Consider the following 53626-nt stretch of genomic DNA (forward strand, 5'->3'; position numbering starts at 1 on the left):
AAGGACGGCAGCGAGTTCCACACGGTCGGCCCCATCGACCCGATGGCCAGCATCTTCACCAAGCTGCAGGGCCAGGGCGTGAAGGTGGTCTACGACAAGCCGGAGGGGAACTCGTTCTGGGTCACGGTGCTCGTCCAGTACCTCCCGCTCGTCTTCCTCTTCCTCCTCTTCTTCTTCTTCATGCGCCAGCTGCAGTCCGGCGGCGGCAAGGCGATGAGCTTCGGCAAGTCGAAGGCGAAGCTCATGACCGAGCACCACAACAAGGTCACCTTCGCCGACGTGGCCGGCATCGACGAGTCGAAGGACGAGCTCGAGGAGATCATCTCCTTCCTCAAGGACCCGAAGAAGTTCACGCGCCTCGGCGGCCGCATCCCGAAGGGCGTGCTGCTCATGGGCCCTCCCGGCACCGGCAAGACCCTGCTCGCGCGCGCCGTGGCGGGCGAGGCGGGCGTGCCCTTCTTCTCCATCTCCGGCTCGGACTTCGTCGAGATGTTCGTCGGCGTCGGCGCCTCGCGCGTCCGCGACCTGTTCGAGCAGGGCAAGAAGAACGCCCCCTGCATCATCTTCATCGACGAGATCGACGCGGTGGGCCGCCACCGCGGCGCCGGCCTCGGCGGCGGGCACGACGAGCGCGAGCAGACGCTCAACCAGCTCCTCGTCGAGATGGACGGCTTCGAGTCGAACGAGGGCGTCATCCTCATCGCGGCCACCAACCGCCCGGACGTGCTCGACCCGGCCCTGCTGCGCCCCGGCCGCTTCGACCGGCGCATCACCGTCCCGCGCCCCGACGTGAACGGCCGCCTCGGCATCCTCAAGGTGCACACCAAGAAGTGCCCGCTCGACGGCGCGGTCGACCTCACCCAGATCGCCCGCGGCACCCCGGGCTTCTCCGGCGCCGACATCGAGAACCTGGTGAACGAGGCGGCGCTCTACGCCGCCCGCCGCAACAAGGAGCGGGTCGAGATCAACGACTTCGAGTTCGCGAAGGACAAGGTGCTGATGGGCACCGAGCGCCGCTCGATGATCATCAGCGAGAAGGAGAAGCGCACCACCGCCATCCACGAGGCGGGCCACGCGCTGGTCGCGAAGATCCTCCCCGGCACCGACCCCGTGCACAAGGTCACCATCATCCCCCGCGGCCGCGCGCTGGGTCTCACCCAGCAGCTCCCGATGGAGGACCGCCTCAACATCAACCAGGAGTTCGCGCTCAACCAGATCGCGATCCTCATGGGCGGCCGCCTCGCCGAGGAGCTCACCTTCGACCAGAAGACCACCGGCGCCGGCAACGACATCGAGGTGGCGACGAACCTCGCCCGCAGCATGGTCTGCGAGTGGGGCATGAGCGAGAAGATGGGCCCGCTCGCGCTGGGCAAGAAGGAGGGCGAGGTCTTCCTGGGCCGCGAGATGAGCCAGGTCCAGACCTACTCCGAGCAGACCGCCCGCGAGATCGACACCGAGGTCCGCCGCATCGTCACCGAGCAGTACGAGCGGGCGAAGAAGGTGCTGCTCGACAACAAGGCGATGCTCGACAAGATCGCCGACGCGCTGCTCGAGCACGAGACCATCGACGCCTCGGACATCGACCTGCTCATGGCCGGCGGGACCATCAACCGCCCGCCCCCGCCCAAGGCGCCGAGCGCCGCCGCGCCGGCGGTGGCCGAGAAGGCCGCCCGCAAGCCGGGCCTCCTCGACACGATCCCGGTGCCGAAGGCCGAGGCGAGCAAGGCGTAGGCGCGGCTCCCCGGCGGGGACGGCCCCCGCCCTGCGGCCGCGCTGGCCGTGCGAGGCATCGTGAATCCGCTGCGCATCGGGGCCCGCGTCTTCGACGGGCCGGGCCCCTTCCTCATGGGCGTCGTGAACGCGACGCCCGACTCGTTCTCGGACGGCGGCCGCTTCCTCGACCCCGAGGCGGCGCGGGCGCACGCGCTGCGGCTCGTGGCCGAGGGCGCCGACCTGCTCGACCTGGGAGGCGAGTCCACCCGCCCCGGCGCGGCGGAGGTCTCGGTCGCGGAGGAGCTCCGGCGGGTGGTGCCGGTGGTGGAGGCGATCCGCGCGGCGGGCTGCACGGCCCCGATCTCCGTCGACACCCGCAAGGCGGCGGTGGCGCGGGCGGCGCTCGCCGCCGGGGCGGACCTGGTGAACGACGTCTCGGCGCTGGCCGACCCCGCCATGGCGGAGGTGGTGGCCGCGACCGGCGCCCCGGTGGTGCTCATGCACATGCGGGGCACCCCGGCCGACATGGCGTCGCGCGCCGTGTACGCGGACGTGGGGGCCGAGGTGGAGCGCGAGCTGGCGGAGGCGCTCGCGCGCGCGGTGCGGCTCGGGATCCCGGAGGCGCGTGTCGTGCTCGACCCGGGGCTCGGCTTCGCGAAGCGCCCCGAGCACGACCTCCGCCTGCTGGCGGAGCTGCCCCGGCTCCGGCGGCTGGGGCGCCCCCTCCTGGTGGGGCCTTCCCGGAAGAGCTTCATCGGGCGGACGACCGGCGCCGCGGTGGCCGACCGGCTCCCGGGCACGCTCGCCGCCGTGACCGCCTGCGTGCTGGCGGGGGTCGAGCTGGTGCGCGTGCACGACGTCGCCGCGGCCCGCCAGGCCGCGCAGGTGGCCGCCGCCATCCGGTCCGCTTCCAGTTCCGCCGGAGAGGGCTAAACTGACGTGCGTGCGAGCCACCGACGAGCAGCCGGAGCGCCCCTGAGATGACGGCCCTCGCGGTGGCCGTGCCGGGCTTCGTGCAGTACCTCCTGGGCCCGGGGTCCACCTGGCGCGAGGTGGGGCTCGCCCTGGCGGACCTCGCCGTGGTGGGCTTCCTCGTCTACCGCGTGCTCCTCCTCATCCGGGGCACGCGCGCCATCAACGTCCTCGTCGGCCTGTTCCTGCTCGGCATCGGCTACCTCGCCTCGCAGTGGGCGAACCTGGTCGCGCTCAACTGGGTCCTCGGGCACTTCCTCAGCTACTCGTTCATCTTCGGCGTCATCGTCCTGTTCCAGGCGGACATCCGCCGCGGGCTCGCCCACCTCGGGCGCGGCACCTTCCTGGTGGGCCTCAGCGTCGACGAGCGCCACGCGCAGGTCGGGGTGGTGGACGCCGTCGCGCGCGCCGCGGTCGAGCTGGCGCGCCGGCGGCACGGCGCGCTCATCGCGGTGGAGCGCATCGGCGACCTCTCCGAGATCGCCGAGACGGGCGTCCGGATCGACGCCGCCGCCTCCGCCGAGCTCCTCCTGGCGCTGTTCCAGCCGGGCGGCGCGCTCCACGACGGGGCGGTCGTGCTGCAGCGCGGGCGCCTGGCCGCGGCGCGCTGCCTGCTCCCGCTCACCGTCTCCCCGAAGCTGCGCGACGTGGGGACGCGCCACCGGGCCGCCGTCGGCCTCGCCGAGGAGGTGGACGCGGCGGTGGTGGTGGTCTCCGAGGAGCGGGGCGAGATCTCGCTCGCGGTGGAGGGCGTGCTGCACCGCAGGCTGGACGAGGGCGCCCTGCGCCAGCTCCTGGCGCGGCTGCTCGTCGAGCCCGAGCCGCGGGGCCTGGCGGGGCTCCTCGCGCGCGTCGCGCGCCCGCCCTCGCAGGACCCGCCGGAGGATCGCCGTGCAGCAGTCTAACCTCGGGCTGCGGCTCCTCTCGCTCGCCATGGCGGCGGCGCTGCTCTTCGTGGTGCACGGCGAGCGGCGCGCCTCGTTCACGGTGGTGGTGCCCATCGAGGCGAAGCTGCCGGCGGGGCTCGAGCCGGCCTCGCCGCTGCCCCAGAGCCTGCGCGTCTCGCTCTCCGGCCCCTGGGCGCGGCTGCGCTCGCTCGACGCCGGCGACGTCGGGCCCGTCACCATCGACCTCTCCCGCACGGGCCCGGGCGTCGCCTCCTGGTTCGTCCGGCCCGAGTCGCTGCGGCTGCCCGCCGGCGTGCGGGTCGAGTCGCTCTACCCCTCGCAGGGCGCCGTGCAGCTGGAGCGCGACCGCCCCTGAGCGGCCCCCGGATCAACCCCATCACCGAGCTCCCACCATGAACGAGAAAGCGCTCTCCCGCCCTCCCTCCGGCGGCGCCCCCGAGGCGGCCGCCGCGCGCCGGCTGTTCGGCACCGACGGCGTGCGCGGCGTCGCGAACGTCTACCCGATGACGGCGGAGATGGCGCTCCAGCTCGGCCGCGCCCTCGCCTACCTGGTGCGGAGCGGCCCGCACCGGCACCGCATCGTCATCGGCAAGGACACCCGGCTCTCCGGCTACCTGCTCGAGCAGGCCATCGCCTCCGGGATCTGCAGCATGGGCGTGGACGTGATGCTGTGCGGCCCGCTGCCCACCCCCGGCATCGCGTTCATCACCGAGTCGATGCGCGCCGACGCGGGCGTGGTCATCAGCGCCAGCCACAACCCGTACCAGGACAACGGCATCAAGTTCTTCTCGCGCGACGGGTACAAGCTCCCGGACGAGATGGAGCTGCGCATCGAGCGCCTCGTGCTCGGCACGCCCGGGGACGGCAACGGCTCGGACGACTTCCACGCGCTCCGCCCCACCGCCAACCGCATCGGCAAGGCCAAGCGGATCGACGACGCGGGCGGCCGGTACATCGTCTTCCTGAAGTCGCTCTTCCCGCGCGAGCTGACGCTCGACGGCCTCACCGTCGTGGTCGACTGCGGCCACGGCGCCGCCTACAAGGTCGCCCCGGCGGTGTTCGAGGAGCTGGGCGCGAAGGTGGTGCGGCTCGGCGTGAAGCCGGACGGCAAGAACATCAACGACGCCTGCGGCGCGGTGCACCCGGAGGCGATGGCGAAGGCGGTCGAGAAGCACGGGGCGCAGCTCGGCATCGCGCTCGACGGGGACGCCGACCGCGTCATCGTCTCCGACGAGCACGGGCACATCGTGGACGGCGACGCCATCATGGCCATCGTGGGGCGCGACATGGTGCGCGCCCGCACGCTCGCCAAGAAGACGGTGGTGGCGACGGTGATGAGCAACGTCGGCCTGGAGCGCTCGCTGCGCGAGGTGGGCGGCCGGGTGGTGCGGACGGCGGTGGGCGACCGGTACGTGGTCGAGGAGATGCGCCGCTCCGGGTACAACTTCGGCGGCGAGCAGTCGGGCCACCTGCTCTTCCTCGACCACGTCACCACCGGCGACGGCGTGTGCGCGGCCCTCAACCTGCTGGCGGTGATGCTGCGGGAGCAGCGCCCGGTGTCGGAGCTGGCCCGCTGCTTCGAGCCGGTGCCGCAGGTGCAGCTCAACGTGCCGGTGCGCGAGAAGCGGCCGCTGGAGCAGCTACCGGAGGTCCAGAAGGCGGTGGCGGCGGTCGAGAAGGCGCTCGCCGGGGACGGCCGGGTGCTGGTGCGCTACTCGGGGACCGAGAACAAGGCGCGCGTGCTGGTGGAGGGGCCGGACGCCAAGGTCATCGCCGCCCACGCCGAGGGGATCGCCGGCGCGCTCCGGCGCGCCCTGGCCTGACCGGAGGGGCGGGGGCCGCGGCGCGCGGCCGCACTCCGCTCGGCAGCGGGGCGCGGGGCTGCTAGATTGCGCCTCCCATGGCACCCCGCCTCGGCGTCAACGTCGATCACGTCGCGACCCTGCGCCAGTCGCGCCGCACCACCTACCCCGACCCGGTCCAGGCCGCGATGCTGGCCGAGCTGGCCGGCGCCGACCAGATCACCATCCACCTGCGGGAGGACCGCCGCCACATCCAGGAGCGCGACCTCGCGGTCCTGCGCAAGACGGTCCAGACGCGGCTGAACCTCGAGATGGCGGCCACCCAGGAGATGGTGAAGCTGGCCTTCGAGACCAAGCCCGACTCCTGCACGCTGGTGCCCGAGCGGCGCGAGGAGCTCACCACCGAGGGCGGGCTCGACGTGGCCGGCAACCGCGACGCCCTGCGCAAGGTGGTGCGGACGCTCAAGGACGCCGACATCACGGTGTCGCTCTTCCTCGACCCGGACATGGACCAGATCCGCGCCGCGCACCGGGTCGAGGCGGACGTGGTCGAGATCCACACCGGCCGCTACGCCGACGCGCGGCTGGCCCAGGACCGGCGGCGCGAGCTGGCGCGGGTGGTGGACGTGGCGAAGGCGGCGGCCAAGCTCGGGCTGCAGGTGGCGGCCGGGCACGGCCTCAACTATCAGAACGTCCTGCCGGTGGCCGCGGTGGCGGAGATCGAGGAGCTCAACATCGGCCACGCCATCGTCGGCCACGCCATCATGGTCGGGATGGAGCGGGCGGTGCGCGAGATGCAGGAGCTCCTGGCGCGGGCGCGGTGATTCGGGAAGCTCCCGCTCCGCCGATCGGAGCGGGGCAGGGGAGAGGATCGGCGAGCATGGTGGTCGGCTTCGGCCTCGACGTGGTCGAGATCGCGCGCATCGCGCGCCAGCTCGGCTCGCCCACCGCGGACCGCTTCCTCGCGCGCTGCTTCACGGCCGGCGAGCGCGACTTCTGCGATCGCTTCCAGGACCGCGCGGCCCGGTACGCGGCGCGCTTCGCGGCCAAGGAGGCCGCCTCCAAGGCGCTGGGCGTGCCGGACGGGATCGGCTTTCACGACGTCGAGGTGCTGCGCGAGCGCGGCGCCCCCGCGCTCGCCCTCAGCGGCGCGGCGCAGCGCCGCGCCGCCGAGCTGGGCGTCTCCCGCGTGCACGTGACGCTCTCCCACGACGGGGGGGTGGCGGTGGCCGGGGTGGTGCTCGAGGCCGCGGAGCCCGCGCGATGAGGGTCGTGACCGCCGCCGAGATGCGCGCCATCGACGGGGCCGCGATCGCGGGCGGCGTGCCGGGCATGGCGCTCATGGAGCGGGCCGGCGCGGCGGTCGCGCGCGCGGCGCTGGTGCTGCGCGGCCCAGGCGGGCGCGTGGTGGCGCTCTGCGGCGGCGGGAACAACGGCGGGGACGGCTACGTCGCGGCGCGGGTGCTCGCCGAGGCCGGCGTGCCCGTGAGCGCGGTGGCGATCGCCGCGCCGGACGCGCTGCGGGGCGACGCGCGCGCGGCCCACGAGGCGGCGGTGCGCGGCGGGGTGGGCGTGGCGCCCGGCGCGGAGCTGGCCGCGCTGCGCGCCGGGCCGGGCGACGTCCTCCTCGACGCGCTCCTCGGCACCGGGCTCGCGCGCGCCGCCGGCGGCGCCTTCGCGGCGGCCATCGCGCGGCTGGCGGAGCTCCGCGCGGGCGGCGCCAAGGTGCTGGCGGTCGATCTGCCCTCCGGGCTCTCGGCCGACACCGGCCGGCCGCTCGGGCCGTGTGTCCAGGCCGACGCCACGGTCACCTTCGGCTTCCTGAAGCGCGGGCTCGTGCTGCACCCCGGCGCGGAGCTGGCGGGGGCGGTCGAGGTGGTGGACATCGGCCTGCCGCGCGCCGCGGCGGAGGCGGTGCCGCCGACGGCCGAGCTCCTGACGGAGGAGGAGGCGCGGGCGCTCGTGCCGCCGAGGCCCCCGGAGGCGCACAAGGGCGACGCGGGGAGGCTCCTCGTGGTGGCCGGCTCGCCCGGCAAGAGCGGCGCGGCGCACCTCGCGCTGGCGGGCGCGCTGCGCGGAGGGGCGGGGCTCGTCACCCTCGCCGCGCGCGCCGAGGTGCTGCCCTTCGCGCTGGCGGGCCGCCCGGAGGCGATGAGCCTGGCGCTGCCGGGCGAGGGGCCGCTCGGGCCGGGCGACCTCGAGGCGCTCCTCGCCGCCGCGCACGGGATGGACGCGGTGGTGATCGGCCCGGGGATCCCGCGCGGGCCGGAGACCGCCGCCGCGCTGCACGCGTTCCTGGCGCGGGCGCGCCTGCCGGCGGTGCTGGACGCCGACGCGCTGAACGCGCTCGCCGAGCGCCCGGACCTGCTCGCCGCGCTGCCCGCGCCGGTCGTCCTCACGCCGCACCCCGGCGAGATGGCGCGCCTGGCGGGGACCACCATCGCGGAGGTGCAGCGGGATCGCCTGGCCGTCGCGGCGGCGCGGGCGCGCGCCTGGGGCTGCGCCGTGGTGCTGAAGGGGGCGCGGACGGTGGTGGCCGCGCCGTCCGGGGCGCCCGCGATCGTGCCCGCCGGGAACCCGGGCCTCGCCACCGGCGGGACGGGCGACGTGCTGGCGGGGCTCACCGGCGCGCTCCTCGCCGGGCACCTGCCGCCCTTCGACGCCGCGCGCGCCGCCGCCTTCGCGCACGCGCTGGCCGGGGACCTCTGCGCCGCGCGGCTGGGGCAGCGCGGGCTGCTCGCCTCGGACGTCGCCGGCGCGCTCGGCGAGGTCTGGGCGCGGTGGGGCCGGTGATGGCCCCGCCGCCGCGCCACGAGGCGCGCCGCACCACCCGCTCGGCGCGCGCGACGTTCGAGCTGGGCGTGCGGCTCGGCGCCGCGCTCCAGCCCGGCGACGTGGTGGCCCTGGTGGGCGAGCTCGGCGCGGGCAAGACCCAGCTCGTGCGCGGGCTCTGCCGCGGCGCGGGCGTGCCCGACGCCGAGGTCGCGAGCCCCACCTTCGCCATCGTCGCGAGCTACCGCGGCCGGCTCCCGGTGCACCACGCCGACCTGTACCGCCTGGCGGACGAGGACGAGCTCTACGCCACCGGCTTCTCCGAGCTGCCGGGCGGGGAGGGCGCGCTGGTGGTGGAGTGGGCGGACCGCATCCCCGGCGCGCTCCCCGCCGAACGGCTGGAGGTGCGCCTCGAGCACGACGACCGCGCCCCCGGCACGCGCCACCTCACGCTGGTGGGCGTGGGCGAGCGGCACGCGGCGCTGGCGCGGGTGGTCTGAAGGGCGCCGTCGCTGCGCTCGAAGCTCGCCGGCGGGTCCTCTCCCTCTGCCCGCGGAGCTTCGGAAGCGCGCTGGGTCCACCGCTCGCTCGCCCCGCGGAGCTTCCGGGAGGCGCCCTGGCTCCTCCTCTCCCTCGCCCCGCGGAACGGGGAGAGGGCCGGGGCTCATCATTCATCACATCTCGAGGAGGGTATGCATCTCAGCGGCCGTCGGTGGGCTTGGCGGGCCGGCGGACTGCGGGCATAGAGGGGCGCGGCAGGATGGGCGGCCAGGCCCGCGCTGGCGGCCCGGCCTCGGACGCCGGGCGCTCCACGCGCGGCGGAGCCGCGCGTTCGAGACGGTTGCGCGTGCCAGGCTCACGACGGTGCTCTGACGGTGAACCACGGTGCGGCCGGCGGCGGCGCACGCCCCAACGGTGAACGCTTTCGCGCTTGACCGAGTCACGGCTGAATCGCGCGCGCGGCCCGGCAATGCAACAGGATCGCCCGCCAGCGCGCCGCGCCCTGCGCCTGCGGGGTGCTCGGCGCCGTCGAAGGCGAAGTCGGCGGGCACATCACGAGAAGGGCCAGGAGTGGCGGCCAGGGGCCTTCCCGGAGGCTCGAAAAGTGCGTGTTACCTTCGGCGAACACGTACCGGAGGTCTCCATGCCCGACGCCGCGCCAGCTTCCCTCGATACCGTCGCCCTCCTCCACCGCCTGGCCGAGCTGGCCGGCCACGAGCGCCACACCCAGGTCGAGTTCCTGCTCCACCTCGACGTCTTCGACCAGCGCCGGGCTTGGGCCGAGGCCGGATATCCCTCTCTCTGGGAGTGGTGTGTCCGCGCCCTCCACTTGAGCGAGGGCGCCGCCGGTCGGCGCATCGCCGCCATGCGCGTGCTGCGCCGATTCCCCGGGCTCGCGGAGCCGCTGCGCGACGGGCGCCTCTCCCTGTCCACCGCGGCTGTGCTCTCTCCCGTGCTCACGGAGGGGAACTGGGAGGAGCTCGTCGGGCGAGCCGCGTACAAGACGAAGGTGGAGACGGAGCAGCTCGTCGCGTCGCTGCAGCCGCGGCCAGCGCCGCGGGAGGGGCTGCGGCGGCTCCCGAGGCCGGAAAAGGCGCCGGCTACCCTCGCGAAGCCGATCGAGGCGGGCTGCGTCGAGGTCGACGGAGCCGGGGAACGAGCCCCCGCCCTACGGCCCGAGGCGACGTCGGTGGAGCCTCTGACGCTCGAAGGGTCTGCGGCGCAGGCATGCCCGCGGGAGCTTCACGCGGCGCAGTCCGCACCTGCGCGTCGGGCCACGCTCGAGCCGGTCGACGCCGATACCTACTCGCTGCGGGTCACCGTCGACGCCGAGCTGAAGAAGGATCTCGACCAGCTGAAGTCGCTCCTCGCCCACAAGGTCCGGAACGGCGACCTCGGCGCGCTCCTCCGGGAAGCGGTGAAGTGCGCGCTGGAGAAGCATGGCAAGCGCCGGGGCGCCGTCGAGCCCTCCCGGAAGCGAAACATCACCGCGCCGGCGGAGAATGCACCCCCTCCGACCCCTGGCGAGCGCGAGCCCATCCCGGCCGCGGTGCGGCGGGAGGTCTGGAAGCGGGACGGCGGGCGCTGCGCCTGGTGCTCGCCGGATGGCCGCCGCTGCGGGAGCACCTGGATGCTGGAGCTCGACCACATCGAGCCCGTGGCGCTCGGCGGGCGCAGCACTGTCGACAACCTGAGACTGTGTTGCCGCAGTCACAATTCGCTGCACGCGGAGCACGTCTTCGGGAGGGAGCGCATGGATCGGTTCCGGAAGGGCGCTGACCGGAGCGCTCCACCTACCGCCGCCAGCGGAAGCACTTCTGGGGCGTGCGGCACGCGCGCTCAGGCCGCTGGCTCGACGTGAACGCTGGGGCAGTGCGGCACCGGATCGTGAGCCGATCTTGCGGCCGACGCCGCCGGGGAGTGACGCCTCGCTGGCGCCGCTCGCCGGACGGTGCCGTGCCTCGACGAGGCGGCGGCCGCGAGACCCCACGCAGCGGCAATGAAGGCCGCGCGGCCTCGGCAAAACTGACGCGTCAGGCCTCGAGGACGCGGTGGTCCGGATCGATCCCGACGAAGCCGCCCTCGGGGACCTCGCGCCAGGGGCCCGCGCCGATGGGCTCGCTGGCGATGGCGAAGACGCCGCTCGTCGCGATGTGCGGCGCGACGTGCAGCGTGCGGCCTCGGCGGCAGACCGCCAGCACCTCGCCGTTCGTGACGAGCAGGTTGAGCGAGGAAGGCCGCGCGGGGCGGCGGTCGGCGAGGCGGGCCACGGTCTCGACCGTCGCGGAGAGCGCGCGGCGCACGTCCTCCAGATCGGGGGCGGCGCCGGCGCCGAGGTGGGCGTCGAGCAGGGTGAGGAAGAGGAAGAAGCACCGCTCGCTGTCGGTGTCGCCCGCGAGGAGGGCGCGGTAGCGCGGGTCGATCTCCGCCTCCAGCGCGCGCCGCACCGCCGGCGCGCGGCGGAAGCGGCTCACCGTGCCGTTGTGCGCGAAGAGCCAGCGCCCGTGGCTGAAGGGGTGGGTGTTCTCCTCGACCACCTCGCCGACGCTGGCGTCCCGCACGTGCGCGAGCACGATCTCCGAGCGCGCCTCGCGCGCCGCCGCGGCGAACGCCTCGTCGGCGTGGGCCGGCATGACCCCGCGCCGGAGCTGGACGCCGGACGCGTCGTACCAGCCGATGCCCCAGCCGTGACGGTGGCGGTGCGACTGCACGCGCAGCGCGTTGTGCGCGACGCAGAGCGGCTCGTGCGGGAGGTGGAGCGGATCGGCGTGCTGGGCGAAGAGGCGGCACATCGCGGCGGCCCCGGAGCTTAGCACTCCGGGGCGAGGTCTCAAACGGACCGCCGCCCGGCCGGTGAGGGGCGCCGCGTGGAGCGCGCGTGCGACCTGGCGGCCCGGGCGAGCGTCACATCGGCTGGTGCTGGTTGCCCGTCTCGTGCGCCTCGGCCGCGCGGAGCGGCTCGAGCGGCAGGTGGGCCTGGCGCCACGCGTCGAAGCCGCCCGTGAGGGCGTACGCCTGCTGGAAACCCTGCCGCCGGAGCTGGAGCGCCACCCGGGCGCTCGAGTGCTCGGCGGTTCAGGTGCAGTAGGCGACGACCAGACCTTCCCGCGGCAATCGGCCGGAGAGCTGGGCGACGTCGGCGTCGGGCGGGATGCGCACCGATCCAGGCAGCTGCTCGGTGGCGGTCTCGTAGGCGTGAGCGCTGCGCGCGTCGACGAAGGTGACGCGCGCGCCGTGCGCCAGGCGCGCGCCGACCTCGGCGACGCTGATGCGGGGGATCTCCATGGCGGCCTCCGCCGGAGAAGCTAAGCCGAGGGGCGCGGCCTCACACCTCCACCGACAGGGGCGCTTGCAGCAGGGGCAGCCCGGCCTGCGCCAGGTCGAAGAGGCGCACCTCGGCCCGGCGGCCCCGCACCACCAGGAGCCCGGCGGCCCGGGGCAGGCTGAAGCGGCGGGGGCCCGCCGCGCCCGGGTTCACGTACAGGATCCCGTCCCGCACCGCCGCCGCCGGCCGGTGCGAGTGGCCGTGGACGACCACCCGGGCGCCGGAGCGCGCCAGCGCCTGGCGGACCGGCGGGAGCGGCCGCCCGCGGGCGCCGAGCTCGTGCACCAGGATCGCCCGCAGCTCGCCCAGCGCGACCTCGGCCAGCTCGGGCAGCGCGTCGAAGGCCGGCCCGAGGTCGTTGTTGCCGCGCACCGCCGTCACCGGCGCGAGGCCCGCCAGCGCCTCGAGCACGGCCGGCCGGACCACGTCGCCGGCGTGCAGGATGAGGTCGCAGCCGCGGAACAGCTCGTCGAGGCGCGGCTCGACGAGGCCGTGGCTGTCCGAGACGAGGCCGACGCGCACCCCTTCTCCGTGCCCGGCGGACCGCCCGGCGTCAACGCCCCAGGACCGAATCAGGTGATCGCGCCGCCGCCGCTCTCGTCTACACTCTCGCGCCATGCTGGAACGCGCCGTCCTCGCCGCCCTGCGCGGCGTCCCCAAGAACGCCCTCTCGCGGCTGGTGGGAGGGCTCACCCGCGCCCGCGCGCCGCGCCCGGTGCGGCTCGCCGCCATGCGCGCCTTCGCGGCCCGCTACGGGATCGACCTGTCGGAGTGCGGGGAGCTCGAGACCTTCCGCACCTTCGGCGAGTTCTTCGCCCGGCCGCTCCGGGCGGGGGCGCGCCCCGTCGCCCCCGGCGACGAGGTGCTCGTCTCGCCGGTGGACGGCGTGGTCTCGCAGGCGGGGCTCGCCGAGGGCGGCCGCCTCGTCCAGGCCAAGGGGCTCGACTACACCCTGGAGGCGCTGCTCGCCGACCCCGCGCTCGCCGCCCGCTTCCGCGGCGGGCCCTTCGCGACGATCTACCTCTCCCCGCGCGACTACCACCGCATCCACTTCCCGCTGGGGGGCGCGGTCACCGGCTACCGCTACGTGCCGGGCCGGCTCTGGCCGGTGAACCCCGCCTCGGTGCGCGGGGTGCCGGGGCTCTTCACGGTGAACGAGCGGCTCGTCACCTCGCTCGAGACCCCCCTCGGCGCCTGCGCGGTGATCGCGGTCGGCGCCACCATCGTGGGCCGCATCCGCGCCTTCTACGACCCCACCATCCCGGTCTCGAACCTGCCGCGCGCCACCCCGGTCGCGCGCGAGTACCCGACCCCCATGCCGGTCGAGAAGGGCCAGGAGCTGGGCGCCTTCGAGATGGGCTCGACGGTGATCCTCCTGCTCGAGCGCGGCCGCGCCGCGCTGCGCCCGGGGCTCGCGGAGGGGACGCGGGTGCGGGTCGGCGAGGCGATCGGCGGCCCCGCGGCCTCCGCCTAGCGGGCCGGCGTGACGAGGGGCGAGCGCGCCGCCGCGGTCCTCCTGCTCGCCGGCGCGGCGCTGCCGTTCTGGGCCGGGCGCTTCCTGCCGCTGCTCGACCTCCCGCAGCACCTCGGCCTGGCCGCGGTGATCGCCCGCGCCGGCGACCCGGCGAGCCCGTTCGGGCGCTACTACCTCCTCGACGGCGGCGTCACGCCGTACTGGGGGTACTACGGCGCGATGTGGCTGCTCACCCGCGCGCTCCCGGTGGAGCTCGCCAGCCGCGTGCTCCTCTCCGCCTACGCGGCCGGCCTTCCGCTCGCCGCCGCCTACCTGCTGCGGAGCTTCGGGCGCGACGCGCGCTGGGCCGCGTTCGCGCTCCCGCTCGTGTGGAGCACGAACCTCTTCCTCGGCTTCGCCACCTTCCTGCTGTCGCTGCCGCTCTTCCTCCTCGCGCTCGGCCTGGTCGAGCGGCACCTCGCGGCGGAGCGGACCGGGGCGGCGCGGAGCCTGGCGGTCGCGCTCGCCGCCGCGCTCGTCTTCCTCTGCCACGCGCAGGCGTACCTGCTGCTCGGGCTCGGCGCGCTCGTGCTCCTCGCCGCCCACGCCCGCGGCCCGCGCTGGCTCGCCGCCCGCGGCGCCGCCTTCGTCCCCTCGCTGGCGCTCTTCGCCGCCTGGTTCGGGCCGCGCTTCGCGGCCGGCGCGGCGAGCGTCGAGGAGCACACGGCGCGGCACCGCACCTACGGCGGCCTCGCGCGGCTCGGCGCCGTCTGGGAGCCGTGGCGGACCGTGCTGGGCGCCGCCCCGGAGCGGCTCTTCGGGTCCTTCACCGACCGGTCCGACCAGCTCCTCGGGGCGGCGGCCGGGGCGCTGTTCCTGGCCGCGCTGGCGTCCTCCTGGGGGCCGGCCCCGCTCCCGGCCCCGCGGGGGGAGGCGGGCGCCGCGCCGGGCAGGCCGCGCCGCTGGCTCCTCGCGCACCGCTGTGACCTCCTCGCCGCGGCGCTCGCGCTCGCCTACCTCCTCGCGCCGATCGAGATCTCGGGGCAGTGGTACGTCGGCCCGCGCCACCTCGTCTTCGCGGCGCTGGCGCTGCCCCTCCTCCTGGCGCGGCCCCCCAGCGGCCGCCGCCGGTGGCTGGCCGGGGGCGCGGCGGCGGCGGGGCTCCTCCTGGCCGGCGACGCGGCGCTCCAGATCCGCGCCTTCCAGCGGCAGGTGGGCGACTTCGGCGCCCTCGCGCGCGCGCTGCCGCTGGGCGGGCGCGTGCTGGGGCTGCCCTTCGACCTCGGCGCCGCCGGGCCGGTGCGGCTCTGGCCGCTCCTCCACTTCGCCTGCTACGAGCAGGTGCTCGCCGGGGGCGACGTCGGCTTCAGCTTCGCCGGGCTGCCCTCGATCCCGGTCCGCTACCGCCCCGGCATGCAGGCGCCGCATCCGTACGAGTGGCGGCCGGAGGAGCTCGACTGGGCGGCGATGGGCGCCGCCTACGACGCCTTCCTGGTGAGCGGCGCGCCGCGCGGGCGCGGCGGGGCGGAGCTCGTCCGGCACGCCGAGCCGGTGGCGCGGGCCGGCCCGTTCACGCTGTGGCGCCCGCGGCGGCCGCGCTGAGCGTTTGACCGGCCCGACCCTTTCCTCTAGATCCCGCGCCCATGAAGATCTCGGGCGTGAAGGGCATGAACGACCTCTTGCCGGGCGTCGTCGGCCGCTGGCAGGAGATGGAGCGCGTCGCGCGGGAGGTGTTCGCGCTCTACGGCTACCGCGAGGTGCGCACCCCGGCGGTCGAGCCGGCGGCGCTCTTCGCCCGCGGGGTGGGCGAGGCCACCGACATCGTGAAGAAGGAGATGTACGTCTTCGAGGACAAGGGCGAGGAGCGCCTGGCCCTGCGCCCCGAGGCGACCGCCGGGCTCGTCCGCGCCTACATCGAGCACGGCTGCCACGTCGACGGCGTCCAGAAGTGGTTCCTGATGGGCCCGATGTTCCGGCGCGAGCGCCCGCAGAAGGGCCGCTACCGCCAGTTCCACCAGATCGACTGCGAGTGCTTCGGGGTGGCGGAGCCCGGCATCGACGTGGAGCAGATCGCCATGCTCCACGACTACCTCGGCCGCCTGGGCGTGAAGGCCGAGCTCAAGCTCAACACCGTGGGCGACGGGCAGTGCCGCCCCGCCTACCTGGCCGACCTCAAGGCGTGGCTCACCGAGCGCAAGGGCCAGCTCTGCGCCGACTGCAACGAGCGCATCGAGCGCAACCCCCTGCGCGTCCTCGACTGCAAGGTGGAGAGCTGCCAGCCGGTGCTGGCGCAGGCGCCGCGGCTCCTCGACCGGCTGTGCGACGGCTGCCGCGACCACTTCGCGGCGGTCCGGAGCGGTCTCGACGCCCTGGGGGTGGAGTACCGGCTCGACCCGCGCCTCGTGCGCGGGCTCGACTACTACGTCCGCACCGCCTACGAGTTCTCGAGCGACGCGCTCGGCTCCCAGTCGGCGGTGGCCGGCGGCGGCCGCTACGACGGGCTCGTCGAGACGCTCGGCGGGCAGCCGACGCCCGGCATCGGCTACGCGCTCGGGCAGGAGCGGCTCGCGCTCATCCTGGAGGCGATCGGGCGCCCCATCCCCGAGGCGCGCCCGCAGGTGTTCTTCGTGGCGGCCGACGAGGCCGGCGCGCGCGAGGCGCCGGTGTGGGCGGCCCGGCTGCGCAAGGCGGGCGTGCCGTGCGAGCTCGACCCGCGAGGCGGAAAGCTGGCGCGGCAGTTCAAGCAGGCGGAGCGGGTGCGGGCGCGCTACGCGGTCGTGCTGGGCGGGAACGAGGTCGCGAGCGGGCAGGCGAAGCTGAAGGACCTCGACACCCGCGAGGAGACCCCCGTCGCCCTGGCGGAGCTGGCGAGCCGGCTTGCCTCGCGGTGACCTCCGCGGCGGGGGACGAGCCCCCGCCCTACCGGAACCGGAGCGCCGCGGGGCGGGGGCCCGCCCGCGGGGGGGCGCGCCGTGATCTCCGTCCTCTGCATCGCCGGCCCGACCGCCTCGGGCAAGACCGCGCTCGCGGTGGCGCTCGCGCGCCGGCTGGGCGGCGAGATCGTGAGCGCGGACTCGCAGCAGGTGTACCGGGGGCTCGACGCGGGCACCGCCAAGCCCACCCCCGAGGAGCGCGCCGCCGTTCCGCACCACCTGCTCGACGTGGCCGAGCCGGGGGAGGGGATGGACGCCGCGCGCTGGGCGGCGCTCGCGGACGAGGCCATCGCCGGCATCGCCGCGCGCGGGCGGCTCCCCATCGTGGCGGGCGGGACCGGCCTCTACCTGCGGGCGCTCCTGCGCGGGGTGGCCGAGGCGCCCGGGCGCGACCCGGCGCTGCGGGCGCGGCTGGAGGAGGAGGCGGCGCGCGAGGGCCGGCCGGCGCTGCACCGGCGGCTGGCGGAGGTCGACCCGGCGGCCGCGGCCCGGATCGGCCCCAACGACCTCGTCCGCGTGGTGCGCGCCCTCGAGATCGCGGCCGGGGGGCGGACGCAGACGGAGGTGTTCGCCGGCCACGCCTTCGCCGCGGCGCGTTACCGGTACCGGCTCCTGGCGCTCGATCCGCCCCGCGCCGAGCTCCACGCCCGCATCGACGCCCGGGTGCCCCTCCTGTTCTCGCGCGGGCTGCTCGCCGAGACCGCCGCGCTCCTCGCGCGCCATGGCGGACGGCTCCCGGCCAAGCTCCCCCTCGGCTACGCCGAGGCGGCCGAGGTGCTGGCGGGCCGGCTCGAGCCGGGCGAGGCGACGCGGCGGGTCCAGGTGGCCCACCGGCGCTACGCGCGGCGGCAGGTGGTCTGGCTCCGCGGCGAGCGCGAGGTGGAGTGGCTCGCACCACCCGTCGACCCGGACGCGCTCGCCGCCGGGCTCGCGGCATGGCGCGCCGCGGCAGCGCCCTGACGCGCCGCGCCGGGCGCGAACGCCTGGGGCGCATGCCGGGCGCGAGGGAGCGTGCTATAAGCGCCCGCACCCATGGCACGACCCGCCTACGTCATCGACTTCGAGCGGCCGCTCATCGCCCTCGAGTCCAAGATCGCCGAGCTGAAGCAGCTCTCCGGTGGCGCCGCCGTCGACTTCACCGAGGAGATCGTCAAGCTCGAGAAGAAGGCGAAGAAGCTGCAGGCCGAGATCTTCAGCGACCTCACCCGCTGGCAGACGGTCCAGCTCGCCCGCCACCCGAACCGGCCCTACTTCCTCGACTACCTCGGCGCGCTGTTCACCGACTTCTTCGAGGTGGAGGGCGACCGCCGCTTCGCCGCCGACCACGCCATCGTCGGCGGGTTCGCGCGCTTCGACGGCGAGCCGGTGGTGGTGCTGGGCCAGCAGAAGGGGCGCAACACCAAGGAGAACCTGCACCGCAACTTCGGGATGGTCCGGCCCGAGGGCTACCGCAAGGCGCGGCGGCTCTTCGACCTGGCGGAGCGCTTCCGGCGGCCGGTGCTGTGCTTCATCGACACGCCCGGCGCCTACCCCGGCATCGGTGCCGAGGAGCGCGGCCAGGCCGAGGCGATCGCGGTGAACCTCGAGGTCATGTCGAGCCTCTCGGTGCCGAGCATCTCGGTCGTCATCGGCGAGGGTGCCTCCGGCGGCGCCATCGGCATCGGCGTCACGAACCGCATCCTGATGCTCCAGTACGCCTGGTACAACGTCATCTCCCCGGAGAGCTGCAGCTCGATCCTCTACCGCGACGCCACCAAGGCACAGAAGAGCGCCGAGGCGCTCCGGCTCACCGCGCGCGACCTCAAGGAGTTCGGCATCATCGACGAGATCGTGAAGGAGTCGGCGGGCGGCGCCCACCGCGATCCCGCCGAGACCGCCGGCTTCGTGCAGGACGCGCTGCGCCGCCACCTGGCCGAGCTGAAGCAGCTCTCGCCCGAGGGCCTGGTCGAGGATCGCTACCGGAAGTTCCGCGCCATGGGCGTCTTCACCAGCGAGGCCTGAGGTACCGCTCGGGGCGGGGGGAGAGGTATATAGATCGGCATGCTCCCGGTCCCGCCGTACGTCGCCGCGCTGCAGCCCTACGTCCCCGGCAAGCCCATCGAGGAGGTCGAGCGGGAGTACGGCGTCTCGAACGTCGCGAAGCTCGCCTCGAACGAGAACGCGCTCGGCCCCTCACCCCGCGCGGTCGCGGCGGCGCGCGAGGCGTGCGCCAAGGTGCACCTCTATCCGGACGGCTCCGCCTTCGCGCTGCGCGGCGCGCTGGCGAGGAAGCTCGGCGTCACCCCCGAGGAGCTCGCGGTCGGGAACGGCTCCAACGAGCTGCTCGAGCTCGTGGTCCGCACCTTCGTGGCCGAGGGCGAGGAGACGCTCACGGCCGAGGGGAGCTTCGTGGTGTACCGGCTCGCCAGCCAGGCCCACGGGCGGCGCTGCGTCGAGGCCCCCATGCGCGAGCGCCGGTACGACCTGCGCGCGCTGGCCGAGCGGCTCTCGCGCCGGACCCGTGTCGTCTTCCTCGCCAACCCCGACAACCCCAACGGCACCTACTTCTCCGAGGCGGAGCTGCGCGCGTTCCTGGAGGCCGTCCCGCGCGACGTGCTGGTGGTGCTGGACGAGGCGTACGTCGAGTTCGTCGACGCGAAGGACTTCCCCGACGCGCTGGCGCTGCGCCGCCGCTTCCCGCAGCTCGCCGTCTCGCGCACCTTCTCCAAGATCTACGGGCTGGCCGGGCTGCGCCTCGGCTACCTGGTGGCGAGCCCGGAGGTGGTGGCCTTCCTCGACCGCGTGCGCGCCCCGTTCAACACCAGCCTGCCGGCGCAGGCGGCGGGCGTGGCGGCGCTCGAGGACGAGGAGCACCTGGCCCGCAGCCGCGCGCTGGTGGCGAGCGAGCGGCCCTTCCTCTCCGCCGGCCTGCGCGCGCTCGGCGCGACCGTGTGGCCGTCGCAGACGAACTTCGTGCTGGCCGACTTCCCCGGCCGCCCCGGCGGCGCGCTCTTCGAGGCGCTCCTGCGCGAGGGCGTGGTGGTGCGGCCCATGGGCGGCTACGGGATGCCCACCGGCCAGCGGATCACCCTCGGCCTGCGCGCGGAGAACGAGAAGCTGCTCGGCGCGCTGAAGAAGCTCCTCCGCGCATGACGAAGCGAACGGCGAGCGGAGGCGGAGCCGGAGGAGGCTCTGCCGGAGCGAGCGGGGGGCATGGGGGGGCAGCAGGCCCCCCCATCTCCAGACGTCCTTTCATCGTCGCCATCGACGGGCCGGCCGGCGCCGGCAAGAGCACCGCCGCCCGCCGGCTGGCGGGGCGGCTCGGGTTCGCCATGGTGGACACCGGCGCCATCTACCGCGCGGTGGCGCTGGCGGCGACCCGCGCCGGGGTCGCGTTCGACGACGACGCCCGCCTCGGTGACCTCCTGCCGGGGTTGGCCATCCGCTTCGAGCCCGCGCCCGGGGGCGGCCAGTGCGTGCTGCTCGATGGCGAGGACGTCTCGGCGGAGATCCGGACCGCCCCCATCTCGCTCGGCGCGAGCGCCGTCTCCGCCCGGCCGGTGGTGCGCGCCGCGCTCCTCGGCCTGCAGCAGCGGCTCGCCACCGCCGCCGGCCACCGCGGGGCCGTGCTCGAGGGCCGCGACATCGGGACGGTGGTCTTCCCCGACGCCGACGTGAAGTTCTTCCTCACCGCGACGCCCGAGGTGCGGGCGCGCCGCCGCCACGACGAGCTGGTGGCGAAGGGCCAGCCGAGCACGCTCGCGCAGGTGCTCGCGGACCAGCAGAAGCGCGACCGCGACGACAGCGAGCGGGCGGTGGCGCCCCTGCGTCCGGCGGACGACGCGCTGCTCGTGGACACGAGCGGGCTGCCGCTCGACGGGGTAGTGGAGGCGCTGGCGGACGAGGTCCGGGCCCGGCTGGCCGCGCGGGCCCAGCCCGGCTAGGATGCGCCGCGGATGGACGGGCTGGAGCGCGCCTACGGACCGAAGGAGTGCGGGAGCTGCCGGCTGTGGCGCCCCATCCTGGAGGACGAGCGCGGGCCGATCGGCCCCTGCCGCCTGCGCGTCCGCACCGGCGACTTCCCTGGCTCGGCGCCCCGCTGCGAGCGCTACCTGGCGCGGGACGAGGCGCTGCCGGCCAGGCCCCCGCCGCCCCCGACCCGCCGCCACGCCGCGGCGCCACCGCGCGTGCACCACGCCGAGCCTCTCGCCCCCGGGCAAGGACCGGGTGGGGCCGCGCTGGACCACGACATCCCCGAGGAGATCCTCCACATGACGCGCGAGGAGTTCGCCCAGGCCATCCGCGACGTGCTGCGCGAGGAGCAGGCGCAGGTGCAGCTCTCGCCCAAGTGGGAGGGCGGCACCGCGCTGCTGAAGCCGCGCGACCCGGCCCTGCAGGCCAAGGAGATCCCGCTCGACCAGCTGTTCCACAAGGTGGTCATGGTGCGCGACCGGCTCCGGGTGCTGGAGCAGAAGATCAACGCGCACGACAAGCTCACCGACGCCGAGAAGGTCGATCTCCAGTCCTACGTGACGAAGTGCTACGGCTCGCTCACCACCTTCAACGTGCTCTTCCGCGACGAGCGCGACCGGTTCGTCGGCGAGAAGGCGTGAGCCGAGCGGCCCGCCCGCGGCGTTGCGCGGGCGCGCCCCCGCGGCCATAAAGCAGGCGGACCGAGAGCAGGGAAGGACGGGGTGGGCATGGAAGTCCGCATCGCGAAGACCGCCGGGTTCTGCTGGGGCGTCCGCCGCACGGTGGACCGGGTGATGGAGGTGGCGGGCGCCGCCAGCAACCCGGTCGTCACGCTCGGCCCCATCATCCACAACCCGCAGGCCGTCGAGCGGATGCGCGCGCAGGGCGTCGGCACCGTCCAGGCCGTGGCCGAGGTGGAGCGCGGGACGACGGTGGTGGTGCGGACCCACGGCGCGATCCGCTCGGAGCTGCAGGCGGCCAAGGAGCGCGGGCTCTCGGTGGTGGACGGGACCTGCCCGTACGTGAAGTACCCGCAGGCGATGGCCCGCCGCCTCTCCGGCGAGGGCTACCACGTCGTCGTCGTCGGCGACGCCGCCCACGCCGAGGTGAAGGGCGTCCTGTCCTACGCCGAGGGGCCGTGCACGGTGGTGAAGCCCGGCGGCCCCATCCCGGAGATCGACGCCAAGCGGGTGGCGGTGCTGGCCCAGACCACCTGCATCGGCGCGGAGTTCGAGCGGGTGGTGGGCGCGCTCGCGTTGCGGCACCGCGAGGTGCGGGCGGTGAACACGATCTGCAACGACACCGACGAGCGCCAGGCCGACGCGCGCCAGCTCGCCTCCGAGGTGGACGCGGTGGTGGTGGTGGGCGGGAAGAACAGCGCCAACACCCGCCACCTGGCCGAGCTCTGCCGGCAGATCCAGCCGCGCACCTGGCACGTCGAGACCGAGGAGGAGCTGCAGCCCGGCTGGTTCGAGGGCTGCAAGGTGGTCGGGCTCTCCGCCGGCGCCTCGACGCCGGACTGGGTGGTCGAGGGCGTGGCGGCTCGCCTGAGGAGCCTGCCCGCCTAGCGGGGCGCCGCCCGTCCCCCGGCCTGGTGCGCCTTGACGGCGCAGGGGCGGCCGGGTAGGTTCCCCCCTTCTTTTTGTAGGCTGGGGTGTGCCCGGCTTACGAGCGCCACCGCCTCGCTCCCCGGACGGACCGGCGCGCCTCAGACCAGGGGTCAAACGAAGCAGACTTCCGGCGGCGCCTCCTCACCCTCGGCGCCCCGCCAGCCCGCGCGAGAGATAGAGCCCGAACCGAATGGAGACTCAGACCACCCGTACGCCCGAGATCGAGACCGAGGACTTCGCGACGCTGTTCGCTCAGAGTGAGAAGACGAGCGGACCCATCGAGGAGGGCAAGGTCGTCAGCGGCACCGTCATCCAGCTCACCAAGGACTATGCCGTCATCGACATCGGCTACAAGTCCGAGGGGCAGGTGCCGATGAACGAGTTCGTCCCCGCGCCCGGCCAGGAGCCGGCGGTCAAGGTGGGCGACAAGGTCGAGGTGCTCGTCGAGTCCCGTGAGAATGACACCGGGATGGTCGTCCTCTCCAAGGAGAAGGCCGACAAGATGCGCATCTGGGACGAGATCTCGGCCGCGTGTGAGCGCGACGAGCTCGTCGAGGGCATCATCGTCGGGCGCGTGAAGGGTGGCCTCTCCGTCGACATCGGCGTGAAGGCCTTCCTCCCCGGCTCGCAGGTCGACATCCGCCCGGTGCGGAACCTCGACAAGATGATCGGCGAGAAGTTCAAGTTCAAGGTCATCAAGTTCAACAAGAAGCGCGGCAACATCGTCCTCTCGCGCCGCGTGCTCCTGGAGAAGGAGCGCGAGGAGCTGAAGAAGGAGACGCTCAAGAACCTGAAGGAGGGCGCGATCCTCAAGGGCGTGGTCAAGAACCTCACCGACTACGGCGCCTTCATCGACCTGGGCGGCATCGACGGCCTGCTCCACGTCACCGACATGAGCTGGGGCCGCATCGGCCACCCGTCGGAGATGTTCGAGGTCGGCCAGGAAGTGCGCGTGGTCGTGCTGAAGTTCGACCCCGCCAGCGAGCGCGTCAGCCTGGGTCTCAAGCAGATCCAGGAGGACCCGTGGCACCGCGCCGACGAGAAGTACCCGGTCGGCACCCGCGTGGCGGGCAAGGTGGTGTCGCTCACCGACTACGGCGCGTTCATCGAGATCGAGCAGGGCGTCGAGGGCCTCGTCCACGTCAGCGAGATGAGCTGGACGAAGCGGGTGAAGCACCCCTCGAAGCTCGTCAACGTGGGCGACAAGGTCGAGGCGGTCGTGCTCGACATCGACCCCAAGGCGAAGCGGATCAGCCTCGGCATGAAGCAGATCGAGGCGAACCCCTGGACGCTGCTCGAGGACAAGTACCCGATCGGCTCCGTCATCCGCGGCGAGGTCCGCAACGTCACCGACTTCGGCATCTTCGTCGGCGTCGAGGAGGGCATCGACGGCCTGGTGCACGTCTCCGACATCTCCTGGAACGAGCGCATCAAGCACCCGGGCGAGAAGTTCAAGAAGGGTGACGTGGTCGAGGCGGTGGTGCTCAACATCGACGTCGAGAACGAGCGCTTCAGCCTCGGCATCAAGCAGATCGGCGTCGACCCGTGGACCACGCTCAGCGAGCGTCACCCGGTCGGCTCGCGCCTCAAGGGCAAGGTGACGAAGGTCACCGACTTCGGCGCCTTCGTCGAGATCGAGCCCGGCATCGAGGGGCTGGTCCACGTCTCCGAGCTGCGCGAGGAGCGGACCGAGCACCCGCGGGACGTCGTCAAGGAAGGCGACGAGATCGAGGTGAAGGTCATCGACATGGACGAGCAGGAGCGCAAGGTCGCGCTGTCCGTGAAGGCCCTCAGCCGCGGCGACGAGGACTACCACGAGTACCTGCGCAAGCAGGGCGACGGCCGCGCCCGCCTCGGCGACCTCATGGAGAAGTTCAACCGCCGCAAGGGCTAGCCGGCCTCGCGCCGTCGAAACACCGAGCGGGCGGTCCTCCGGGGCCGCCCGTCTTCTTTTGCGCGGAGCGTACGGCCGCCACGCCGCCGGCTCGTCCCCCCACCGGAGCCGCCGCTCGGGGTGGTGGCCGCGCCCTGCCCCCGCTAACGAAGCGGCCGGAGGAGGCGACCATGAAGGACTTCCACTGCAGCGACGCCGGGATGAAGTGCGACTTCGTAGCCCGCGGCGAGTCGAAGGACGAGATCCTGCGCCAGGCGGGTCAGCACGCGCAGCAGGCGCACCAGATGACGGTCACGCCGGAGCTGGCGAAGAAGGTCGAGACCCTCATCCACGACGAGGGGAGCGAGGAGCACCGCCGCTCCATGGCGGCCCGGCACTAGCGCCCGCGATGCAGCCCGCTCCAGAGCTCGGGCACCGGCCGGGGCGCACCCCGGCCGGCCCCCGGCGCCCCCAGCCGGCGCTCATCCGCGCCACGCACTGGGCGAACGTCGTCCTCTTCGTCATCCTGGCGGGGAGCGGGCTCCGCATCCTGGCCGCCTACCCGCGGCTGGGCGAGCGCGGGCAGGACTACGGCTGGTACCCGTTCCAGGGGGCGAGCCCGCCCGCCGTGCTCACCCTGGGCGGCTGGCTCGCCGGCGCGCGCCACTGGCACTTCGCGTTCGCCTGGCTCTTCGCCGCGAACGCCCTCGTCTACGCGGTCTACTTCTTCGCGAGCGGGGAGTGGCGGCGCCGCCTCTTCTTCCCGCGCCGGGACGCGCGCAACGCCTGGGGGACCTTGCTCCACGACCTCCGGCTCCGGCGGGCCGCGCCGCCCCCGGTCGGGCTGTACAACGGCATGCAGCGGCTCAGCTACACCGGGGTGCTCGCCGCCGCGCCGCTGCTCGTCCTGTCCGGGCTCGCCCTCTACAAGCCGGTGCAGCTGCCGCACCTCACCGCGCTCCTCGGGGGGTACGACGCGGCGCGCGCCCTCCACCTGCTGGTGCTGGCGGCGCTGGCGCTCTTCACCGTCGTGCACGTCGTCCAGGTGGCGCTCCACCCGCGCACGCTCGCCGACATGACCCTGGGCGGCCGGCCGCGCGCGGAGACGCGCTCGTGAGCGGCTCGACGCGTCGGCGCTTCCTCGCCGGAGCCGGGCTGGCCGCGCTGGGCGGGCTCGCCTGCGACGGCCGGCGCCCGCAGGCGGGCTTCCTCGGCCTCATGGAGCGCGCCAACGAGCGCTTCCAGCGGGCGCTCTTCGACCCCCGGCGGCTCGCCCCCGAGCTGCCCGAGGAGGAGGAGAGCGATCCGGCCGACTTCCCCGCCTACCGGATCGGCGCGGTCTACCCGCCGCCGCCGGCCGGCTGGGCGCTGCGGGTGACCGGCCTCGTCGCGCGGCCGCTCGCGCTCGGCCTGGACGACCTGCGGCGCCTCCCGGCGGCGCGCACCCGCGTCCGGCACCACTGCGTGGAGGGCTGGTCGGCGGTGGCCTCCTGGGACGGGGTGCGGCTCTCGGAGGTGGCGCGGCTCGCCGGCGTCGACCCGCGCGCCCGCTACGTCGAGTTCCGCTCCTTCGAGCCCGGCTACTTCTCCTCCTGGGACCTCGAGAGCGCGCTCCACCCGCAGACGCTCCTCGCCTACGGCATGAACGGCGCGCCGCTCGCCCGGGAGTACGGGGCGCCGCTCCGCCTCTACTCGGCGGTGAAGCTCGGCTACAAGATGGTGAAGTACCTCGCGGAGGTGAGCTTCCTGCCGGTGCGCACCGGCGGGTACTGGGAGGACCAGGGCTACGAGTGGTTCGCGGGCGTCTGAGCGCGCCCGTGTTCCGGTTGCGGCGCCGCGGCGCGCGTGCTTACCTGTCCGCGCCATGAGCGAAGAGCAGAAGCCTCCCGAAGGCGCCGGGCCGTCCGCCAGCCCCGGCGAGCCCCTCCCCACCTCGCCGCCGCCCCCTCCGGCCGCCCCCGCCGGCCAGGCCTCGCAGCCGAGCTGGGGCGGACCGCCGCCGGTCCCGCCGGCGCCGGCGACCTGGGCCGCGGCGCCCCCGCCCGTCCTCCCGCCGCCGGCCCCGCCGCGGCGCGACCGGGCCGCGCTGGCGGTGGTGCTCTTCGTCTTCGGCGGCCTGCTGGTCGTGTTCTTCGCCTTCCTGCTGCTCGCCTACGGCGCGGTGCGAGGGGAGGGGCCGCGGCTCGGCGGCGGCCCGCGCATCGGGGTGGTGGAGGTGAAGGGCGAGATCGGCGCCGGCGCGCGCGGCTCGGTCGACCCCGACGAGACGCTCCGGGTCATCAAGCGCTACCTCGACGACGCCGACATGAAGGCGATCGTGGTCCGGATCGACTCGCCCGGCGGCGCGGTGGCGCCGAGCCAGGAGATCTACGACGAGCTCAAGAAGCTCGCCGAGAAGAAGACCGTGGTGTGCTCGATGGGGAACCTGGCCGCGTCGGGCGGCTTCTACATCGCCATGGCCTGCCCGCACATCCTGGCCGAGCCCGGCACGCTCACCGGCTCCATCGGCGTCATCTCGCAGTTCGCCAACGTGAAGGGGCTCGCCGAGCGCTTCAACGTGAAGATGGAGACGATCAAGAGCGGCAAGCTCAAGGACGCCGGCAACCCGTTCCGCGACATGACGGCGGAGGACCGCGCCTACTGGCAGTCGCTCATCGACCAGGTCTACCTCCAGTTCCTGCAGGCGGTGGTGGAGTCGCGCGACCTGCCGGAGGCCGAGGTGCGCAAGATCGCCGACGGCCGCGTCCTCACCGGCCAGCAGGCGCAGGAGCTCGGCCTCATCGACGAGCTCGGCAACTTCAACGACGCGGTGGACACCGCCAAGGAGGAGGCCGGGCTCACCGGCGAGCCGCGCCTGGTCTACCCGCCCGAGGGGCGCTCGCGCATCTTCGAGGAGCTGCTCGGCGGCGCCGTGCACTCGGTGGCGGACGCGGTGCGGAGCGAGATCCACCACGAGGCCGGGGCCGCGGCCTCTCCCGGCGTGTACTACCTCGCGAGGTAGCAGATGCCCGCCTCGCGCTCGGGAGCCGGTTCGGGGTCACGGTCGTCGGGCTCGACCTCGCGGTCGAGGTCGGGTTCGGGCTCGCGGTCCGGATCGCGGTCGAGCTCGCGATCGCGGTCGCGGTCGAAGCCGGCCTCACGCGCGCCGTCTCCCTCGCCGCCGCCCCCCCAGCGCCTCTGGGCCCCCTGGCGCCTCGAGTTCATCCACGCCCCCAAGCCGTCCGGCTGCATCTTCTGCCGCTTCCCCTCCGAGCCCGAGGCGAACGACCGGCAGAACCTGGTCGTCCACCGCAGCGCGCGCTCGTTCGCGGTGCTGAACCGCTACCCCTACAACTCGGGCCACCTCATGGTGATCCCGCGCGCCCACGTCGCCGACCTCGACCTGCTCGGCGCGGAGGAGCTCCACGACCTGCACGAGGAGCTCCGGCTCGCCTCCCGGGTCCTGCGCGCCACCTACCAGCCGGAGGGGCTCAACATCGGGATGAACCTGGGCCGGGTGGCGGGCGCCGGCATCGCCGACCACCTCCACTACCACCTCGTCCCGCGCTGGAACGGCGACACGAACTTCATGCCGGTGCTGGCGGACACGCGGGTCATGATCGAGCACCTCGACGGCGCCTGGCAGCGGCTGCGCGCGGGGTTCGAGCGGGCGTGACGCGGCAGGGCTGGCTGCTCGCCGCGATCGCGCTCCTGGGCGCGGCGCTCGCCCTGCTCGCCGACCGCTGGTGGCGCCGCCGCCAGGAGGCCCGCGCCTACCTGCGCGGCGTGCGGTACGTCCTCTCCGACGACCCCGACGCGGCCATCGCGGCGCTCTCCGACGCGGCGCAGCTCGGGACCCCGGAGGCGGTCGAGACCTACCTGGCGCTGGGGGCGCTCTTCCGGCGCACCGGCGACCTCGCCCACGCCATCCGGCTGCACCGCAACATGCTGCTCCGGCCCGGGCTCGAGCCGGCGCGGCGGGTCGAGGTGGAGCGGGAGCTGGCGCACGACTACCGGCGCGGCGGCATGCTGGAGGAGGCGCTCGCCGCCTACCGGGTGCTGGCGGACCAGGGCGACCGCGCGGCGCGCGAGGGGCTGCGCGACGTGCTCGTCGACCTGGGGCGGCTGGCCGAGGCGGCCGGCGTCCAGCGGCAGCTCTCGTCCCGCGCCGAGGACCCGCTCCTCGCGCACCTGCTGGCGGCCCAGGCCCGCGGCGAGCTCGCCGCCGACGTGGAGCGGGGCCGGGCGGCCGCGCTGGCGGCGGTGACGGCGGCGCCCAGGAGCGCCGACGCGCTCCTGGCGCTGGCGGAGGCGCAGGGCGCCGCCGGGCTGGCGCCCGACGCCGCCGAGGCCATCGGCGCCGCGCTGGACGAGGACCCCGGGGCGGCGCTCCTGGCGTGGCCGGCGCTCCAGGCCGCGGGCGTGGCCGCCGCGCTGCCCCTGGTCGAGGCGCGCCTCGCGCTCGCGCCCGACGACGCCCCCCTCCACTACCTGCGCGGCCGGGTCCTGCAGCGGGCCGGGCGGACGCCCGAGGCGGCGGCGGCGCTGCGCCGCGCGCTCGAGCTCGACGTCACCGGCGAGACCACCCTCGCCATGCGCGACCTGCTGCGCGAGGCGGAGGCGCCCGCGCCCGACGAGCTGGCGGCCCGGCACGACCTGCTCGTGCTGGCGCTCCTGCGCAAGGCGCGCCCGGTGCGCTGCGCCCGGTGCGGGGCGGAGTCGCCGGTGCGTCAATGGCGGTGCCGCCGCTGCGGGGCGTTCGAGAGCTTCGTGGCCCCGGGCTGAGGGCGCCGCCGGGCCCCGGCGCGCCTTCGCCCGGCCGCCGCCGGCAGGCGAGCCTTGCGCCCCCGGCGGGCGGAGGGTATGCAGCCCCACCATGATCAGGGACCACGTCATCGCGCTGTTCGAGAAGGCGCTCGCGCGCGGCGCCGCCGAGGGGCGCTGGCCGGCGCTCGCGGGCGGGTTCACGGTGGAGCCGCCGCGCGACCCCAAGCACGGCGACTTCGCGGTGAACGCCGCGATGGTGCTGGCGAAGCCGGCCCAGAAGCCGCCGCGCGAGCTGGCGCAGGCGCTGGTCGAGGTGGTGCGGGAGATCGACGCGGCGGGCGACGTCGCCTCGATGGAGGTGGCGGGGCCCGGCTTCGTCAACGTGCGGCTCGCCCCCGACCTCTGGTACCGCGCGCTCGGCGAGGTCGAGCGGCAGGGCGCGGCGTTCGGCCGGACGTCGGTGGGGAAGGGGAAGAAGGTCATCGTCGAGTACGTGTCGGCGAACCCCACCGGCCCCATGCACGTGGGCCACGGGCGCAACGCCGTCACGGGCGACGGGGTGGCGCGGCTGCTCCAGTGGAGCGGGCACGAGGTCACCCGCGAGTACTACGTCAACGACTACGGCGCCCAGGTGCAGACGCTGGCGCGCTCCGTCCACCTCCGGTACCAGCAGCTCCTCGGGCGCGCGGTGGAGATGCCGCCCAAGAGCTATCCGGGGGAGTACGTGATCGACGTCGCGCGCGCCCTGAAGGAGGAGCACGGGGCGCGCTTCCTCGACGCGCCCGAGGCGGACTGGCTGGCGCTCTTCCGCGACCGCGCGGTGGCGCACGTCCTCGAGCTCATCCGCGGCGACCTGGCCGTGCTCGACATCACCTTCGACGTCTGGTCGTCCGAGAAGGCGCTCTACGCCTCCGGCGACGTGGAGCGCTTCCTCGCCCAGCTCGAGGCGAAGGGGCTCGTCTACGTCGGCAAGCTCCCGCCCCCGAAGTCGAAGAAGGGCGCGCCGCCGCCCCCGCCGCAGCCGGACGAGGAGGGCGTCTCCGTCTCCGACGACCTGACGCTCTTCCGCAGCTCGCAGTTCGGGGACGAGGTGGACCGGCCGGTCAAGAAGTCGGACGGGACGCCCACCTACTTCTGCGCCGACATCGCCTACCACTGGCAGAAGCGGCAGCGGGCGGAGGCGCTGGTGGACGTCCTCGGCGCCGACCACGGCGGCTACGTGCCCCGGCTGCAGGCCGCGCTGCAGGCGCTCGGCTACGACCGGAAGGACCTGCACGTGGTCCTCATCCAGATGGTGAACCTCACCCGCGGCGGCGAGGCGGTGAAGATGTCGAAGCGCGCCGGCACGGTGGTGAGCCTGCGCGAGGTGGTGGAGGAGGTGGGCGCCGACGCCACCCGGTTCCTCTTCTTCACCCGGCGCGCCGACGCCCAGCTCGACTTCGACCTCGAGCTCGCCAAGCAGCAGACGCTCGACAACCCGGTGTTCTACGTGCAGTACGGCCACGCCCGCCTGGCGAGCATCCTCCGGAAGGCCGCCGAGGCCGGGCTCCCGCCGCCGGCCTTCGACCTGGCCGCGGCGCGCGCCCTCGTGCTGCCCGAGGAGCAGGATCTGCTGCGCCGCATCGTCTCCTTCCCCGACGTGCTGGCCGGGGCCGCGGTCGCCTACGAGCCGCACCGGGTCGCCTACTGGCTGCACGAGACCATCGCCGCCTTCCACGCCTACTACACCGGCGGGAAGAAGAGCGGGGAGCGCGTCATCGGCCCCGACCCGGTGAAGACCGCGGCGCGCCTCTACCTGTGCAGCGCGCTGAAGCAAGCGCTCGCGAACGGGCTCTCGGCGCTGGGCGTCTCCGCGCCGGAGCGGATGGAGTCGCGCGACCTCGCCGAGGAGTAGGCGGGGAGGGGGGAGCGCGCGCCGCCAGGCGCGGCCTCCCGCCCCCGGTTCACGGGACCACCCGAAAACTGGCGGTATCGCCGGCCGCGCCTACCATGAGCCCCTGCCGCGCGTCGCGGCGAGGGAGCTCCAGGGATGCGCGAGAACAGCCGCGTGCGGCGACAGCGTTCGGGGCTCGCGCTCGGCGCCACGCGCGCGGCCGCGCTGCTCGCGGTGGCGCTGGCGATGCTGGGCGGGGCGTTCCTGCTCGGCGTGTCGGTCGGCCGCCAGGCCGCGGCGGTGGCGCCGGCGACGCCGGTGGCGACCCGCGCTGCCCTCGACCACCTCGACGACCTGCCGGCGATGCGCGACGAGGCGCCGCCGGTGCTCAAGGCGCCGCAGGTGCTGACCGACACCCGGCCGGTCGAGAAGGCGATGCCGCTCGCGCCGGCGAAGCTGGTCCCGACCCCGACCCCGACCTCGACCCCGACCTCGACCTCGACCCCGACCTCGATCCCGACCTCGACCTCGGCGGCGACCGCGACCGCGGCGGCCGCGAGCCCGAAGCAGCCGGGCGCGTCGCCTCCTTCGCCGCGCGCCGGCGCGGAGAGGGCTTCCCCACCCGCCGCGCCTCCCGGCGCCTTCACCATCCAGGTGGCCTCGTCCGCCAGCCGCGCCGACGCGGAGCGCTTCGCGGCGCGCCTCGCCGGCAAGGACCCCCGCGTCGTCGCGGCGGACGTCCCCGGGAAGGGCCGCTGGTACCGCGTCCAGCTCGGCTCCTACCCCACGCAGGAGCTGGCCCGGAAGGCGCTGCCCGAGCTCGCCCGCGCCGGCGTCCGCGGCCTGGTGGTGACCGCGTCGCGGTGACGGGTTAGCTTGTCGGCATGAAGACCTTCGACCAGCCCAAGCGCGTCGAGAAGCCGTGGGGCCACGAGCTGTGGTGGGCCCAGACCGACCGCTACGTCGGCAAGCTGCTCCACGTGAAGGCAGGCCACCAGCTCTCGCTCCAGTACCACCGGAAGAAGGACGAGACGATCCACCTCTGGAGCGGCCAGCTCACCCTGGTGCTCGACGAGGACGGCTCGGGGCTCACCGAGCACCGGCTCTCGCCCGGCGAGAGCTACCGCGTGAAGCCCGGCACCAAGCACCGGATGATCGCCGTCACCGACTGCGACATCCTCGAGGCCTCCACCCCGGAGGTCGAGGACGTCGTGCGGCTCGAGGACTCCTACGGGCGGGCGGGGTAGAACGCGGCCGAGGTAGGGAGGGGGCTCGTCCCCCGCCGCGCTCAGCGCAGCCCGCGCGCGAGCAGCGCCAGCGCGAGCGCGAGGATCATCGCCGCCGCCAGCACCACCAGCATCCGGCGCGGATCGGCGCGCCGGTCGCGGACGCCGTGCAAGGCCGGCATGCGCCCGGCCGGCGTCCAGCGCTCCGCCCCCTCCTGCCGCACCAGGTCGTCGTCGGACAGGAAGCCCTGGGCATAGAGCGCGTGCAGGTCTGCGAGGCTCGGGCACACGAGCTCCTCGCCCTGCCGGTTCCTGATGACGTAGCGCGCCGGCGCCCGCGGGGTCATGCCGGGCCCAGCTCCGCGCAGATGGCCTCCGCCGCGCGCAGCCCGTCCACCGCCGAGGAGACGATGCCGCCCGCGTAGCCGGCGCCCTCGCCGGCGGGGTAGACGCCGCCCAGGCCCGGGGCCTGGTAGTCCTCGCCGCGGACGAGGCGGCAGGGGGAGCTGGTGCGCGACTCGACGCCGATGAGGACCGCCTCGCCGGTGAGGTAGCCGCGCATCCGCCGCTCGAAGGCGCGCAGGCCGTCGCGCAGGGCGGCCTGGACCTGGGGCGGGTAGAGCGTCGCCAGGTCGGCGTGGACCAGGCCGGGCGGGTAGGACGACCTCCCGGGCGGCTGGCCGGGCCGGCCCGCCACGTAGTCGGCGATGCGCTGCGCGGGAGCCCGGTACCCTCCGCCGCCCAGCGCGTAGGCGCGCGCCTCCCACTTGCGCTGCCAGGCGAGGCCCGCCAGCGGCCCGTGGAAGCCCTCGGCCTCGAAGTCGGCCGGGCTCACCGCGGCCACCACGCCCGCGTTGGCCAGGCGGGAGCTGCGGTGCGAGTTCGACATCCCGTTGGTGCACTGGAGGCCGGGCTCGGTGGGGGTCGGCACCACCACGCCGCCCGGGCACATGCAGAACGAGAAGACGCCGCGCGCCTGGCCCTCGACGCGCGGGTTGTCGGCGAGCTTGTAGTCGGCGGGCGGGAGGCCGGGCCGGCCGGCCGCGGCGCCGTACTGGATCTGGTCGATGAGCGCCTGGGGGTGCTCGGCGCGGAAGCCGACCGCGAACGGCTTCGCCTCGATGGGCCAGCCGCGCGCGGCGAAGAGCTCGAACAGCTCGCGGGCGCTGTTCCCCGGCGCGAGCACCAGCCGGTCGCAGGGGAGGGTGCGGCCGTCGGCGAGCACGAGCCCGCGCACGCGCCCCTCGCGCAGCTCGAGGTCGACCGCCCGGGCGTTCCAGTGGAACTCGCAGCCGCCCGCCTCCAGCTCGGCGCGCATGGCCGAGACGGCCCCGGGCAGCAGGTCGGAGCCGACGTGCGGCTTCCCCTCCGCCAGGATGCGGGACACGCCGCCGTAGTGCGCGAAGAGCTCCACCACCCGCCGCACCGCCGGGTGGTGGATGCGCGTCCCCAGCTTGCCGTCGGTGTAGGCGCCGGCGCCGCCCTCGCCGAAGCTCATGTTCGACTCGGGATCGAGCTCGCCGCTGCGCATGAGCCGGGTCACGTCGAGCCGGCGCGGCTCGACGCGCTTCCCGCGGTCGACCACGATCGAGCGCACGCCGCGCGCGAGCAGCGCGTGGGCGCAGAAGAGCCCGGCGGGCCCGGCGCCCAGGATGACCGGCGGCAGCTCGGGCGCGCGCACCGGGCCGGGCTCGGGCTCGGGCGCCGGGGCTGGCGAGACGTCCGGGCGCGCGCCCGCCAGCTCGCCTTCCAGCGACACCTCGAGGTTCACGAGCCAGCGCGGGTGGCCCTTCTTCCGGGCGTCGAGCGAGCGGCGGAGCACGGCCACGTCGCGCAGCGCGCCGCGCCCGACGCCGAGCTTCTCGGCGGCGCGGGAGACGAGCAGCGCCTCGTCCTCGTCGAGCCAGAGGGGAATGTTGACGACGCGGTAGCGCATGGCGGCGAGGGGGGCGGGGCGGGGCGGGGCGACGAACCCGGTCAGGCTGCGAAGGTGTCTACGCGATGCGGCTGCTCTGGCGGTGGGCGGTGCGAAGCGCGGTTCGCGGTCGGTCTGGGAGACGGGAGGGGTCGATATCCTATAAGGGCCCGGAATTCTGGATGACGTAATGCGTTACGCGGGCTGGCCCGTCCCTTGCTCAAGGGGGTTCCAGAGACACCGTACCACCTCGTCGCCGTCGCTGGGGCCACGCCCTGACGGTTTTTGGAGCGAAGCCATGATGGTCCCCTCGATGCTGGACAACAAGGCCACGAAGATCCTCGCGAAGTCGCTGTTCAAGGAGCTGCGCGGCAACGGCTACACCGCCAACCAGATCCTGGGGCTCTCCACCGAGCTCATCGACCTCGTGACCCAGGACCTGCGCGAGGCGAACGGCGCGGCGCAGGTGCCGGCCGTCGGGGACGAGCTGCGCGCGACGGCATAACCGCGCACCTCCTCCCGAGTCGTGCCAGCCCGGACGGCGCCGAAAGCGGCGCCGTTCTTCATTTTTTCCGTCCGGGTTTCCGTTGACTGCGGCGGGCGGTGCAAGTAGGTTACGCGCGGCTTCGCTCACCCCACACACACGGTTCCGGGAGGGATTCGTCCATGGCGCGGATCGCTATCAACGGCTTCGGTCGCATCGGGCGCTGCATCGTACGCGCCGCGCTGGAGCGGGGGGAGAAGGACCTCGAGTTCGTCTCCATCAACGACCTCACCGACACGAAGACGCTCGCCCACCTGCTCAAGTACGACTCGGTCCACGGCGTCCTCGACGCCGAGGTGAAGGCGACCGAGAAGGGCATCGTGGTCAACGGCAAGGAGATCCAGGTCACCGCGGTGAAGAACCCGGGTGAGCTGCCGCACGGCGCCAACAAGGTGGACCTCGTCCTCGAGTGCACCGGACTCTTCACCGAGCGGGCCAAGGCCGAGGCGCACCTCGCCGCCGGCGCCCCGCGCGTGCTCATCTCGGCCCCTGGCAAGAACGTCGACATCACGGTCGCCTACGGCATCAACCACGAGCAGCTCGACCGCGCGAAGCACAAGGTCATCTCGAACGCCTCCTGCACCACCAACTGCCTCACCCCGGTGGCCAAGGTCCTGCTCGAGAGCTTCGGCATCAAGCGCGGCCTCATGACCACCATCCACAGCTACACCAACGACCAGAACCTGCTCGACCTGCCGCACAAGGACCTGCGCCGGGCCCGCGCCGCCGCCCTGTCGATGATCCCCTCCACCACCGGCGCCGCCAAGGCGGTGGCCGAGGTGATCCCGCAGCTCAAGGGGAAGCTCCACGGCACCGCCGTCCGCGTCCCGACGCCCAACGTCTCGCTGGTGGACCTCACCGTCGAAACCGAGAAGCCGGTGACCGCCGAGAGCATCAACGCGGCCTTCCAGGCGGCGGCCCGCGGGCCGCTCAAGGGCGTGCTGCAGTACTCGGACGAGCCGACCGTCTCCGTCGACTACAACGGCAACCCGCACTCCTCGATCTTCGACGCGACGAGCACGTTCGTCATCGACGGGACGTTCGCGAAGGTCTTCGCCTGGTACGACAACGAGTGGGGCTTCTCGAACCGGATGGTCGACGTCGCCAAGTACCTCACCAAGTGAGGCCGGCCATGGCGCTCAGGACCCTCGACGCGCTCCAGCTCGCCGGGAAGCGCGTCTTCATCCGCGTCGACTTCAACGTCCCGCTCGACGAAGCCGGGAAGGTCTCGGACGACCGGCGCATCCGCGCCGCCCTGCCCACCATCCGCCGCGCGGTGGAGCAGCGGGCGAAGGTCATCCTGGCCTCGCACCTCGGGCGGCCGAAGGGCAAGCCCGAGGACAAGAAGAAGTACACGCTGCTCCCGGTGGCCGAGCGGCTGCAAGAGCTGCTCGACCAGGAGATCGTGTTCGCCGACGACTGCATCGGCGACGGGGTGAAGAAGCTCGTCAAGGAGCTCAAGGACGGGCAGGTGCTCCTGCTCGAGAACCTGCGCTTCCACCCCGAGGAGGAGGCGAACGACGAGGGGTTCGCGAAGGAGCTGGCGAGCCTCGCCGACGTGTGGGTGAACGACGCGTTCGGCACCGCCCACCGCGCCCACGCCTCCACCGCCGGCATGGCGAAGTTCGTGAAGGAGAAGGCGGCCGGGTACCTCATCCAGAAGGAGGTCGAGTACCTGGGCAAGGCGCTCCTGCGCCCGGAGAAGCCGTTCGTCGCCATCCTGGGCGGCGCCAAGGTCTCCGACAAGATCAAGGTGCTCGAGAACCTGCTCGCCAAGGCCGACGCGGTCTGCATCGGCGGCGCCATGGCCTACACCTTCCTCAAGGCCGAGGGCGTGCCGGTCGGGAAGAGCAAGGTCGAGGAGGACAAGCTCGACCTCGCCCGCGCCATCCTCGAGAAGGCGAAGGCGCGCGGGGTGGACTTCATGCTGCCGGTGGACCACGTCTGCGGCGCCGAGGCCACCGCGACCGCGAAGCGCGAGGTGGTGAACGACCGGGCCATCCCGGACGGCCTCATCGGCCTCGACATCGGCCCGAAGACGCTCGACCGGTACCGGCAGCGCGTGCTCTCCGCCAAGACCGTCTTCTGGAACGGCCCCATGGGCCTCTTCGAGCAGAAGCCGTGGGCGGAGGGCACGTTCGGCGTCGCCCGCGCCATGGCCGAGTCGCCGGCGGTGACGGTGGTGGGCGGCGGCGACAGCGCGGCGGCGGTCGAGGAGGCCGGGCTGGTCCCGAAGATGAAGCACGTCTCCACCGGCGGCGGCGCCAGCCTCGAGTTCGTCGAGGGGCGCGTCCTCCCCGGCATCCAGGTGCTGGAGAGCTAGCGATGGCGACGCCCCGGCAGAAGTTCGTCTGCGGCAACTGGAAGATGTTCAAGACGACCGGCGAGGCGCGCGAGCTCGTGCGCGCCCTCGCGCCGCTCCTCCAGGGCGCGGCCGGGAAGGTCCAGGTGGCGGTGGCGCCCCCGTTCACCGCGCTCGCCGCGGCCGCGGAGGCGCTGCGCGGGACGCCGGTGGAGCTGGCGGCCCAGAACTGCCACTTCGAGCCGCAGGGCGCCTTCACCGGGGAGGTCTCCGTGCCGATGCTGGCCGACCTCGGGGTGAAGCACTGCATCGTCGGGCACAGCGAGCGCCGGCAGCTCTTCGGCGAGACCGACGAGGGGGTGCGCAAGAAGGCGGCCGCGCTGCTCCGGGCCGGGCTCCTCCCCATCGTCTGCGTCGGCGAGACCTTGCAGGAGCGCGAGGCGGGCCGGACGCTCGAGGTCGTGTCGCGCCAGGTGCGCGGCGCGCTCGAGGGGCTGGCGGCGGCCGACGTGGCGCGGCTCACGCTCGCCTACGAGCCGGTGTGGGCCATCGGCACCGGCAAGACCGCCACCACCGCCCAGGCGCAGGAGGTCCACGCCGCGGCGCGTCAGCTCCTCCGCCAGCTCTTCGGCGCGGCGGCGGAGGAAGTTCGCATCCAGTACGGCGGTTCCGTCAAGCCGGACAACGCCGCCGAGCTCATGGCGCAGCCCGACGTCGACGGCGCGCTCGTCGGGGGCGCGAGCCTCAAGGCGCCCGATTTCTCGAACATCGTGAAAGGTGCACTCCGTTGATCACCCTCGTCACCGTCGTCCACGTCATCGTCTGCGTCGTCCTCATCCTCGTGATCTTGCTGCAGGCCGGGAAGGGCGGCGGCATGGGCGCGGCCTTCGGTGGCGGCTCGCAGACGGTCTTCGGCGGCCGCGGCGCGCAGACCTTCCTCGGCAAGGTGACGAGCGCCTGCGCGGCGATCTTCATGATCACCTCGCTCACGCTCGCCTACCACGCCTCCCACACCAGCTCGGTCGTGAAGCCCGACTTCGCCGCCCCGGCGCGGCCGGCCGGCCCGACCGGCGAGACGAACGTCCCGGCGCCTCCGCCGCTCGGCCAGACGAGCGCTCCGCAGAGCCCGGCGCCCGCGCCCGCGAAGTAGGCGGGGGCTCGTCCCCCGCCGCAGCGCCTCCAAAAGAAAAGGGACCCGTCGCCGGGTCCCTTTTTCGTTGCTGCTTCTCGAGTGCCCAGGGCGAGATTCGAACTCGCACGCCTTACGGCGCCACCCCCTCAAGATGGTGTGTCTACCAGTTCCACCACCTGGGCGTTTCGGCGGGGCTTATCTAGCAAACGGCCGTCTGGGGCGCAAGGAGGCGTTGCGCGTGCTTGCCACTTCTCCGGCGTGCGTTACCCATCTCACATGAACACGGAGCTTCAGGAGGAGACGACGACTCGCGATCTGGACCTGCCGGGCGCCTGCGTGGGCTGCGGCGGACCCCTCGCCGCCCGCTTCAGCCCGGGGCGCGCACATGGTGTGTGCTTCACCTGCCACCTCGTCAGCGAGCTGGGCCTGGCCCGCTCCGCCGAGGGCGTGCAGCTCATCCAGCTGCCCCGCGCAGCCGCCTAGGCGGCCGCGGGCGGCGCCGGGGGCCCCGAGGCCCTCCAGCGGGCCCGGGAGGTCTCCAGAGGCCTTCCCGCGGCCCCGCCGAGGCGCCGCCGGACGCCGGGGACCCGCTACCCGCCCTCGAGCATGTCCCGCGTCTTCTCCTTGTCCTTCCACTCGTCCGCGGTGGGGAGCGGGTCCTTCTTCTCCGTGATGTTGGGCCAGGTCTTGGAGAGCGAGGCGTTGAGGGCGACGTACTCCGTCCAGCGCTCGGGGAGGCTCTCCTCGGGGAAGATGGCCTTGGTCGGGCAGGCCGGCTCGCAGGCGCCGCAGTCGATGCACTCGTCGGGGTGGATGACGAGGAAGTTGGGCCCCTCGTAGAAGCAGTCGACGGGGCAGACCTCGACACAGTCCGTGTACTTGCACTTGATGCAGGGCGCCGCGACGACGTAGGGCATGAGGGAACGCTCCTTTCGCGCATGGATAATGGCCGCGCCGGGCTGCGCAAGCGTGACTCCGGGCAGACCCCTTCGGCTCGGCGGTTCGCCCGGCCCGCGCGCGCCGGGGCACGACGCGGTACGTGGCGATACGCGCCGGCGTGTCCGAGGGGGGGCGCGAAGCGGCGCACGGCTCCGGCCGCGTGGTCCTCGCGCCGCGCGTGTAGCTCGGGGCCACGCCGCGCGACGCGTGACCCGGGACGGCCGGCGAAAAACTCGCTCGCGCGGTGGCGGGTGCACGAACTGAACGCCGCGCTCGCTCAGACAGTTTCGCCGGCCGACACGGCACACAGGGCGCGGCGTGGCGGCCACGGGCCACGTGGGCGGCGCTGCGGAGGCGGCCTTCGCCGCGCGCCGCTTCGCGCCCCACCGCGCGGCGTGTTCGCGCTCGCCGCCAGCCCGCTCGCGGAGCGACGCCGGGAGGCGGCGGGGTGGCCCTCCGCCGGAGCGCAGGCCGACCTGCGGAAGAGCACGCTCGGTGAACAGGCGCTGCACCGCCGGTGCCGCGCCGCGCGCGTTTTTCCCGCGCCTCCGCGGCGCGGCACGTTGCGGTGCAAGCCGCCGAGCGTTTCTGAACCGGCGGCCGTAGCAATCCGGCAGGTCGTCGCCGAGCACCGCCGGAGGGCCACCCCGCCGCCGACCCCCGGCAACCCCGCGAAGGAGTACCCCGCGGGCGTCCGAAAGAGCACCGCCGCCGGCCCCAGGGAGGCCGGCGGCGGGAGTACCACCTCAGGGATCGCGGACCTCAGTCCTCGTAGTAGTCGAGCCCGAGGTGCGTCACGAGCTCCTCGCCGGCCAGGTGGCGGAGCGTGTTCTTGAGCTTCGTCTGCTGGATGAAGAGGTCGTGCTCCGGGTAGAGCCCCTCGGCGTGCTGCGGGCTCTTGAAGAAGAACGACATCCACTCCTGGATGCCCTTCATCCCCGAGCGCGCCGCCAGGTCGATGAAGAGGGCGATGTCGAGCGCCACCGGCGCCGCGAGGATGGAGTCGCGGCACTGGAAGTTGACCTTGATCTGCATCGGGTAGCCGAGCCACCCCTTGATGTCGATCGCGTCCCAGCCTTCCTTGTTGTCGCGCCGCGGCGGGTAGTAGTGGATGGTGACCTTGTGGTCGAAGTGGCCGTAGAGCTCCGGGTAGAGCTTCGGCTGCAGGATGTGCTCGAGGACCGAGAGCTTCGAGACCTCCTTGGTCTTGAAGCTGCCCGGGTCGTCCAGCACCTCGCCGTCGCGGTTGCCGAGGATGTTGGTCGAGAACCAGCCCTCGAGGCCGAGCATGCGCGCCTTCAGCATGGGCGCGATGGTCGTCTTCATGAGCGTCTGGCCGGTCTTGAAGTCCTTGCCCATCACCGGCACGCCCTGCTCCTTCGCGAGCTGCAGGAGGGCCGGGGTGTCGATGGTGAGGTTCGGGGCGCCGTTCGCGAACGGCACGCCCTCCTTCAGCGCCGCCCAGGCGTAGATCATCGAGGGCGCGATGGCCGGGTCGTTGTCCTGGAGGCCCTTCTCGAAGCTCGCCAGGTCGCCGTGGACGGCCGAGGGCTCGATGTAGACCTCGGTCGAGGCGCACCACAGCATGACCGCGCGGTCGCAGCCGTTGTCCTTCATGAAGCGGCGGATGTCGGCGCGCAGCTGCTCGCCGAGCTCGCGCTTGGTGGGCGCCTTCTTCACGTGCGTGCCGTGGAGCCGCTTCACGTACTCGGGCGCGAAGACCGCCTCCATGGGCTTGATGGCCTGGAGCGGCTCCTTGAGCTGATCGAGCAGGTCCTGCTCGAGGACCTGCGCGTGCGTGGCCGAGGCGTAGGCGTCGTCCGGGAAGACGTCCCAGCCGCCGAAGCGGATGTCCTCCAGCGCGGCGATGGGCACCAGCTCCTTGATGAGCGGCGAGCGGTTCTCGTTCCGCTTGCCGAGCCGGATGCGGCCCATCTGCGTGACGGAGCCGATGGGCTCGGCGAGGCCGCGCTTCACCGCCTCGACGCCGGCGAAGAGGGTGGTGGCGACCGCGCCCATCCCCGGCGTGAGCAGCGCGAGGCGTCCCTTGGCGGGGGCGATGGTGGGCTTGTTCGTGGGCTTCACGTGTGTGTTCTCCTCGCGCGCTGTGGCGCAGACATGCGCGGCGGCCTCACCCGCGATCCGGCCTGCAGAGCGAGGGGACCGATGCGACGGGTGGGGTTCCGGCGCGCGCCGGCTCGGCAGGGTACACTTCCTCGACCATGGGATCCAAGCATCGAACGGGTGGCGGGATGGCGCAGGCGGCATGAGAGCGCTCGTCCTCTTCCTCCGGGCGCCGGAATGGGAGGCGCGGCACCACGCGATCTCGCTCGCCATCACGGCCGCGGCGCTGGGCGACGAGGTGCACCTGGCGCTCTTTGGGGGGGCCCTCTCGGCCTTCGCCCGGGGCCAGTTCGGCGACGGCGCCCCCGAGGCCGCGCGGGCCGCCCGCGTGCCCCCGCTCGACGCCACCCTGGCCGAGGCCCGGCGCGACCTGGGGGTGCGGGTGGTGGCCTGCGAGACCGCCCTCAGGCTGGCCGGCCTCGACCCGGCGAGCGCGGTCCCGCCGCTCGACGCGGTGGTGAGCCTGCCGGCGCTGTGGCGCCTGGCGCAGCAGGGCCGCGCACTGACCGTGTAGGGGGCCGGCGGCGCGCCGCCGCGGCGACGAACGGGGTTGCCCCGGCGCCACCACCTCCTCTATGAAGGCGTCGATGAGCACGACCTTGGCCGACAAGCGGGCGCTGGTGATCGGGGCCGGCGGGCTGGGCGGCCCGGCGCTGCTGGCGCTGGCGAGCGCCGGGGTCGGGCGGCTCGTCCTGGTGGACGACGACGCGGTCGACCCCTCGAACCTCCACCGGCAGCCGCTCTTCGGCGCGGCCGACGTCGGGGCGCGCAAGGCGGAGGTGGCCGCGCGCCGACTCGGGCGGCTCTTCCCGGGCGTCCAGGTGGAGCCGCACGACCGGCGCTTCGACGACGCGAGCGCGTTCGAGCTGGCGCGCGCCGCCGACGTGGTGGTCGACGGCTCGGACAACTTCCCCACCAAGTTCCTCGCCAGCGACGCGGCCGTCGCCGCCGGCAAGCCCCTCGTCCACGGCGGGGTGCTCCGGTACACGCTCCAGCTCCTCACCGTGCTGCCCGGGGAGACGGGGTGCCTGCGCTGCCTCTTCGAGGCGCCGCCGCCCGAGGGCGCCGTCCCGAGCTGCGCCGAGGCCGGCGTGCTCGGGCCGCTGGCCGGCTTCGCCGGCTCGCTCATGGGCGCCGAGGCGGTGCGCGTGCTCTCGGGGGACCGCGGCAGCTACGCGGGGCGGCTCCTCGTGTACGAGGCGCGCGCCGCGCGATCGCGGACGGTCCCGGTGCGGCGGCGCGAGGGGTGCCCGGCCTGCCGCGCCCGCGCCGCCGCCGCGGCCCAGCACCTCGAGATCGACCGCACGCCGCGCGGGGGCGAGGCGTGAGCGCTCCCGCCGCGGCGCGGGTGGACGTGCGGGACGTGGCCTGCCCGCTCACCTGGGTCCGCACCCACCTCGCGCTCTCGCGCGTGGCGGTGGGCGAGGCGGTCGAGGTGCTCCTCCTCGCCGGCGAGCCGCTCGAGAGCGTCCCGCGCACCGCCGAGGAGGAGGGGCACCGCGTCGTCGCGCGCGAGCCGTGCCCGGAGGCGGGGGAGGGCGCCTGGCGGCTCCTGCTGGTGAAGGGCGAACCGCCGCCGCGCGACGCGTGGACCCCGTGAGCGACCTCGCTGGAGGCTAGACCCTTGTCCCTGTCCGACGACGAGCTGGCGCGCTACGCCCGGCAGCTCATCCTCCCCGGCTTCAACGCCACGGCCCAGGAGTTCCTGCGGGCCGCCCGGGTCCACGTGGTCGGCGCGGGCGAGCTGGCCGGCCCCGCCCTCGTCTACCTGGCGCAGGCGGGTGTCGGCGCGCTCTTCGTGGACGACGCGCTCGACGTGGCGGCGGAGGACCCCGCGGCCTGGCTCTACCGCGCCGACCAGGTGGGCGAGCCGCGCCTCTTCACGGCCATGGCCGCGCTGCGCGAGCTGGCGCCCTGGGCGCGGGTCCGCCCGTACGCCACCGGGGCCGATCCGACGGCGGTGCTCGTCTGCGCCCCGTCGCTCGGGCTGGCGCGCGAGGCCGCCGAGCGCGCCCGCACCGCCGGGCTGCCGCACGTGGTGGCGCTCGCCGATGGGGACGGCGGCGAGGTGGTCTCGGTGCCGGTGGGCGCGCCCTGCTACTCCTGCGGCTCCCGGCCCGGCACCGGCGCCCTCCCGCGGGCCGGCGTCGCCGCGGCCCTGGGCGCGCTGGGGGCGGCGGAGCTCCTGCTCATCCTCACCGGGCTCGCCCCGGCGCGGACGGGGCGCCGCCTCGACCTGGTGCTGGGGCAGCCGCAGGCGCGCGCCACCGCGCGCCTCCCGGGCTGCGCCTGCGGGCAGGGGCGGGGAGTCTGATCCCGCCCGCGGCGCTGGCCGAGGTGGCGCGCCTCGCCGAGGGGCAGCCCGGCCGGGAGGTGTGCGGGTTCGTGGTGCGGCGGGGCGCCGGCGCGGTGGAGGTCCTCGAGGTCGCGAACGTCGCGGCGCCGGACCGGGCGGCCGCGGCGTTCGAGCTCGACCCCGCGGAGGAGCTGAGGCTCCTCCAGCGGCTGGCCGCCGAGGGGGGCGAGGTGCTGGCCATTTTCCACTCGCACCTCGACGCCCCCGCGATCCCCTCGCCGAGCGACGTGGCCGGGGCCTTCGGGGACGGGGTGCCCCTGTGGCCGGGCGTCGAGCACGTCATCGTCTCGGTGCGGGCCGGCCGGGCGGCCGAGGTGCGGCGATATCGCGCGGTCCAGGGGGCGCTGGTGCCCGCCGGCGCGCCCGAGCCGAACTGTGCGTGAACGGGCCGGGCGGCCGTTTCCTGGCCGAAAAGGGGAGCCTGCCGTTATACTGGAACCCTCGCAGCAGGCCGGCGAGCAGCCAGACGTCGCCCGGAGGACGGCATGGACCCGCAGGCGCAGACCGGATTCATCCTGTGGATCACCGGCATGAACGGGACGGGCAAGAGCTCGCTCGCCCGCTTCGTGCACCAGCGGCTGTCCCTCATCGGCCGTCGCGCCGAGCTCGTCGATGCGGACGACCGCGCCGAGCTGCTCACCGCCGGCCTCGGCCCGAGCAAGGACGACCGCGACCTGGCCGTGAAGCGGGTGGGGCACGTGGCGAAGATGCTGGCCCGCAACGGGGTGGTGGCGGTCTGCGCGGCCCTGTCCCCTTACCGCGAGCCGCGCGAGGCGCTGCGCCGCGAGTCCCGGCGCTTCGTCGAGGTCTTCGTCGACTGCCCGATGGAGGCGCTCCTCGGGCGCGACCCCATCTACAAGAAGGCGATGGCGGGCGAGGTGAAGAACGTGCCCGGGGTGGACGACCCCTACGAGCCGCCCAGCCACGCCGAGGTCACGGTCCACTCGGACCAGGAGCGCACGGAGGCCGCGGCGCTCCGCATCTTCCAGGCGCTGGTGGACCTCAAGTACCTCGCGCCCGCGGAGTTCGGGCGCCTCACCGGCGGGCAGCGCCCGAAGCGCGCGCGCCCGGCGGGGCGGGGCAAGGCCGCCGGCCAGGGAGCTGGCAAGCCCCGCGCCCGGCCCAAGGCCGCCGGCCGTCCCAGCGCCCGCCAGGCCACGAAGAAGGCGGCCGCCCGCGCCCCCGCTCCGCGGCGGCAGCGCAAGCGGTAGCCCCGGGGCGCCGCGATCCGGCAGGCGGGGCGAGCGGCGGTTTGCCGCGCGCCCCGGCTCGGTTAGATTGCGCCCGCCATGTCATCGCTCGAAGAGGTCCGGCGCGCGTCCGAGGACAAGCTGCGCCAGATGAAGTCGTCGCTCTCCGGCCTGGGGGGCGCGGTCGTCGCCTTCTCCGCCGGGGTGGACTCCACGTTCGTGCTGGCCGTCGCCCGCGAGGTCCTGGGCGACGGCGCGGTCGCGCTCACCGCCCACTCGCCCAGCGTGCCCCAGGCCGAGCGCGAGGACGCGCGCGCGCTGGCGCGCCGGCTCGGCGCGCGGCACCTCGAGGTGACGAGCCACGAGCTCGACGACCCGCGCTACGCCGCGAACGGCACCGACCGCTGCTTCTGGTGCAAGAGCGAGCTCTACCGGCTGTGCGAGGAGGCCGCCCGCCGCGAGCAGCTCCCGGCCGTGCTGGACGGCTTCAACGCCGACGATCGCCGCGACCACCGCCCGGGCCACCGCGCCGCCGAGGAGCGGGAGGTGCGCTCGCCGCTGGCGGAGGCGGGGCTCACCAAGGACGAGGTGCGCGCCTGGAGCGAGGCGTACGGGCTGCCGACCTGGGACAAGCCGCAGATGGCCTGCCTCGCCTCGCGCCTGCCCTACGGCACGGCGGTGACGGCGGAGCGGCTCTCGCAGGTGGAGCGCGCGGAGGCGGCGCTGCGCGCGCTCGGCCTCCGCAGCTTCCGCGTCCGCTTCCACGGCGAGATCGGGCGCGTCGAGGTGGCCGCCGACGAGCAGGAGCACGCCTTCGCGCGCCGGGCCGAGCTGGCCCGCGCCGTGCGCGAGGCGGGGTTCAAGCTGGCGGTGCTCGACCTCGAGCCGTTCCGCTCCGGGCGGATGAACGAGCTCGCCGGCGTCGCGCTCCCGGTGCTCGGCTAGCGAGTCAAGAGCCCTTTTTTTGACAGGAGGCTATCGGCTGGTAGCGTGTGGGCAAAGGTGATCCAAAGAAGGAGAGAGCCTACATGGACCTGCACGCCCCCACGAACCCGATCGAGTCGAACGAAGCCCTCACCACCTCCCGGCTGGAGCCGATGCTGATCCGGCTCCCGCCCCCGCTGGCCGACCAGCTCCGCGAGCTGGCCCGGACGACGCGCATCCGCCAGTCGGACTACCTGCGCGAGGCGGTGGCCGACCTCCTCGCGAAGTACCGCAACGTCCAGGGCATCAGCGCGGCGCGGTGAAGGCCGCGCCCGGCTGGAAGGGGCTCCGCGGGTACGCGACCCGTACGAGCGTGAGCCCCCAGCCTGGCGCCCGCACCCCCCGGTAGCGGACGGAGGGCGCGGCCAGCAGCTGGGAGACGCGTTCCGGCCGCTCGGCGCCCACCCCCGCCGCGACCGCCATCCCGACCAGGTTGCGGACCATCGCCCGCAGGAAGCCGTGCCCCTCGACCACGAAGGCGGCGAGCGGCCGCTCCGCCGCGGTCACCACCTCCGCCCGGGTCACCGTCCGCACCGTCGCGCGCGGGTCGCGATCGCGCCGCGCGGTCTGCTCCCCCGGCCGCGCCAGCCCGGCGAAGTCGTGCTCGCCCACGGCCCTCGCCAGCGCGTCGGCCGCCCGCGCCGGGTCGAGCCGCTGCGCCGGCCTGTCCGGGAAGGCCCGCGCGTCGGGCAGCGCCCAGGCGAAGCGCGCCAGCTCCGGCGGCGGCGGCCAGCCGACCAGGTAGACGTAGGTGCGACTCCGGGCGGAGGCGCGCGCGTGGAATCCCGGCGGCGCGACCGCCGCCTCGAGGCAGGTGAGCCCGCCCGGCGTGCGCGCATTCACCTCGGCGCGGAGGCGCGCCGGGTCGAGCGCCGCGCGGGCGCTGAAGGTCACCACCTGGTCGAGCGCGTGGACGCCGGCGTCGGTGCGGGCGGCCGCGTCGAGGCGCACCTCGCCCGCGAGGTGGGAGAGCGCCTCCTGCAGGCACCCTTGCACCGTGATCATCCCAGGTTGGCGCTGCCAGCCGCGGAAGGCGTCGCCTTCGTAGGCGAGGCGCAGCGCGTAGCGGCGCTTTTCCATCGCGTGCTAACTTGAGCACGCTTCCGCCGCGCCCTTCCAGCGCGAACCTTTCCCACGATGAACGACGCTCTCGACACGCAGGCCGCCACCCGCGAGTGGCTCTTCAAGGACGGCGTCCAGGTCTTCGGCCCCATCCCGGAGGCGCGGCTCGTGGAGCTGCTCCTCGAGGGACGCGTCGGCCCGGGCACCCTGGTGGCGAACGAGGATGGGGCCTGGCGGCCCGCGTCCGAGGTGCCGGGGTTCCTCGTCCACCTGCGCAAGGCGGAGGCGCGCGCCCGGGTCGAGGCCGAGGTGACCGGCGCGGCGCGGCTCGCGCGGCGCCGCACGGCGCTGCAGGGCTCGGCGCTCGCGGTGGTGATCCTCCTCCTCGTCACGCTGGTGGGAGTGGGCGCGTTCCTCCTCGCCACGCGGCGGTGGGAGCGGCGCAGCGCGCTGCTCGACGACCTGGGCGACGGCATCGCCATCACCTCCGCGCGCGTCGGCAACGGCGCGCGCTCGAGCGCGGCCGACGACGAGATCGCCATCCCCGACCTGCCCGCCGGCGCGCCGGCCGGCGCCAGCGCGGCCCCGAAGCCTCACGCCGCCGCCGCCGCGCGCGGCGCGCGGCCGGGCGCGGCCACCGGCTCGGCCGAGGGCGGTGACCTCGTCATGGCGCAGTACGACCCGCGCCGGATCCAGGCCGTGGTGGCGCGCCAGCAGGGCTCGCTCGCGCCGTGCCTGCGGGACGAGGCGAAGCGCTCCCCCGAGTTCGCCGGGGACATCCCCATCGAGTTCGCGGTCGGGAACGACGGGCGGGTGGCGGCGCTCTGGATCGACGAGCCGCGCTTCAAGTCGGGCCCGCTGCGCGAGTGCCTCTTCGCGCGGCTGCGGGAGTGGAGCTTCGACCGCTTCCCGGGGCAGCGGCCGGTGGTGTCGCTCTCCTTCCGGATCTCGCCGCTCTAGCACGCGGTTCCCGAGGTCCCCTCGCCGCGCCGCGAGCCGCGCCGCCAGCCGCCCTAGGAGCGGCTGCGAGCGGGGCTGCGGGGTGGCCCTCCGGCGGTGCTCGGCCAACGACCTGCCGGGTTGCTACGGCGGGCGGTTCAGAAACGCTCGGCGGCTTGCACCGCATCGTGCCGCGCCGCGAGGACACCGGCGGCTCGCGCGCCGGCGCGGCACCGGCGGTGCAGCGCATGGTCCATCGGACGCGGATCTTCCGCAGGTCGGGCCTGCGCTCCGGCGGAGGGCCACCCCTCCGCCCCGCTCGCGCGGGCGGCTCGCTTCGCTTCGCGGACGACAGGCGGGTTCGCCGCGGCTCGCCTGTCAGGGGATCCCGCTACAACGTCGCCGTGACCGCCACCGCCGAGAAGCTCCAGGAGCGCCTGGAAGATCTGCCCGAGGGCTCGCTGCGCCGCACCGTGCTCGAGAGCGCGCGCCGCTTCAAGTCGTCCTGGGTGGAGCTGGGGCGGATGCTCTCCGAGGTGAAGCGGGACGCGCACTGGCGGGAGTGGGGCTACGCCAGCTTCGAGGCGTACTGCGCGAAGGAGCTCTTCATCCGGAAGCAGACCGCCGACAAGCTCACCGCCAGCTTCGGCTTCATGGAGCGGCACGAGCCGGCGCTGGTGCGCGGCGCCGCGCCGCGGCCCGCGCCGTCGTTCGAGGTCATCGAGGTGCTCTCGCGCGCCGAGGCTGCGGGGCGGCTCCCCGCGGACGGGTGGGGAGAGCTGCGCGAGGAGATCCTGGAGCGCCCGCCGACGCCGGCCGCCTTGAACCGGCAGCTGAGCGAGCGCTACGGACCCGCGCCCCGGCCGGAGCCGCCCGCCGAGCCCGAGCGGCTGCGGAAGCTCGCGGCGCTGGCGCACCGGCTGGCCGCCGCGTGCGGCGCCGAGGAGGGCGTGCCGGGCGCCGTGGCCGAGCGCGCCCGCGCGCTGGCCGAGGACCTCGACGAGCTGGTCGAAGGCTGACGCCGCGAGCCGCTCGCTCGCGCGCCGGACTGGCCGCCGACGCGGCGCGCCGTAGCGCGCTTTGACGCAGCTCACGCGGGCGGGATGACCGCTGCGGGGCGGGTGTGAGCCGCCCTGGCGGGCGGCTCCGCGAGACCCTGGCTATATTCGCTCCGGGCGCCGGCTTGGAGCGCGCCGGTCTTGGTGTAAGATCCGCACCTGCGAGGGACGCGTGAGCCGCAAAGAGCAGCATCACCATGGAAATCTGAGCTGCTCCTTCTGCGGGAAGGGTCAGCGCGAGGTGCGCAAGCTCATCGCGGGCCCGACGGTCTACATCTGCGACGAGTGCATCCGCCTCTGCAACGACATCATCGCGGAGGAGGCGGAGCGCGACGAGGGCCGCCCAGCCGTCTCGCTGCCGACGCCCGCCGAGATCAAGACCTTCCTCGACGACTACGTGGTCGGCCAGGACCGCGCCAAGAAGGTCCTCTCGGTCGCGGTCTACAACCACTACAAGCGCGTCTACTCGAAGAAGCCGGCCCGCCCGGCCCGGCCCGGCCAGACCCGCGCCGGCGCCGAGGACGTCGAGCTGCAGAAGTCGAACATCCTGCTCATCGGCCCCACCGGCTCCGGCAAGACGCTGCTGGCGCAGTCGCTGGCGCGCTTCCTCAACGTGCCCTTCACCATCGCCGACGCGACCAGCCTCACCGAGGCCGGCTACGTGGGCGAGGACGTCGAGAACATCATCCAGAACCTGCTCCACAACGCCGACTACGACGTGGAGAAGGCCGCCCGCGGCATCGTCTACATCGACGAGATCGACAAGATCGCCCGCAAGGGCGACACCCCGTCGCCCACGCGCGACGTCGGCGGGGAGGGCGTCCAGCAGGCGCTGCTCAAGATCATCGAGGGCACGCGCGCCAACGTCACCCCGCGCGGCGGCAAGAAGTACAACCAGCAGGAGTACATCCAGGTCGACACCTCCAACGTCCTCTTCATCGTGGGCGGGGCGTTCTGCGGCATCGAGCAGGCCATCCGCCGGCGGGTGGGCGTGCGCGGGCTCGGCTTCGGGGCGCGCATCGAGCGCAAGGAGGAGTACTCCCTCGGCGAGCTGCTCGCGAAGGTCGAGCCGGCCGACCTGGTCAAGTTCGGGATGATCCCCGAGTTCGTCGGGCGCGTGCCCATCGTGGCGACGCTCTCCGACCTCGGCGAGGAGGACCTCGTCACCATCCTCACCCAGCCGAAGAACGCGCTCACGAAGCAGTACGTGAAGCTCTTCGACATGGAGAAGGTGAAGCTCTCCTTCACCCGCGAGGCGCTGCGCGCCTGCGCCCGCGAGGCGATGCGGCGCAAGTCCGGCGCCCGCGGCCTGCGCGCCATCCTCGAGCAGGCGATGCTCGACATCATGTACGACGTCCCGTACCGGGAGGGCGTGAAGGAGTGCAAGATCACGGAGGGCGTCATCCTGAACAAGGAGCCGCCGCTCCTCTCCTTCGAGAAGGAGAAGAAGCTCGCTTGACAGCAAGGCCGCGTCAGCGGCCGCGCAGGCACCCGCCCGCCTCCAGGAACCGCCGCATCAGCACAGGAACCGCCCGCCTGGGATGCCCACCCGCGGCGCCCGCCCGCCTGCCCGGTCCTCCCCGGCGCGCCGCCACACTGTGTCCCCCCGTCACGGCGGCGCTCCTCGGAAAGCGCCCGTGATCACGGCGGTTCCAGCCCGGCACCCCCCTTGCTATACCTCCCGTTGAACAGGAGGCTCCGCTCGGACGTCTCTCGGGTGCCTCGGAGGAACCGGACCATGACCCGCCATCTCGCGATCGCGCTCGGACTCGCCCTGGCCCTGCCGGCCCTGGCGCAGGACGATGGCTACGCCGACCAGGACGAGTACGGCCAGGCGTGGGACGACAGCTACGAGCCGGAGGCGCCGCCGCCGGACGACGGGGGCGCGCGGGTGGACGTCAACGTCGACATGGGCGCCGCCGGAGCGGGCGTGACCTTCGACACGTTCCGGGACGGGCTCGCGCCGTACGGCGAGTGGGTGAACGCCGGCGCCTACGGCCGCGTGTGGCGCCCCACCCACGTCGCGGCGGGCTGGCGCCCCTACTACTACGGCCGCTGGCAGTGGACGGACGAGGGCTGGCTCTGGGACTCCGAGGAGTCGTGGGGCTGGGCCACCTACCACTACGGCCGCTGGGCGTACGACCCGTCCTACGGCTGGGTCTGGGCGCCGGGCTACCAGTGGGCGCCCGCGTGGGTGACCTGGCGCTACGGCCCCGAGTACGTCGGGTGGGCGCCGCTGGCGCCGGGGTTCTCGGTGTACGTGTCGAGCTACCCCTTCGCGTACTCGTGGTGGAGCTTCGTCCCGTGCAACCGCTTCGCGGGCGTGCCGGTCTACTCGGTCGCCTACACCGGCGGTTACGTCCGGAACATCTTCCGCGGGACGCAGCCCGCGCCGCCGCGCGCCTCGGTCTACGGCGCGGTGGCCCCGGCCTGGGGCGGTCCGGCCCGGCCCTTCGTCGAGCGGAGCGTCGGCCACGCCATCGCGCCGGTGCGGCTGCAGCCGGTCGGCTCGCCGGTCGCGGCGGCGGCGCCGTCTCGCGGCGGGGTCGTCTCCATCTACCGCCCCGACGTGCGCCCCGCGCCGGCCGGGCGGCCCACCGCCATCGCGCCCTCTCGCCCCTGGGGCAGCCCGTCCTCCGCGGCGATCGCGCCCGGCCGTGCGGCGCCGCGCCCGTCTGGCGCGTGGCGGGGTGGGGCCACCCAGGCGCCGTCCGCGCCGCGGCAGTACGCGCCGGCGCCGCGCCAGTACACGCCCGCCCCGCGGCAGTACAGCCCGGCCCCGCGGCAGTACGCGCCCTCGCCGCGCCAGTACGCGCCGGCGCCCGGCGGCGGGATGCGCCCCCAGGGCGGCGGCGGATTCGCCCCGCGCGCGGCCCCGCAGCTCCAGGGCGGCGGCGCTCCGCGCGGCGGAGGGGTCGCCCCGCACGGCGGTGGCGGTGGCGGCGGCGGGCACGTGGCCGCCCCGGCCCCGCACCGCCGCTAGCGCGACGGCCGACACGATCGCGGCTCCTCGGCTCCGTCGGCGGAGCGAGGAGCCGCCGGCTCAGCTCTGCGTCACCCGGAGGGTGCGCTTCATCTGCTTGCCGGTGTCGAGGTCGCTCGCGCTGACGGTCAGGATGCCCTCGACGTTCACCTCGAACAGCACCTCCAGGCGGACCGCGCCGGCCGGCGCCGGGCGGACGCCGCGGAAGGTGAACTCGCCCAGGAGCTCGTTCGCCGCCACCTCGGCGTGATCCCCCTGGAAGATGCGCAGCATGAGCTCGCTCTGGTCGTCGAGCGAGCTGGTGGCGGCGAGCGCCTTGGCGTTGGGGATGGGGGCGTTCCGCGGCAGCACCACGTGCATGGCCCCGCCGGCCGCCTCGAGCCCGATCGCCATCGGGATCACGTCCAGGAGCTGCAGCTTGAGGTCCGAGCTCTCCTGCAGCGACCAGCCGTAGAGCGCGGCGCCGATGGCGACCGCCTCGTCGGGGTGGACGGCCTTGGAGGGCGGCTTCTTGAAGTAATGGGTGAGCGTCTGCTGCACGAGCGGCATGCGCGTCTGCCCGCCCACCAGCATCACCTCGTCGATGTCCTTGGGCTCGACGCCGGCGTCGGCCATCACCTGCTCGACCAGGTCGAGCGTCCGCTGCACCAGCCCGCGGGTCAGCTCCTCGAGCAGCTCGCGCGAGAAGCGCGCCTCGAGGTTCAGCGGCTGCCCCTGCGGCGTCATGGTGATGAAGGGGATGGAGAAGGGCGCCTCGGTGCGGACCGAGAGGTCGATCTTGGTCCGCTCGGCCAGGTCGCGCACCCGCTGCATGGCGACCGGGTCGCCGCTCAGGTCTATCCCGTGCTTCTCGCGGAAGCCGTCGAGGACGTGGCGGATGATGGCGTCGTCGAAGTCGAGGCCGCCCAGGAAGATGTCGCCGCCGGTCGCCTTCACCTCGAAGACCCGGTCGCGGATCTCGATGATCGAGACGTCGAAGGTCCCGCCGCCCAGGTCGTAGACCAGCACCCGCTCCTGCAGCTTCTTGCCGGCCCCGTAGGCGAGGGCGGCGGCGGTGGGCTCGTTGATGATGCGCACCACCTCCAGCTCGACCAGCCGCCCGGCCTCCTTCACCGCCTGCCGCTGCCGGTCGGTGAAGTAGGCCGGCACCGTCACCACCGCCCGGCGGACCTTGAACCCGAGGTGGTCCGAGGCGACGTCGCGGATCTTGGCCAGCAGCTTGGCCGCCACGTCCTGCACCTGGAAGGTGCGGCCGTGGCAGTCGAGCTCGACGTCGTTGTGGGCCCCGCCGTGCAGCCGGTACTGGACCGAGCGCTGCACGGTGTCCACCACGTCGTCCTTGGGCGAGCGGCCGATGAGGCGCTTCGTGGCGTACAGGGTGTTGCGCGGGTTGAGCTGCCACTGCCGCTTCGCCTCGTGCCCGATGAGCTCGTGGCCCTTGTCGTCGATGGCGAAGATGGAGGGGATGGTGAACTCGCCGCCCTTGTAGGGCACGAGCCGCACCTGGCCGTCGCCGGTGGCGACGGCCGCGCACGAGTTGGTCGTTCCGAGGTCGATCCCGACGATCGTGTCGGGGGAGAGCTTCGCCACGGGCGAGAGGGTACTACGGGTACGGCGGGAACCGGGAGGCGCCGGCGGGGCGCCCGCGCTGGCGCCGGCGTGGGTCCCTTCGCCACACCGGCCCCGCGCGCCGGCGCGCGGGTCAGTGCTGGAGCGCCACCGTCTCGGTCTCCTCCTCGTAGGAGAAGAGGTCGCCGAAGCGGGACCAGCTGACGAAGACCTCGAACACGTCCTCCGGGCTCTCGTTGGGCATGTTGAGCGCGAGCAGCTCCAGGACGAACTCGCGCGACAGCCGGTGCTGCGGGTCCTGGTCGAGCGCCGCCTTGACCTGCCGGAAGAGCTGGAGCTCGAGCAGCTTCTCGCGCCAGAGGGCCTTGCGCGCCGCGGCGCTGGCCCGGACGAAGCGGAGCCCCTCCGCCGACAGGACCACCGTCCGGCGCGGCGTGTCGACCAGGTCGAGGAGCTCGGCCGCGTTCACCACCGTGATGAGCCGCCCGAACTCGCGGTTCGTGTCGGAGGCGATGCGGAACACGTCCTCCTTCCCGCCGCGTGCGTCCAGGTACTCGAGCAGGCCGACGATCTCGCTGGTGCGGGCCACCGGGATGGTCTCGAAGGTGGGGACCGACGGCGCCGGGACGTCGGGCATCTCCATGCCCGTGATGATGTCGTGCAGGCGGTCGACGAGCTGCAGCAGGCCGGGGGAGCGGTAGTCGCGCGGCCGGGACAGCCCGTTCTCCACCACCGTCCGCACCCGGCCCGGGTTGGCGTCGAGCACCACGATCCGGTCGGCCATGTAGACGACCTCCTTGATGTCGTGGCTCACCATGACGAGCGAGGAGGGGTTCCGGTCCTGCACCGCCCAGATGTCGAGCACCTCCGC

The 53626-nt window shown here is 74.3% G+C and carries 59 protein-coding genes and 1 tRNA gene (2 of these 60 running past the window's edge); 47 read left to right on the forward strand and 13 right to left on the reverse strand.

Annotation, left to right across the window (positions count from 1 at the left end):
- The 10 genes from ftsH to HWY08_RS09645 all read left to right on the forward strand — a co-directional run.
- Positions 1-1731: the 3' portion of an ATP-dependent zinc metalloprotease FtsH gene (ftsH, locus tag HWY08_RS09600; protein ID WP_176064654.1), read on the forward strand. Its footprint begins 192 nt before the window's first position; only the last 1731 of its 1923 coding nucleotides appear in the window; its start codon lies off the left edge, out of view; its stop codon occupies positions 1729-1731.
- Between the two features lie 60 nt (positions 1732-1791).
- On the forward strand, positions 1792-2646 hold the full coding sequence (gene folP, locus HWY08_RS09605) for a dihydropteroate synthase (protein WP_235969547.1): 855 nt from the start codon (positions 1792-1794) through the stop codon (positions 2644-2646).
- A 47-nt stretch (positions 2647-2693) separates the two neighbouring features.
- Positions 2694-3590: a diadenylate cyclase CdaA gene (gene cdaA, locus HWY08_RS09610; protein WP_235969548.1), complete on the forward strand. Its 897-nt coding sequence runs from the start codon at positions 2694-2696 to the stop codon at positions 3588-3590.
- Positions 3577-3948: a hypothetical protein gene (locus HWY08_RS09615; RefSeq protein ID WP_176064655.1), complete on the forward strand. Its 372-nt coding sequence runs from the start codon at positions 3577-3579 to the stop codon at positions 3946-3948. Before cdaA ends, HWY08_RS09615 begins: the two co-directional genes overlap by 14 nt.
- A 37-nt stretch (positions 3949-3985) precedes the next feature.
- The gene (glmM, locus tag HWY08_RS09620) at positions 3986-5416 is read left to right on the forward strand and encodes a phosphoglucosamine mutase (protein ID WP_176064656.1); all 1431 of its coding nucleotides are present in this window, start codon (positions 3986-3988) and stop codon (positions 5414-5416) included.
- 77 nt (positions 5417-5493) lie between these two features.
- Complete coding sequence (locus HWY08_RS09625) at positions 5494-6219, forward strand: pyridoxine 5'-phosphate synthase (protein WP_176064657.1); 726 nt, start codon at positions 5494-5496, stop codon at positions 6217-6219.
- Between the two features lie 56 nt (positions 6220-6275).
- Positions 6276-6662 carry a holo-ACP synthase gene (locus HWY08_RS09630; protein ID WP_176064658.1) on the forward strand — a complete coding sequence of 129 codons (387 nt, stop codon included), beginning with the start codon at positions 6276-6278 and terminating at the stop codon, positions 6660-6662.
- Positions 6659-8188, forward strand: a complete 1530-nt coding sequence (locus HWY08_RS09635) for an NAD(P)H-hydrate dehydratase (protein ID WP_176064659.1) — start codon at positions 6659-6661, stop codon at positions 8186-8188. The genes HWY08_RS09630 and HWY08_RS09635 overlap by 4 nt, the downstream gene beginning before the upstream one ends.
- Positions 8188-8667: a tRNA (adenosine(37)-N6)-threonylcarbamoyltransferase complex ATPase subunit type 1 TsaE gene (gene tsaE / locus HWY08_RS09640; protein WP_176064660.1), complete on the forward strand. Its 480-nt coding sequence runs from the start codon at positions 8188-8190 to the stop codon at positions 8665-8667. The genes HWY08_RS09635 and tsaE overlap by 1 nt, the downstream gene beginning before the upstream one ends.
- A 644-nt stretch (positions 8668-9311) precedes the next feature.
- On the forward strand, positions 9312-10529 hold the full coding sequence (locus tag HWY08_RS09645) for an HNH endonuclease (protein WP_176064661.1): 1218 nt from the start codon (positions 9312-9314) through the stop codon (positions 10527-10529).
- A 172-nt stretch (positions 10530-10701) separates the two neighbouring features.
- Here the strand turns inward: HWY08_RS09645 and HWY08_RS09650 are convergent, their stop codons facing one another.
- The 4 genes from HWY08_RS09650 to HWY08_RS09665 all read right to left on the reverse strand — a co-directional run bounded on the left by HWY08_RS09650 (position 10702) and on the right by HWY08_RS09665 (position 12515).
- Complete coding sequence (locus tag HWY08_RS09650; RefSeq protein ID WP_176064662.1) at positions 10702-11460, reverse strand: class II glutamine amidotransferase; 759 nt, start codon at positions 11458-11460, stop codon at positions 10702-10704.
- A 112-nt stretch (positions 11461-11572) separates the two neighbouring features.
- Positions 11573-11719, reverse strand: coding sequence for a rhodanese-like domain-containing protein (locus HWY08_RS09655; protein ID WP_176064663.1), 147 nt, complete (start codon positions 11717-11719; stop codon positions 11573-11575).
- A 24-nt stretch (positions 11720-11743) separates the two neighbouring features.
- The gene (locus HWY08_RS09660; RefSeq protein ID WP_176064664.1) at positions 11744-11953 is read right to left on the reverse strand and encodes a rhodanese-like domain-containing protein; all 210 of its coding nucleotides are present in this window, start codon (positions 11951-11953) and stop codon (positions 11744-11746) included.
- A gap of 40 nt (positions 11954-11993) precedes the next feature.
- Positions 11994-12515, reverse strand: a complete 522-nt coding sequence (locus HWY08_RS09665; protein WP_176064665.1) for a metallophosphoesterase family protein — start codon at positions 12513-12515, stop codon at positions 11994-11996.
- Between the two features lie 94 nt (positions 12516-12609).
- Between HWY08_RS09665 and asd the strand changes: the two genes are divergently transcribed.
- The 14 genes from asd to sppA all read left to right on the forward strand — a co-directional run bounded on the left by asd (position 12610) and on the right by sppA (position 26814).
- A complete protein-coding gene (asd, locus tag HWY08_RS09670; protein WP_176064666.1) occupies positions 12610-13467 on the forward strand; it encodes an archaetidylserine decarboxylase in 858 nt (285 codons plus the stop codon).
- Between the two features lie 9 nt (positions 13468-13476).
- Positions 13477-15048 carry a hypothetical protein gene (locus HWY08_RS09675; RefSeq protein ID WP_176064667.1) on the forward strand — a complete coding sequence of 524 codons (1572 nt, stop codon included), beginning with the start codon at positions 13477-13479 and terminating at the stop codon, positions 15046-15048.
- 41 nt (positions 15049-15089) lie between these two features.
- Positions 15090-16337 (forward strand): histidine--tRNA ligase, encoded by a 1248-nt coding sequence (gene hisS / locus HWY08_RS09680; RefSeq protein WP_176064668.1) that lies wholly within the window; start codon positions 15090-15092, stop codon positions 16335-16337.
- An 84-nt stretch (positions 16338-16421) separates the two neighbouring features.
- Positions 16422-17339, forward strand: a complete 918-nt coding sequence (gene miaA / locus HWY08_RS09685) for a tRNA (adenosine(37)-N6)-dimethylallyltransferase MiaA (protein WP_176065047.1) — start codon at positions 16422-16424, stop codon at positions 17337-17339.
- Between the two features lie 72 nt (positions 17340-17411).
- Positions 17412-18380, forward strand: a complete 969-nt coding sequence (locus tag HWY08_RS09690; protein ID WP_176064669.1) for an acetyl-CoA carboxylase carboxyltransferase subunit alpha — start codon at positions 17412-17414, stop codon at positions 18378-18380.
- 39 nt (positions 18381-18419) lie between these two features.
- Positions 18420-19511: a histidinol-phosphate transaminase gene (hisC, locus tag HWY08_RS09695; RefSeq protein WP_176064670.1), complete on the forward strand. Its 1092-nt coding sequence runs from the start codon at positions 18420-18422 to the stop codon at positions 19509-19511.
- An 83-nt stretch (positions 19512-19594) separates the two neighbouring features.
- Positions 19595-20302 (forward strand): (d)CMP kinase, encoded by a 708-nt coding sequence (gene cmk / locus HWY08_RS09700; RefSeq protein WP_235969580.1) that lies wholly within the window; start codon positions 19595-19597, stop codon positions 20300-20302.
- Between the two features lie 12 nt (positions 20303-20314).
- Entirely contained in the window at positions 20315-20971 is a 657-nt protein-coding gene (locus HWY08_RS09705; protein WP_176064672.1) for a DUF8685 domain-containing protein, read from the forward strand.
- Between the two features lie 87 nt (positions 20972-21058).
- Positions 21059-21898, forward strand: coding sequence for a 4-hydroxy-3-methylbut-2-enyl diphosphate reductase (gene ispH, locus HWY08_RS09710; protein WP_176064673.1), 840 nt, complete (start codon positions 21059-21061; stop codon positions 21896-21898).
- Between the two features lie 232 nt (positions 21899-22130).
- Positions 22131-23834: a 30S ribosomal protein S1 gene (locus HWY08_RS09715; protein WP_176064674.1), complete on the forward strand. Its 1704-nt coding sequence runs from the start codon at positions 22131-22133 to the stop codon at positions 23832-23834.
- Positions 23835-24004: 170 nt separating this feature from the next.
- Complete coding sequence (locus tag HWY08_RS09720) at positions 24005-24214, forward strand: DUF1059 domain-containing protein (RefSeq protein ID WP_176064675.1); 210 nt, start codon at positions 24005-24007, stop codon at positions 24212-24214.
- An 8-nt stretch (positions 24215-24222) separates the two neighbouring features.
- Positions 24223-24930, forward strand: coding sequence for a cytochrome b/b6 domain-containing protein (locus HWY08_RS09725; protein ID WP_176064676.1), 708 nt, complete (start codon positions 24223-24225; stop codon positions 24928-24930).
- Complete coding sequence (locus tag HWY08_RS09730; protein ID WP_176064677.1) at positions 24927-25622, forward strand: molybdopterin-dependent oxidoreductase; 696 nt, start codon at positions 24927-24929, stop codon at positions 25620-25622. Before HWY08_RS09725 ends, HWY08_RS09730 begins: the two co-directional genes overlap by 4 nt.
- A 55-nt stretch (positions 25623-25677) precedes the next feature.
- Positions 25678-26814 carry a signal peptide peptidase SppA gene (sppA, locus tag HWY08_RS09735; protein WP_176064678.1) on the forward strand — a complete coding sequence of 379 codons (1137 nt, stop codon included), beginning with the start codon at positions 25678-25680 and terminating at the stop codon, positions 26812-26814.
- Here the strand turns inward: sppA and HWY08_RS21855 are convergent.
- Positions 26799-27017, reverse strand: coding sequence for a hypothetical protein (locus HWY08_RS21855; RefSeq protein ID WP_235969583.1), 219 nt, complete (start codon positions 27015-27017; stop codon positions 26799-26801). The two genes, sppA and HWY08_RS21855, sit on opposite strands and share 16 nt — an antisense overlap.
- 73 nt (positions 27018-27090) lie before the next feature.
- Here HWY08_RS21855 and HWY08_RS21860 point away from each other — a divergent pair, with 73 nt between their 5' ends.
- The 5 genes from HWY08_RS21860 to HWY08_RS09760 all read left to right on the forward strand — a co-directional run bounded on the left by HWY08_RS21860 (position 27091) and on the right by HWY08_RS09760 (position 31679).
- Positions 27091-27468: an HIT family protein gene (locus tag HWY08_RS21860; protein ID WP_235969581.1), complete on the forward strand. Its 378-nt coding sequence runs from the start codon at positions 27091-27093 to the stop codon at positions 27466-27468.
- The gene (locus HWY08_RS09745) at positions 27465-28577 is read left to right on the forward strand and encodes a tetratricopeptide repeat protein (RefSeq protein ID WP_235969549.1); all 1113 of its coding nucleotides are present in this window, start codon (positions 27465-27467) and stop codon (positions 28575-28577) included. Before HWY08_RS21860 ends, HWY08_RS09745 begins: the two co-directional genes overlap by 4 nt.
- Positions 28578-28668: 91 nt before the next feature.
- Positions 28669-30453, forward strand: a complete 1785-nt coding sequence (locus HWY08_RS09750) for an arginine--tRNA ligase (RefSeq protein WP_176064680.1) — start codon at positions 28669-28671, stop codon at positions 30451-30453.
- A gap of 153 nt (positions 30454-30606) precedes the next feature.
- On the forward strand, positions 30607-31299 hold the full coding sequence (locus HWY08_RS09755) for an SPOR domain-containing protein (RefSeq protein WP_176064681.1): 693 nt from the start codon (positions 30607-30609) through the stop codon (positions 31297-31299).
- A gap of 17 nt (positions 31300-31316) precedes the next feature.
- Positions 31317-31679, forward strand: a complete 363-nt coding sequence (locus HWY08_RS09760; RefSeq protein ID WP_176064682.1) for a cupin domain-containing protein — start codon at positions 31317-31319, stop codon at positions 31677-31679.
- A gap of 41 nt (positions 31680-31720) precedes the next feature.
- Here HWY08_RS09760 and HWY08_RS09765 read toward each other — a convergent pair whose 3' ends face one another.
- Together HWY08_RS09765 and HWY08_RS09770 are read right to left on the reverse strand one after the other, a co-directional pair.
- Positions 31721-32005: a DUF4339 domain-containing protein gene (locus HWY08_RS09765; protein WP_176064683.1), complete on the reverse strand. Its 285-nt coding sequence runs from the start codon at positions 32003-32005 to the stop codon at positions 31721-31723.
- Positions 32002-33594: an NAD(P)/FAD-dependent oxidoreductase gene (locus HWY08_RS09770; RefSeq protein ID WP_176064684.1), complete on the reverse strand. Its 1593-nt coding sequence runs from the start codon at positions 33592-33594 to the stop codon at positions 32002-32004. Before HWY08_RS09770 ends, HWY08_RS09765 begins: the two co-directional genes overlap by 4 nt.
- 277 nt (positions 33595-33871) lie before the next feature.
- Between HWY08_RS09770 and HWY08_RS09775 the strand changes: the two genes are divergently transcribed.
- The 5 genes from HWY08_RS09775 to secG all read left to right on the forward strand — a co-directional run bounded on the left by HWY08_RS09775 (position 33872) and on the right by secG (position 37569).
- Positions 33872-34078, forward strand: a complete 207-nt coding sequence (locus HWY08_RS09775; RefSeq protein WP_235969550.1) for a hypothetical protein — start codon at positions 33872-33874, stop codon at positions 34076-34078.
- A 161-nt stretch (positions 34079-34239) separates the two neighbouring features.
- Complete coding sequence (gene gap / locus HWY08_RS09780; RefSeq protein WP_176064685.1) at positions 34240-35241, forward strand: type I glyceraldehyde-3-phosphate dehydrogenase; 1002 nt, start codon at positions 34240-34242, stop codon at positions 35239-35241.
- An 8-nt stretch (positions 35242-35249) separates the two neighbouring features.
- The gene (locus HWY08_RS09785; protein WP_176064686.1) at positions 35250-36440 is read left to right on the forward strand and encodes a phosphoglycerate kinase; all 1191 of its coding nucleotides are present in this window, start codon (positions 35250-35252) and stop codon (positions 36438-36440) included.
- A gap of 2 nt (positions 36441-36442) precedes the next feature.
- Positions 36443-37210: a triose-phosphate isomerase gene (tpiA, locus tag HWY08_RS09790; RefSeq protein WP_176064687.1), complete on the forward strand. Its 768-nt coding sequence runs from the start codon at positions 36443-36445 to the stop codon at positions 37208-37210.
- Positions 37207-37569, forward strand: coding sequence for a preprotein translocase subunit SecG (gene secG / locus HWY08_RS09795; protein WP_176064688.1), 363 nt, complete (start codon positions 37207-37209; stop codon positions 37567-37569). The genes tpiA and secG overlap by 4 nt, the downstream gene beginning before the upstream one ends.
- Positions 37570-37651: 82 nt before the next feature.
- Here secG and HWY08_RS09800 read toward each other — a convergent pair.
- Positions 37652-37733 (reverse strand) — tRNA-Leu (locus tag HWY08_RS09800).
- 94 nt (positions 37734-37827) lie between these two features.
- On the opposite strand from HWY08_RS09800, the gene HWY08_RS09805 reads away from it, so the two are divergent.
- Complete coding sequence (locus HWY08_RS09805; protein ID WP_176064689.1) at positions 37828-38034, forward strand: hypothetical protein; 207 nt, start codon at positions 37828-37830, stop codon at positions 38032-38034.
- Between the two features lie 107 nt (positions 38035-38141).
- Here the strand turns inward: HWY08_RS09805 and fdxA are convergent, their stop codons facing one another.
- Positions 38142-38468 carry a ferredoxin FdxA gene (fdxA, locus tag HWY08_RS09810; protein ID WP_176064690.1) on the reverse strand — a complete coding sequence of 109 codons (327 nt, stop codon included), beginning with the start codon at positions 38466-38468 and terminating at the stop codon, positions 38142-38144.
- Positions 38469-39252: 784 nt separating this feature from the next.
- The gene (locus HWY08_RS09815) at positions 39253-40575 is read right to left on the reverse strand and encodes an inositol-3-phosphate synthase (RefSeq protein WP_255499645.1); all 1323 of its coding nucleotides are present in this window, start codon (positions 40573-40575) and stop codon (positions 39253-39255) included.
- 181 nt (positions 40576-40756) lie between these two features.
- Here HWY08_RS09815 and HWY08_RS09820 point away from each other — a divergent pair, with 181 nt between their 5' ends.
- The 8 genes from HWY08_RS09820 to HWY08_RS09855 all read left to right on the forward strand — a co-directional run bounded on the left by HWY08_RS09820 (position 40757) and on the right by HWY08_RS09855 (position 45407).
- On the forward strand, positions 40757-41128 hold the full coding sequence (locus HWY08_RS09820) for a DsrE family protein (RefSeq protein ID WP_176064691.1): 372 nt from the start codon (positions 40757-40759) through the stop codon (positions 41126-41128).
- Positions 41129-41201: 73 nt separating this feature from the next.
- Complete coding sequence (locus HWY08_RS09825) at positions 41202-41942, forward strand: HesA/MoeB/ThiF family protein (protein ID WP_176064692.1); 741 nt, start codon at positions 41202-41204, stop codon at positions 41940-41942.
- The gene (locus HWY08_RS09830) at positions 41939-42214 is read left to right on the forward strand and encodes a sulfurtransferase TusA family protein (protein ID WP_176064693.1); all 276 of its coding nucleotides are present in this window, start codon (positions 41939-41941) and stop codon (positions 42212-42214) included. The genes HWY08_RS09825 and HWY08_RS09830 overlap by 4 nt, the downstream gene beginning before the upstream one ends.
- A gap of 24 nt (positions 42215-42238) precedes the next feature.
- The gene (locus HWY08_RS09835; protein WP_176064694.1) at positions 42239-42928 is read left to right on the forward strand and encodes a HesA/MoeB/ThiF family protein; all 690 of its coding nucleotides are present in this window, start codon (positions 42239-42241) and stop codon (positions 42926-42928) included.
- Between the two features lie 14 nt (positions 42929-42942).
- Positions 42943-43353: a M67 family metallopeptidase gene (locus HWY08_RS09840; RefSeq protein WP_255499655.1), complete on the forward strand. Its 411-nt coding sequence runs from the start codon at positions 42943-42945 to the stop codon at positions 43351-43353.
- 102 nt (positions 43354-43455) lie between these two features.
- Complete coding sequence (gene cysC, locus HWY08_RS09845) at positions 43456-44181, forward strand: adenylyl-sulfate kinase (protein WP_176064695.1); 726 nt, start codon at positions 43456-43458, stop codon at positions 44179-44181.
- A gap of 78 nt (positions 44182-44259) precedes the next feature.
- The gene (larE, locus tag HWY08_RS09850) at positions 44260-45105 is read left to right on the forward strand and encodes an ATP-dependent sacrificial sulfur transferase LarE (protein ID WP_176064696.1); all 846 of its coding nucleotides are present in this window, start codon (positions 44260-44262) and stop codon (positions 45103-45105) included.
- A gap of 83 nt (positions 45106-45188) precedes the next feature.
- Positions 45189-45407 (forward strand): ribbon-helix-helix domain-containing protein, encoded by a 219-nt coding sequence (locus HWY08_RS09855; RefSeq protein WP_371869316.1) that lies wholly within the window; start codon positions 45189-45191, stop codon positions 45405-45407.
- Here HWY08_RS09855 and HWY08_RS09860 read toward each other — a convergent pair.
- Positions 45391-46224 (reverse strand): tRNA pseudouridine synthase A, encoded by an 834-nt coding sequence (locus tag HWY08_RS09860; protein ID WP_176064697.1) that lies wholly within the window; start codon positions 46222-46224, stop codon positions 45391-45393. The genes HWY08_RS09855 and HWY08_RS09860 overlap by 17 nt on opposite strands.
- Before the next feature lie 57 nt (positions 46225-46281).
- Between HWY08_RS09860 and HWY08_RS09865 the strand changes: the two genes are divergently transcribed.
- From HWY08_RS09865 to HWY08_RS09880, 4 genes are all read left to right on the forward strand, one after another.
- Positions 46282-47166 (forward strand): AgmX/PglI C-terminal domain-containing protein, encoded by an 885-nt coding sequence (locus tag HWY08_RS09865; protein ID WP_176064698.1) that lies wholly within the window; start codon positions 46282-46284, stop codon positions 47164-47166.
- Positions 47167-47549: 383 nt separating this feature from the next.
- Positions 47550-48164, forward strand: coding sequence for a hypothetical protein (locus HWY08_RS09870; RefSeq protein WP_176064699.1), 615 nt, complete (start codon positions 47550-47552; stop codon positions 48162-48164).
- Between the two features lie 211 nt (positions 48165-48375).
- Positions 48376-49662, forward strand: a complete 1287-nt coding sequence (gene clpX / locus HWY08_RS09875) for an ATP-dependent Clp protease ATP-binding subunit ClpX (RefSeq protein ID WP_176064700.1) — start codon at positions 48376-48378, stop codon at positions 49660-49662.
- A gap of 279 nt (positions 49663-49941) precedes the next feature.
- Entirely contained in the window at positions 49942-51186 is a 1245-nt protein-coding gene (locus HWY08_RS09880) for a DUF6600 domain-containing protein (RefSeq protein WP_176064701.1), read from the forward strand.
- Positions 51187-51246: 60 nt separating this feature from the next.
- Here HWY08_RS09880 and HWY08_RS09885 read toward each other — a convergent pair whose 3' ends face one another.
- Positions 51247-52776, reverse strand: coding sequence for an Hsp70 family protein (locus HWY08_RS09885; RefSeq protein WP_176064702.1), 1530 nt, complete (start codon positions 52774-52776; stop codon positions 51247-51249).
- 112 nt (positions 52777-52888) lie between these two features.
- Positions 52889-53626, reverse strand: partial view of an ABC transporter ATP-binding protein gene (locus tag HWY08_RS09890; RefSeq protein ID WP_176064703.1) — the 3' portion only. The gene runs 549 nt beyond the window's last position; 738 of the gene's 1287 nt are visible here — the last part of the coding sequence; its start codon lies off the right edge, out of view; the stop codon is at positions 52889-52891.

This window comes from Anaeromyxobacter diazotrophicus (genome assembly GCF_013340205.1).
GTDB lineage: Bacteria > Myxococcota > Myxococcia > Myxococcales > Anaeromyxobacteraceae > Anaeromyxobacter_A > Anaeromyxobacter_A diazotrophicus.

What these genes read in the sequence shown, in the direction of transcription:
- cdaA (WP_235969548.1), top strand. Translation starts at nt 2,694, where the DNA reads ATGACGGCCCTCGCGGTGGCCGTGCCGGGCTTCGTGCAGTACCTCCTG.
- glmM (WP_176064656.1), top strand. Translation starts at nt 3,986, where the DNA reads ATGAACGAGAAAGCGCTCTCCCGCCCTCCCTCCGGCGGCGCCCCCGAG.
- HWY08_RS09625 (WP_176064657.1), top strand. Translation starts at nt 5,494, where the DNA reads ATGGCACCCCGCCTCGGCGTCAACGTCGATCACGTCGCGACCCTGCGC.
- HWY08_RS09630 (WP_176064658.1), top strand. Translation starts at nt 6,276, where the DNA reads ATGGTGGTCGGCTTCGGCCTCGACGTGGTCGAGATCGCGCGCATCGCG.
- HWY08_RS09635 (WP_176064659.1), top strand. Translation starts at nt 6,659, where the DNA reads ATGAGGGTCGTGACCGCCGCCGAGATGCGCGCCATCGACGGGGCCGCG.
- tsaE (WP_176064660.1), top strand. Translation starts at nt 8,188, where the DNA reads ATGGCCCCGCCGCCGCGCCACGAGGCGCGCCGCACCACCCGCTCGGCG.
- HWY08_RS09645 (WP_176064661.1), top strand. Translation starts at nt 9,312, where the DNA reads ATGCCCGACGCCGCGCCAGCTTCCCTCGATACCGTCGCCCTCCTCCAC.
- HWY08_RS09650 (WP_176064662.1), bottom strand. Translation starts at nt 11,460, where the DNA reads ATGTGCCGCCTCTTCGCCCAGCACGCCGATCCGCTCCACCTCCCGCAC.
- HWY08_RS09660 (WP_176064664.1), bottom strand. Translation starts at nt 11,953, where the DNA reads ATGGAGATCCCCCGCATCAGCGTCGCCGAGGTCGGCGCGCGCCTGGCG.
- asd (WP_176064666.1), top strand. Translation starts at nt 12,610, where the DNA reads ATGCTGGAACGCGCCGTCCTCGCCGCCCTGCGCGGCGTCCCCAAGAAC.
- hisS (WP_176064668.1), top strand. Translation starts at nt 15,090, where the DNA reads ATGAAGATCTCGGGCGTGAAGGGCATGAACGACCTCTTGCCGGGCGTC.
- HWY08_RS09690 (WP_176064669.1), top strand. Translation starts at nt 17,412, where the DNA reads ATGGCACGACCCGCCTACGTCATCGACTTCGAGCGGCCGCTCATCGCC.
- hisC (WP_176064670.1), top strand. Translation starts at nt 18,420, where the DNA reads ATGCTCCCGGTCCCGCCGTACGTCGCCGCGCTGCAGCCCTACGTCCCC.
- HWY08_RS09705 (WP_176064672.1), top strand. Translation starts at nt 20,315, where the DNA reads ATGGACGGGCTGGAGCGCGCCTACGGACCGAAGGAGTGCGGGAGCTGC.
- ispH (WP_176064673.1), top strand. Translation starts at nt 21,059, where the DNA reads ATGGAAGTCCGCATCGCGAAGACCGCCGGGTTCTGCTGGGGCGTCCGC.
- HWY08_RS09715 (WP_176064674.1), top strand. Translation starts at nt 22,131, where the DNA reads ATGGAGACTCAGACCACCCGTACGCCCGAGATCGAGACCGAGGACTTC.
- HWY08_RS09720 (WP_176064675.1), top strand. Translation starts at nt 24,005, where the DNA reads ATGAAGGACTTCCACTGCAGCGACGCCGGGATGAAGTGCGACTTCGTA.
- HWY08_RS09725 (WP_176064676.1), top strand. Translation starts at nt 24,223, where the DNA reads ATGCAGCCCGCTCCAGAGCTCGGGCACCGGCCGGGGCGCACCCCGGCC.
- sppA (WP_176064678.1), top strand. Translation starts at nt 25,678, where the DNA reads ATGAGCGAAGAGCAGAAGCCTCCCGAAGGCGCCGGGCCGTCCGCCAGC.
- HWY08_RS21855 (WP_235969583.1), bottom strand. Translation starts at nt 27,017, where the DNA reads ATGAACTCGAGGCGCCAGGGGGCCCAGAGGCGCTGGGGGGGCGGCGGC.
- HWY08_RS09750 (WP_176064680.1), top strand. Translation starts at nt 28,669, where the DNA reads ATGATCAGGGACCACGTCATCGCGCTGTTCGAGAAGGCGCTCGCGCGC.
- HWY08_RS09760 (WP_176064682.1), top strand. Translation starts at nt 31,317, where the DNA reads ATGAAGACCTTCGACCAGCCCAAGCGCGTCGAGAAGCCGTGGGGCCAC.
- HWY08_RS09765 (WP_176064683.1), bottom strand. Translation starts at nt 32,005, where the DNA reads ATGACCCCGCGGGCGCCGGCGCGCTACGTCATCAGGAACCGGCAGGGC.
- HWY08_RS09770 (WP_176064684.1), bottom strand. Translation starts at nt 33,594, where the DNA reads ATGCGCTACCGCGTCGTCAACATTCCCCTCTGGCTCGACGAGGACGAG.
- HWY08_RS09775 (WP_235969550.1), top strand. Translation starts at nt 33,872, where the DNA reads ATGATGGTCCCCTCGATGCTGGACAACAAGGCCACGAAGATCCTCGCG.
- gap (WP_176064685.1), top strand. Translation starts at nt 34,240, where the DNA reads ATGGCGCGGATCGCTATCAACGGCTTCGGTCGCATCGGGCGCTGCATC.
- HWY08_RS09785 (WP_176064686.1), top strand. Translation starts at nt 35,250, where the DNA reads ATGGCGCTCAGGACCCTCGACGCGCTCCAGCTCGCCGGGAAGCGCGTC.
- tpiA (WP_176064687.1), top strand. Translation starts at nt 36,443, where the DNA reads ATGGCGACGCCCCGGCAGAAGTTCGTCTGCGGCAACTGGAAGATGTTC.
- HWY08_RS09805 (WP_176064689.1), top strand. Translation starts at nt 37,828, where the DNA reads ATGAACACGGAGCTTCAGGAGGAGACGACGACTCGCGATCTGGACCTG.
- fdxA (WP_176064690.1), bottom strand. Translation starts at nt 38,468, where the DNA reads ATGCCCTACGTCGTCGCGGCGCCCTGCATCAAGTGCAAGTACACGGAC.
- HWY08_RS09820 (WP_176064691.1), top strand. Translation starts at nt 40,757, where the DNA reads ATGAGAGCGCTCGTCCTCTTCCTCCGGGCGCCGGAATGGGAGGCGCGG.
- HWY08_RS09825 (WP_176064692.1), top strand. Translation starts at nt 41,202, where the DNA reads ATGAGCACGACCTTGGCCGACAAGCGGGCGCTGGTGATCGGGGCCGGC.
- cysC (WP_176064695.1), top strand. Translation starts at nt 43,456, where the DNA reads ATGGACCCGCAGGCGCAGACCGGATTCATCCTGTGGATCACCGGCATG.
- larE (WP_176064696.1), top strand. Translation starts at nt 44,260, where the DNA reads ATGTCATCGCTCGAAGAGGTCCGGCGCGCGTCCGAGGACAAGCTGCGC.
- HWY08_RS09855 (WP_371869316.1), top strand. Translation starts at nt 45,189, where the DNA reads ATGGACCTGCACGCCCCCACGAACCCGATCGAGTCGAACGAAGCCCTC.
- HWY08_RS09860 (WP_176064697.1), bottom strand. Translation starts at nt 46,224, where the DNA reads ATGGAAAAGCGCCGCTACGCGCTGCGCCTCGCCTACGAAGGCGACGCC.
- HWY08_RS09865 (WP_176064698.1), top strand. Translation starts at nt 46,282, where the DNA reads ATGAACGACGCTCTCGACACGCAGGCCGCCACCCGCGAGTGGCTCTTC.
- HWY08_RS09880 (WP_176064701.1), top strand. Translation starts at nt 49,942, where the DNA reads ATGACCCGCCATCTCGCGATCGCGCTCGGACTCGCCCTGGCCCTGCCG.